We start from the raw sequence: 57,671 nt of genomic DNA on the forward strand, positions 1-57,671 counted from the left end.
AATAAAAATATAAAAAACAATGTATTACTCATTGATACCGCTAAGTGAACTAAAATTATGACTTAACTTTTCAAAATGATGTAAAATAAATTTTTATAGWCCTTCCAATAATAAAAATCTCTCTCAAATATATTTTGAATGCAGATTATTTTAAATAAAAACCTTATTGAGAACTTTGCCAAATCCGATGATATAATTTAACGGCTCACAAAGAGCTATTTCATCCTTTTGGGAATGACAAAAACACCTTTCAAACATCATTTTTTATCACAAAGAAAGATTGTATGACAGCACCATCTAATTTTTTATGAAAAACTTTAAAAATATTCAAAGCTTATATCCTTCCCCAAAGTTTAAATCCATAAGATGCAAAAATGCATTTTTCTTATAAGCACGAAGAGACACAATTATCTTTTACAACGTTGCAAAAACTTCAAAAAATATGAATAATATTTTGATATATAAAGATAATCTATTAATTTATAGTTTAAATGAAACTCTCAAATATTATAAAATTTTCTCATTTCTAATTTATTCATAATAAATCAATCACAATCATTTCTCTGCTTATTACAAAGAAAAGCGCGACGATCCGCAAGCAAGGAATAAAAATACTGGATCCATTTGCATACAAAAACTGTCAGTAATATTAAAACCTAAAAAGTAGAATGGCGGCTTATCCTTTATGTAGAACAGTTTTTAGACCACTCAGGAGGTTTTCCGTTATATCTCACGAGCAGAGCTAGTATCGTAAAACAAGGTCGACTGTATTGAGAAATATTTCTTTAGAAACAGTTCCCTTTAAGAATTAACACAATAGCACTTTTGGGCCTCTCTAAATCCATAAACAACACATATGCCCTTGAGAGGCACCAACAATTCACGCTACGGAGGAAAGACGGTAAAAATCCATCAATCAACATTATGAACTATTTTTGTGCACAGGAACCATGCGGATTCCTAAATCACGTAATTGTGTAGAAGAAACATCAGATGGAGCACTCATCAAAAGATCAAGTGCCTGTTGATTCATAGGAAATAAAGCAACTTCACGTAAATTTTTAACACCTTGCAACAGCATAATGATGCGGTCAATACCCGCAGCCATACCACCATGGGGTGGAGCCCCATAATGGAATGCACGATAAAGACCACCAAAACGATCTTTCACAACGTCCTTAGAAAGCCCTACAAGTTCAAAAACTTTAAGCATCATTTCTGGTAAGTGATTACGAATTCCACCCGATGCAATCTCATAACCATTACAAACAAGATCATATTGAAAAGCTTTAAGCGTAAGAGGATCTTGACAGGCAAGAGCATTTTCTCCCCCTTGAGGCATGGAAAAAGGATTATGCGCAAAATCAATCTTTTTTTCATCTTCATTCCATTCAAAAAATGGAAAATCAATAATCCACGCTAAAGAGAAACTCTCTCTATCGACAAGATCTAATTCTTCCCCTACCCGTTTGCGCGCTGCTCCAGCAAAAGATGCGAATTTTTTTGGATCCCCAGCCACAAAAAAACAAGCATCACCACTTTCAAGTCCAAGTTGGATACGGAGCGCTTCAGTTCGCTGCTCACCAATATTTTTGGCGATAGGTCCTGCTCCTTCAAATTTTCCTTCTTCCTTGCGCCAGAAAATATAACCGAGCCCTGGTTGCCCTTCACCTTGTGCCCATACATTCATACGATCACAAAAAGCACGACCTCCCCCCGTTTTAGCCGGAATAGCCCACACTTGTGCATTCTCATCATTTGCTAAAATCTGAGCAAAAACTTTGAAACCAGAATTATAAAAATGCTGAGAAACATCTTCCATAACGATCGGATTACGCAAATCAGGCTTATCAGAACCGTATTTCCGCATTGCTTCATCATAAGAAATGCGAGGAAAGTTTTGTGTCACAGCTTTTCCATCTGCAAATTCTTCAAAAAGAGAACGCATAATGGGTTCCATAGTTGCTAAAACATCTTCCTGCTCAACAAAGCTCATTTCAACATCTAATTGATAAAATTCACCAGGAAGACGGTCAGCCCGCGGATCTTCATCTCTAAAACATGGTGCAATTTGAAAATAACGATCAAAACCTGACATCATCAACAACTGTTTATATTGCTGTGGTGCTTGTGGTAGTGCATAAAATTTTCCTTGATGGACACGACTTGGAACCAAAAAATCACGTGCACCTTCCGGCGATGAGGCTGTCAAAAGCGGCGTTGTAAATTCCGTAAAACCATTATTTTGCATAGCCCGTCTCATGGCTGCAATAATTTCAGCCCGACGCATGATATTTTTGTGCATCGTCTCCCGACGCAAATCAAGAAAACGATATTTCAATCGAATATCTTCTGGATAATCAGGCTCACCAAAAACCGGTAAAGGAAGTTCTTCAGCTTTTGAAAGAATTTCTACCTCTTGTGCAAAAATTTCAATCTCACCTGTTGGAAGCGTTGCATTAATAACCTCATCAGAACGTGCACGCACTTCCCCATCCACACGAATAACCCATTCAGAACGCACTTTTTCAATAACTTTAAAAGCTGGCGAAGCAGGGTCTGCGACAATTTGTGTGATTCCAAAATGGTCACGCAAGTCCACAAAAAGAATTCCTCCATGATCACGAATACGATGAACCCATCCAGAAAGACGAACTTGTGTTCCTACATCACATCTACGAAGAGCCGCACAATGATGACTGCGATAACGATGCATGTTTTTTGCCTTTGATTATAATATTCACATGCGCTACAAACGCTTTTTAAGAACCATTTGTCAAGATATGAGAATAAAAACGCGACAATAAAGTCAATAAAAGACAAATTTAATTTATCGAATTATAATAAAATGATGAATCTTATTACACAAACAGCAAATCTTGAAATTGCACTTAATGCTCTACGTACCTCTGATTTTGTAACAGTCGATACTGAGTTTATCCGCGAAACAACTTTTTGGCCTCAACTTTGTTTAATCCAGCTCGCATCACCAGATGTTACAGTTTTGATTGATCCCATAGCACCAGATATTGATTTACAACCATTTTTTGATCTTATGATCGATAAAAAAATTGTCAAAGTTTTTCACTCTGCCCGCCAAGATATTGAAACGATTTATTATCTTGGAGGCGTTATTCCTTTCCCTCTCTTCGATACACAAATAGCAGGATCAATTTGCGGATTTGGTGATTCGATCTCCTATGATCAAATTGTACAACGCTGCACAGGGCATCATCTTGATAAATCTTCCCGCTTTACAGATTGGAGTTGTCGCCCCCTGTCTGAAAAACAACTGCTCTACGCCCTTGCCGATGTAACCTACTTAAGAGATGTTTACCTCCTCTTGAAAAAAAGGTTAGAAAAAAATAAACGGACTCACTGGATGGATGATGAAATCACAATCCTCTTAAATCCTAAGACCTATGATATGCCAGAAGATGAAGCATGGAAAAAAGTGAAAGGAAAAGTTAAAAAACCGCGTGAACTTGCTGTATTACAAAAGATAGCAGCTTGGCGTGAACGTAAGGCGCGAAAATACAATATGCCACGTCGCCATATCATGAAAGATGAATGTCTTATAGAAATAGCAACCCAACAACCAAAAGATGAATCTGCTTTAAAACGGTTGCGCAGTCTTAATAAGAATTGGGATAAACGCTCCATTGCGTCGTCATTAATCAAGGCTGTCCACGAAGGCTTAGAGGTCGATCTTTCTACTTTACCCCCTATTCCTAAACATAATCCACTCAACGATACGACATCTGCTGCTATCGATCTGCTTAAAATATTACTAAAACTTGTTGCAAACGAAAACAGTATTGCCCCCAAAATTATTGCAACATCTAATGATTTAGAAAAAATCGCCAATGGAGGAATAAAGAAAAATATCCCCGCCATGAATGGTTGGCGCTATGAAATATTTGGTCAAAAAGCTGAACAACTGCTAAAGGGACAGATAGGGTTTTACTTTAACGATGGAAAGATAAGCACCAAACAGCTTTAATTTACCTTTTCCCCACATATCTGAGATTTTCATAAGACTCTCTTAAAGAGGGTTTTATTTTATGTCAAAATGAGGGAAAATTTAAAACATTTTTGTTTTTAAAAATCCATTACATTACTTATTTATATCAATTGGTATGCGCTACAGAACAACACAAATAGGATAAATAAAATCTGATTCTGACAAATTAAAAAAACAAATAGCTTCTCATAAAAGTTAAAAAAATTTATAATCAAAGCGTGCCATCATTACAAAAATAGTAGCCTAACGTAATAGAAAAACATGAAAAGATGATGTCTTACATCATCCTATCGTATAAAAATCCTTATCGAAATTGCAATCCAATCATTAAAAATAAACGAATATAGAAACTAAAATACCGAACTTGTTAAGATATGAAACGCGAATAAATGAGAAGGAAAAGTTAAAAAATTTCAAAAGAAAGTGGTTGTTTTATTAATTTTGATAACTTCTGTAATCGTCCAAGAGGGCGTTCTCCCAATAATCCAGCATAATTTTGGGGGATCTGCAAAACAATATGATCTGCTTTTTTATGCCAAAATAAATGAGGTAAAATCCCAGCAACAGAAGCGCTAAACAGATGAGCAATACGCATCGTTTCACCAAGAATCCGTGCTTTCTCAATTATATTTTGTGTTGCTAATTGAAAAATGGGAAGAGATTCTTTATCAACCAGTAAACTCGTATTACGAAAGAAAACAGCAAGCGCTGCATAAAGGCGCCCCTCATGAGAAATTCCTGGATAAGATCCTAACGCTATCTGATTGGCTGCTTCATTGCCTCGATAATCTGGATGTATACGCCAACCAATATCCGCAAGAAGACAAGCTGCTTGACGATAACGGCATTCATTTTCAGTTTCTGAAATTCCAAAAACGTCAAAGGCATTCGTCGTAAAATCAATCAGTTCTTCTGCTTGTTTTGGTGAACGTGCCCGTAAAATAGCCATTTCTGTGCACGCAGCAATGAGAGGGTCTGAACGTCGAATCGCCTGCGGCAAGCGTGAATAAAGAAAACCTTCACGAACGCCAGCACCAGAAAAAATGATCTTTTCAAACGCCATACACTGAATGAGTTCAATAAGGACAATTGCCCCATAGGACAAAAGTTTCCGACGATTTTGTGAAACCGCCGCAATCCCTCTCATATTATCAATATTGCCGCTTGCTACAAGACGTAAAAAGTTCTCCATTTCAGCGGATTCAACTTCATAGCCATGCATAACAGGGAGCCGATAGCTTTTCATGGCCATATGGAGTTTTGCCAAATTACGCCATGTCCCCCCTACGGCATAAAAATTACGTGCTCTGCCTTTCCGTGTACGCATAACAGAAGATTTATAAAATTGCTCATGTACAATTTTTGCCGCGATAGCATTATCATTATTTGACATATACTGCAGCCGTAAACCACCTAATGGAAGTGTTATCCCTTCACCGACTTCAGAATGATCAATATCAATCAATTCAAGACTTCCCCCCCCAAGATCTCCGGAAATACCCTTTGGTTGATAAAAAGTAGAAACAACTCCATAGGCTGAATACATAGCTTCTTCACTTCCGGAAAGAAGATATATTTTATTTTGTAAAGTCTCTTCAGCACTTTGAATAAATGCTACACCATTTTTTGCATCTCGTGCTGCTGCCGTTGCTAAAGTATAGACCTCATCTGCTCCAATCTGTTGGCAAAGCGTACGAAACCGTTTCAATGTTTGCAACGCCATTTTCATCGATTTTTCTTCTAAAAATCCCCTTTTTGCCACACCATGACCAAGACCACAAAGAATCTTTTCATTAAACAAAACCGTTGGTGAGCGAACAAGCCCCTCATAAATAACCAACCGAACAGAATTCGATCCAATGTCAATAACAGCAACAGGCTTACGCCCTTTTAGCCGACCTTGAGCATCTCTATATGTCATTGGATTTCAGTCTTTATGCATTTCAGCTTGTTGCCGATGTAAGGCAACCAAGCGTGAAATGGAAGATTCAAAAGACTCATTTTCCCCCGCAAAACCTGCATTGGCCATAAAATACTCTTGCGCATTAAACGGACTTTCACCTCTCTGCGGTATGATACGTTTCGATGTTCCATCCATAAGTATATCAAAGCTTTGTTGATTATCAATGAGATTAGCGGCCATAATTTGTAAAAGAATCTTCTGCCGCACCATTTTATTAAAAACTGGAACCAATATTTCAATACGGTAGTCTAGATTACGAGGCATCATATCAGCAGAGCCTATATAAACAAGTGCATTTTCATTAGGCAAATCTTGACCATTCCCAAAACAAAAAATGCGACTATGTTCAAGAAAACGCCCTACAATTGATTTTACGCGAATATTATCCGAAACTCCTGGGATACGAGGACGTAAACAACAGATCCCCCGCACAACCAAATCAATCTGTACCCCTGCTTGACTAGCACGATATAAAGTATCAATAATTTCAGGATCAACCAATGCGTTCACTTTTATCCAAATAGCAGCAAACTTGCCTTGTTGTGCATGAGCAATTTCTCCTTCAATATGCTCCAAAATACGACCACGTAGTGTTAAGGGCGAAAAAGCAATCTTCATTGTTTCATGTGGACGCTCATATTGGGCAATATAATTGAACAATAACACAACATCGTGAGCGATATTATTATCCGTGGAAAAAAAAGAAAGATCAGTATACGTTTTAGCGTTAATGGGATGATAATTTCCTGTTCCAAGATGAATATAAGAACAAAGACGTTTTCCTTCACGTCTCACAACCAAAGACATCTTGGCATGTGTTTTTAAGCTAATAAAACCAAAAATAACTTGAACTCCAGCACATTCAAGATCTCGTGCCCAACGAATATTTGCTTCCTCATCAAAACGTGCTTTAAGTTCGACCAAAGCAGTCACAGACTTTCCCTGTTTAGCCGCTTCAATCAAAGCGCTAACAATTGGGCTATCATTTGATGTACGATAAAGTGTCTGTTTGATTTCCACAACATCAGGATCACAAGCAGCTTGACGTAAAAATTGAACAACAACATCAAATGTCTCATAAGGGTGATGAATCACGAGATCATTTTCACGAATAGCCGCAAAACAATCGCCGTTATGTTTACGAATAGATTCTAGAACACGAGGAATATAAGGAATAAATTTAAGATCATCACGAGGAATAGAAATAATCTCTGATACCCTATTAAGTGCTAAAAATCCATCAAGAACATGAATACAGTTATCAGGAACAGCAAGACAATTCGCTATAAATTGGCGCAAATTTTCTGGCATTTTTGCGTCAAATTCAATGCGAATAACCTGCCCACGACGCCGCCTTTTAAGAGCTTTTTCAAAAAAATGGACAAGATCCTCAGCTTCTTCTTCTACTTCAATATCGCTATCTCGAATGACTCTAAATGTACCAATTCCATTAACCTCATCGTGAGGAAATAGATATTTGATAAAAAGGTAAATAACATCTTCAGATACAATAAAACGAAAACGATGATCCTCTTGAGGAAGAAGAATAAAACGCTTCAAAAGCATTGAAATGGGCAATAACACTGTACGTGTGTGTTGTTCTTTCCCTCCCGACAATTGAAGCGCAAAAGAAAGCCCTAAATTAGGAATAAAGGGAAAAGCATGCGTAGAATCAACAGGAAAAGGTTTTAGAATAGGAAAAATTTTATCAAGAAAATATTTTTCAAGCCATGATTTTTCAATTTTTGAAAGATCATCTGAACAAATGATTTCAATACCATTCTTTTTTAATTCATTACGTAAAATATCCAATTCTTGTAGTTGATGAGCCTGCAACTGTGAAATCTCAGCGAGCACTATATCAAGTTGCTCCTGTGGCGTATGCCCATCTGCACTACACACTGTAACGTGATCACGAATTTGAGCAGCAAGGCCAGCAACACGAACCATAAAAAATTCATCAAGATTTGTTGCTGAAATCGAAAGAAATTGTAGCCGTTCTAATAAAGGATATTTCGAATTAGCCGATTCCATCAAAACACGCTTATTAAATTGTAGCCATGAAAACTCTCGATTAATAAACCGTGCCGGATTTTCCATTGTTATATCCGATATAGAAATTTTATCTGCCACCCTCTGTTCCATATATTCTCATTAAGCTTCTTTTATACTTTTTTATACTTTCTAAAACCTTTGACAAAATATCTCACATAACATTTTATAATATGTTATTGTCCTTATGATACATCAATGTATAATTTTTATTATTATGTTTCCATTTAATATTTAAAAATACTTAGGAAAAAGTTTCATATGCAAAATGCTAAAAACATGAAGATTATTCTATATAGCATAAAAGAAGAGCACTTTGTCTTAAAAAGCATCTTGCATTATTATAATCATTATTACAAACTCACACTTATAAAATAGAAAAGCCTCATCATAGCTGATGAGATCATTTATTCTGGAGTTTGTGCGCCATGGCTGATCATACGATTCCCCATTTTCAAAATGACCTTGGATATAAAACAATCGAAATTGGTGTGAAAGAATTTATGTGTGTAGGCGCTACACAACCATTCGATCATCCTCATATCTTTATCGACATGGGAGCAGCCGATGAGAAAATCTGCCCTTATTGCTCGACCCTTTATCGTTATGTTTCCTCACTATCGTACGATCAAACAAACCCAACAGGGTGTTTATATCATCCAGATGAGCCCCTATAATGCGCTCTAGGACTCTCTACCGCTTTTTAAATTCTGTTTGTTTAATATGAAATCATTTGTGAAGCAATCGCCCATCATCGTTGGAGGAGGAATTGCTGGTTTAAGCACGGCTTTAGCGCTCGCTCATAAAGGAATTGCAAGTACCCTTATCGAAAAGTGTAAGAAACTTGAAACGATAGGCGCTGGTATTCAATTAACCCCAAATGCAACATCTATTCTTGCTCGCTTTGACCTTCTTAACAAACTCATTGAAGTGGGGACAATCCCACATTTTCTTGAGTTAAAAGATGGAATATCTTTAAAAACACGTCTACATGCTCATCTTATCAATCTAACAGAAAAATATTGGAAAGCCCCTTACATCACAATTCATCGTGCGGCTTTACAAAAAATTTTATATAATGCAGTGATTGAAAATCCTCTAATTAAATACAAAGCAGGTGAGACGATTGTATCTTCTACCCACTCTGCAACCAACATTGAAATAACAACAATAAAAACAGATACAGCAACAGAGCAACTTTACTCAACACCCCTCCTGATCGGATGTGATGGCGTTTGGTCAACATTACGGCAACAATCTCCTTTTCATGAAAAAGCAAATTGTAGTGGCTTTATTGCTTGGCGTGCAACAACAGCATGGGATAATCTTCCTCAAAACTTTCGTTCTTCATTGCACAATATGAAGACAATCACAGCTTGGATGGGACCAAACAATCATCTTGTTGTCTATCCCATTCAATCGTTAGAAAAAATTTTTAATTTTGTCGCCATTACTCATGGAGAAAATCCCAAAGAAGGATGGGACCATAAAGGAGATAAAGAAAAACTCAAATCTCTTTTTAAGGGGTGGAATTCAAAAATCTTACAAATCTTTGATCACATTGATGAATGGCGATATTGGCCACTCTTTCACATGAAACAAAACCGTTTTCTAGGCTTAGAGAGACAAGTATTCGTTGGTGATTGTGCCCATGCAGCTTTACCTTTTGCAGCACAAGGTGCCGCGATGGCAATCGAAGACGCTGCCACATTAGCAGAAGCACTTTCATTGAAAGATCTTTCATTAACGAAAGCTCTTTCGCTTTATGAAAAAACACGCACTCCCCGTATTGCAGCCGTAAAAAAACGTGGGAGTTTCAACAGATTAGCTTATCATGCAACCGGTCCCATAGCAGTTGCCCGTAATTTCATGATGAAAATCCGCACTCCAGAGAGTATTATGTCAAGCCTCCATTGGCTTTATATGTATGATGCAATGAATTCGATAAAAAATTGTGATAAAAACTTATAAAATTCCTCCAGTACTTTGAATTAAGAGAGTTTTTTGGCTTTATGACACTAAAAATCCATCATAATTTACTCAAATAAAAGCAAGATCTTTCGAAATCTTTATCTGATTTTAAAAGTTCAATTCCAGACTCTTCTAAAAGAAAAAATACCCTCCAAAACAATCCCTATCTTTAAATCTTGTTTTAGCTTAATTCGACATCGACAACACCCTGAATTAATTTCATAGCATTTGCAACCTGTGAATTTACCTTATATCGCTTTGGGAGCGCAATTTCGACTTCTCGCAATCCGTCGTCTTGAATTAAAATCAGCCCAACCTCTCCATTTCCTCCGAGATTTAAATTTTGTTCAATTTGTGAAAGCATATCAACTGTTTTGATAAAAAGACGCATCATTTTATGCTGCTGTAATGCTTCCTTTTCTAAAGACTGAATTGTCTCAATTCGCAAACCAATCCCTTCAGAACGATTCTCTGCGCTCACCGTAATAATAAAAGATTTTCCAGGTTCTAGAATCTCCTCATAATCCGAAAGTGCTTCAGAAAAGAGAACGGCTTCATATTGTCCACTTGTATCAGAAAAATGAATAATCCCCATTTTTTTACCAGATTTTGTTTTGCGTACATTTTTTGCCACAACGGTTCCAGCAAGCCGTGCAGCCGTTGCCCCCCCTTTAACAGCATTGGCAAAATTACTCCAAGTCTGAACACGTTTTTTGGCAAGAATAGCTTGATACTCATCCAATGGATGAGCAGAAAAATAAAAGCCTATTGCCTGAAATTCTCGATAAAGTTTCTCAGCTAGTAACCAAGGAGACGTTTTGGATAAAATCAATGGCTCTTTTAATCCTCCTGCCATACCAAATATATCAACCTGCCCACTAGAATTGTCATCGAGAATACGAAGTGCCCGTGCATGAAGCGTTCCAAGATTGGCTAATAAAACTTCACGTGCAATATTAAAACAATCAAAAGCGCCAGCACAAACTAAACTTTCCATCGCACGTTTATTGACAATACGAGGATCAACACGCGCACAAAAATCTTCCAGATCCTTAAAAATCTTATTCCCACGACAAGCAACGATATGATCGACAACCGTTTCTCCAACACCTTTAATGGCAGCAAGAGAATAATAAATACAGTTATCACCAACCTCAAAAACGCGATGAGATGTCTGTATAGAAGGTGCAATAACCTCAATACCCAGCCTTAATGCCTCACGCCGAAAATCATTGAGTTTATCCGTATTTGTCATATCATGCGTCATTGAAGCAGCTAAAAATTCAACGGGATAATTGGCTTTCATATAAGCTGTTTGATAAGAAACAATTGCATAAGCAGCCGCATGCGATTTATTAAATCCGTAATCGGCAAATTTTGCTAAAAGATCAAAGATAATATCAGCTTGCTCTTTATCAACACCACCAGCAACTGCTCCATTGACAAAACGCGTACGCTGTTTTTGCATTTCTGCATGAATTTTTTTCCCCATAGCACGACGTAATAAATCGGCTTCTCCAAGCGAATAACCAGCCAACACCTGAGCAATCTGCATCACCTGCTCTTGATAGACTATAACACCTTGTGTTTCTTTAATCAGATGGTCTATTTTAGGATGAATAGAGGCTATCTCCTCTTCTCCGTGTTTGCGTGCATTATAGGTTGGAATATTTTCCATTGGGCCAGGACGATAAAGCGCAACCAGCGCAATAATATCTTCAATACGGTCTGGCTTCATTCCAATCAGCGCCTTGCGCATACCAGAACTTTCCACCTGAAACACGCCAACCGTTTCACCACGTGCCATCATAGCGTAGGTTGCTTCATCATTCAGAGGAATATTTGACAAATCTATTTTTATCCCCTTTCTAGCAACAAAATCAACGGCCATTTTCAAAACAGTAAGCGTTTTTAATCCAAGAAAATCAAATTTTACCAGCCCTGCATGCTCTACATATTTCATGTTAAATTGTGTAACAGGCATATCAGAACGGGGATCACGATACATCGGGACAAGCTCCCAAAGCGGCCGATCTCCGATAACAATCCCCGCAGCATGCGTTGAAGCGTGACGATAAAGTCCCTCCAACTGAAGTGCTATATCTAATGCGCGTCCAACGACGGGATCTTTTTTCTTTTCCTCTTCAAATTTAGGCTCATCTTTAATAGCATCAGCCAATTCCACCTGACTTCCTGGTGTAGTAGGAATTAATTTTGCAAGATAATCTACCTGACGATAAGGAACTTCTAAAACCCGCCCCACATCACGTAAAACCGCACGTGCCTGTAACTTCCCAAAGGTAATAATTTGAGCAACTTGATCACGTCCATATTTTTTTTGAACATATTGAATAACTTCTTCGCGCCGCTCTTGACAAAAGTCGATATCAAAATCTGGCATCGAAACACGATCTGGATTGAGAAAACGTTCAAAAAGAAGAGAAAAACGCAATGGATCAACATCGGTAATCGTCAATGCATAAGCAACAAGTGAACCAGCACCAGACCCCCGCCCTGGACCGACAGGAATATCATGAATCTTCGCCCATTTTATGAAATCTGAAACGATAAGAAAATATCCAGAAAACTGCATACGCGTAATAACTGAAACCTCATAATCAAAGCGCTGCTCATAATCTGCAATCGTATATCCTTCAGCCAAGCCAATTGTTTCAAGCCGCATCTTCAAACCAGCTTTAGCTTGATTTAACAACTCACCATCTTCTGCTTTTAAAGTATTTTCTGAATTAGCAGATTGTTCTATAAAACGAGGCAATATCGGTTTTCGAAGAGGCGTAGCAATATGACAACGCAATGCAATTTCAACACTATTTTCTAAAGCTTCTGGGAGATCAGAAAACAGTGCAACCATTTCATCTTGTGACTTCAAGTAATGATCTGGCGTCACCCGTTTCCGATCTGGATTAGAGACGATTTGTCCTTCTGAAACAGCCATTAACGCATCATGCGCTTCATACCCTTCTCTCTTTAGAAAAAAAGCTTCATTTGTTGCAACAAGAGGAATTTTATGCGCATAAGCCAATTCAATGAGCTCTGCTTCTACTCCTCGGTCATAAGAACCATGCCGTTGTAATTCCACATAAAGACGATCAGAAAAAGTTTTTTTTAAATATATTAAACGCTCAACAGCGCGTTCTTTTTTTTCTTCTGACAAAGAACGATTAATAGGTCCTCCCTTGCCCCCCGTTAAAGCAATTATGCCTTCACTGTGTTCTGATAACCAATCAGCTTTAACATGAGGAGGATCAGTATCACATTTATCAAGATAAGCACGGCTCACAAGACGAACCAAATGAGCATAACCGGTTTCGCTAGCAGCGAACAGAACAATAGAGCAGAAATCAGAAGCATTACATCCTTTAACCAAATGTGAATGATTATTTTCATCACAAAAATCAACGGTAAGCTGACAACCAATAATGGGTTGGACCCCATGAGAAAGACAATGGTGCGAAAATTCTAAAGCACCAAATAAATTATTGGTATCGGTAATAGCAACCGCTGGTGCTTGATCTGAAATCGCCTGTTGAATAATTTGTGGGATTTTTAAAGCTCCTTCGAGCAAGGAATAAGCGGAATGCACCCTCAAATGAATAAAGCGAGGAAGAGAATTTTTGTACTCTTGCATTTTATTTTTATCTTTAACCACTCTCACAATTTCCTACTACAAACTCAATGCCAAACAGCACCCCTTAAAGAAAAAAATTTAGGCGAGCATAATTTTAAAGCTATAAACTTACCGTTCCACATAGGAAAATGTCTCAATATTATTGCTCTTTATAAGAGAGTTCTATCAAGAAAGTGCCTCTATTCACAGCAAATAAACGCCTAAAATAAAAAGAAGTAAACTATACTATAAGCACTTTCATTTTTGCATTTTTTTATTTTATTTCTCCTTTAAAGATAATTTTTCTTCGTACAACGCAATGTGTTAATAAAACAATCTCCTCTTTAATGACTTTATCCCCAAAAAGCTTCTTCTAAAGGTCTAGAAAAAATAAAAAGAGCAGGTTAAATTTCCTCATGCCTCCAAGTCTTCTTGCCCCTCTTTTCAACTCTATTCGAACCCTTTCTGGTGTTACACCTAAAGTTTATAGCTTACTAACAAAACTTTTAAATGTTAATCCCACACAACGTGACGCAACCCTTATTGATCTTCTTCAATTAATGCCCCATTCCGTTATAGACCGCAGAATGCGTCCCAGCATTGCTTGTACCAAAGAAGGAGAAACTGTTACGCTCGAAATTGTTATTGATCAACACCAACCACCCCCCCGTGGTCATAACAAAATTCCCTATCGTGTTATCGCCCATGATCAAACAGGAAAAATAAATTTAGTCTTTTTTCATGCTCACCCTCTTTGGCTCAAAAAACAACTCCCCGAAGGAAAAAAAGTCATTGTATCAGGAAAAGTTGAATGGTTTAATGGGCAACTTTCAATGGCGCATCCCGACCATATTGCCCCAAGCGAACAATCAAATCAGATTCCTCTTGTCGAACCTGTTTATCCCTCTACCGCCGGATTAGCTGCAAAGACACTAAGACGTGCCATACAAAACGCTCTTAATTCTGTTCCTCTCCTCCCAGAATGGATAGACGAAAATGTTAAAAAGCAGCAAAATTTTTCTTCCTTTTCTATTGCTTTGCGCCGTATCCATACCCCCATTAATCCCGATGATCTCTCCTTAGAAAGTAGCGCACGCAAACGTCTTGCCTATGATGAACTGCTCGCTTGTCAATTGGCGCTAGGCCTTGTACGTTTGAAAACCAAATCTCTTGTTGGGACTTCTCGATCTTCAACAGGAATTTATACGAAAAAATTGCTCAATGTTCTCCCCTTTCAACTCACAACCGGACAAATAAAAGCAGTAGAAGATATCGCCAATGATCTTGCTTCACCAGAACCGATGCTACGACTGCTCCAAGGCGATGTAGGCGCAGGAAAAACCGTCGTTGCACTGATGGCAATGGCACAAATTGCTGAAAATTCAGGTCAATCAGCTTTAATGGCCCCCACAGAAGTGCTCGCTCGGCAACATTTTGCCACCATTGCCCCTCTTGCCGAAAAGATAGGCTTAAAAACAACGCTTTTAACAGGACGAGAAAAAGGAAAGGTGCGAACCAATATCTTGAATGATATTTTATCAGGTCAAGTTTCTATTGTCATCGGAACCCACGCTCTTATACAAAACAGCGTTACTTATAACAATCTTGCCTTAACCATTATCGATGAACAACACCGTTTTGGTGTGCACCAACGTATTGCTCTTACAGAAAAAGGCAATAAGCCTGATATGCTGGTCATGACCGCTACGCCCATTCCTCGCACTCTTGTTTTAACAGCTTTTGGGGATATGGATATCTCTAAAATTACAGAAAAACCAATGGGACGACAACCCATTACAACAGCAATGCTTTCTTTGAAACGTATCCATGAGCTTGTAAAGCGAATCGCAGTTGCCTTAGAAAAAGGAGAAAAACTCTATTGGATTTGTCCTTTAGTAGAGGAATCGACAGCGCTTGATCTTACTTCAATTGAAAACCGCTTTGCATTTCTCCATGAGCGCTTTGGAGCGCGCGTTGGGATGATTCATGGCAAAATGTCTACAGCAGAAAAAGAAGCCGCTATGGCTTCTTTTAAATGCGGAAATACACGTATTTTAGTTGCAACCACCGTCATTGAAGTGGGCGTGGATATCCCAGACGCTTCGATTATTATCATCGAACACGCAGAACATTTTGGCCTTTCACAATTGCACCAATTGCGTGGACGTGTAGGACGAGGCGATAAAAAATCTTCCTGCATTTTACTCTATAAAGAACCACTAACCAAAACAGCAGCAACACGTCTGAATATTATTCGTCATACAGAAGACGGTTTTGAAATCGCTGAAGCAGATTGGCGCTTGCGAGGTGAAGGAGAACTTCTGGGAACAAAACAATCTGGCGTTCCTGAATTTCATATAGCAAATCTTGCCGTTCACAGCGATCTTTTATCCATAGCAAGAAAAGATGCACGCCTCTTTTTACAACGCGATCCTCATCTTTCCTCTGAGCAAGGACAAGCCTTACAGTTGCTTCTTTATCTTTTCGGACACAACGACGCTGCACGCCTCTTACGAGCAGGATAACTCTAGAAAAAGCATTTGATAAACAATAAAAATACTTGCCCTATGCAAATAGGCTATTCTTTCTTGGTATCACTCATAAATGATCTAACACAATCCCTACACCATTATGCTTCATAAAAGAACAATAAACCAACAGAAGCACTTTTTCTCCCAATCTGAATCACCCTTGCATTAAAAGTGGAGAAGCATTTTGCGTTCTTGTTACTCTTATATTCACACAGCCGATCTATTTTTTGATAGGTAAGAAAAAAAATTTATTCTGTCATCAAGAATTTGGAATGAAAAATCCTGTCTTGGTATTCTCATTCAACAAAGAAAAAAGGAAATAAATTATCATTATAAATCAATTTATTATACTTGATTATTTTTCAAAAGATCAAAAATACATAATCTATTTTCATTCAACCGTAACTGATTTTGCTAAATTACGCGGTTGGTCAACATCTGTTCCTAATAAAACAGCCGTATGATAAGCAATTAACTGAATGGGGAGAGCATAAATAATAGGAGCAATAAATTCTGGAACATCTGGCAAAGTAATCGTTGATAAAGTTTTCAGACAAGCTATTTCTGCGCCTTTTTTATCGGTTATTAAAATAATACGACCATTGCGCGCTACCACTTCTTGCATATTAGAAAAAGTCTTTTCAAACCATCGATCATAAGGAGCCACGACAATAACGGGTATTGTCTCATCTACCAATGCAATTGGTCCATGCTTCAACTCACCGGCAGCATAACCTTCAGCATGAATATAAGAAAGCTCTTTCAGTTTAAGAGCGCCCTCCAAAGCAATAGGATAAGAAGTTCCACGTCCCAGATAAAGAACACTTTTTTCATTCACTAAATCACGACAAATAGATTCAATCTTGCCTTCTAATTTTAAGACCGCATTTAAAATACGGGGAATTTCTGCCAACTGCCTAACCAATTGCTGTTCCATTTGAACCGTAAGATAACCACGTTGTTTAGCAGCGCTAAGTGCTAATGAAGCAAGTGTTGCCAATTGACAGGTAAAAGCTTTTGTTGAAGCAACACCAATTTCTGGTCCGGCAAGTGTTGGGAGAATAAAATCAGCTTCCCTTGCCATTGTTGATTGCTCAACATTCACAATTGTTGCTGTTTTCACACCCCGCTCACGACAATAACGCAAGGAAGCCAATGTATCTGCTGTTTCACCAGATTGAGAAACAAACAATGATAATGCATCAGACGTTATAGGAGGTTCACGATAACGAAATTCGGAAGCAACATCATTATCAACACTTAAAGCGGCAAATTTCTCAAACCAATAGCGTGCAACTAAGGTTGAATAATAAGCCGTACCACAACTTGCAAAAAGGAGACGATGAATATTTTTCCAATCAATCAAATTTTCAAAGGAGCGAACGGTATAATTTCCAAGATCAAGATAATGCGCCAAATTATGAGAAATCACTTCAGGTTGTTCAAACATTTCCTTATGCATAAAATGACGATGATTACCCTTAGAAATTAATAATGCTCCTTCAAGTAATGTTTTTACAGGACGTTTTACCGGTTGATTGTCTCCATCATAAATTGTGACACCTTCCCTTGTGAGAACAGCCCAATCTCCATCTGCCAAATAGCTAATATGATCAACGAATGGTGCTAAAGCAATGGCATCTGACCCTACAAAAAATTCATCTTTTCCATAACCAATTGCCAAGGGTGGACCAGAACAAGCCGCAATCATAAGGTTATCTTCACCTTCGAAAATAAGAGCAAGTGCAAAAGCTCCTTGCAACCGTTTCCAACTTTTACGCACGGCTTCTTGCGGAGAAAGACCACTTTTTAATGCACGCGTTATTAAATGCGCAATAATTTCCGTATCCGTCTCTGTTTCAAAGATATAACCATCTTCGATGAGTTCCTTTTGCAATTCTACAAAATTTTCAATAATACCATTATGAACAACCGCAAGCTTTTCAGTCACATGAGGGTGCGCATTGCGTTCAACAGCCACGCCATGCGTCGCCCAACGGGTATGGCCAATCCCTAAATTTCCCTCCAGAGGTGTTTTTTTTAATTTTTCTTCTAAATGAACAAGCTTCCCCTCAGCACGCACACGATAAAGATGCCCATTATGAACTGTTGCCACTCCAGATGAATCATAGCCTCTATATTCAAGACGTTTTAACCCCTCAACCAAAGAGGACGTAACACATCTCTTTCCAAGAATTCCAATAATTCCACACATTAAAAAGCTCCAACTCACATCTTTAAGATTTAAATCTCATAAAACAATCCAACAGCCTTTATCTAAAACGATAAATAATAAAATAATTCAAACATGGTATCCGGCAATCTTTAAGAATAAATCTCCTATCCATCGTTAGATCGGCATAAAACAAAGGAATAAACTGAAAATGATCATTTTTTATGTTTGTTTTCTGTCGAGTTATTCTCTAACAAGCGTGCTCGAAATTTTGTTGCATAGCCCTCTTTTGTAACCTGTCGTGCACGCCCAAAAGCCATACTGTTCATAGGAATATTTTCAGTAATCACACTGCCTGAAGCAATATAAGAGCCATCCCCTATCACCAATGGGGAAACAAGTGCCGTATTAGACCCAACAAAAGCATGATCACCAATCATGGTTTTGTATTTGTTAAATCCATCATAATTACACGTAATCGTACCGGCTCCAATATTGGTATGTGCTCCAATTTCGGCATCACCAATATAACTTAAATGATTGATTTTAGAAGATTCTCCTACCTTAGCCTGTTTGACTTCACAAAAATTTCCAACCTTTACGGATTTTGCCAACTCTGTTCCAGGACGCAAACGTGCATAGGGACCAATCTGCGCATCCCGACCAACCACAGCACCTTCTAGATAACTAAATGCATGAATAACAGCATCAGATTGTACTTTTACACCTAATCCAAAATAAACATTTGGTTCTATCACCACACCTGGTTCAATTTCCGTATCATAAGAAAAATAGACTGTTTCTGGTTTTAAGAGTGTAACACCCGATAACATTAAATCGCGCGCTTTACGTTTTTGCCACAAAGAATCAGCCCTTGATAGCTCAAGACAGTTATTAATTCCCACAATATTTTCAAAAGGGACTTCAACAACACGCACATCCAATCCTTCACGCGAAGCAAGAGAAGCAACATCTGTTAAGTAATATTCTTTTTTCATATTATCATTACCAACCTTCTCTAAAAGAGAAAGTGCATATTTCCCCCGCATGGCGAGTATTCCCCCATTACAAAAAGAAATCTTTTTTTCCTCATCATTCGCGTCTTTTTCTTCTACAATTGCGATCAATTGATCATTTTTCTCAAGAAGGCGCCCATAACCTGTTGGATCTTGAGTATGAAAACCTGCAAAAACAACATCGGCTCCATCAGCAAGCTGTGCACGCATTTGATGCAATGACTCTTGTTGAATGAGAGGTGTATCCCCAAAAACAATGAGAACATCATCCGCCTCCTTTTGCAAAGCTAAACGAGCCGATAAAACAGCATGCGCCGTTCCTAAACGCTCTTTTTGTTCAAAAATCATCACGTCTTTTACAAATGAGCGAACAACATGTGTAACCTCTTGAGCACCACATCCCACAACAACAGCCAATTGTGAAGAGCCTGCCAATTCTATTTGTTTTAGAACGTGGCATATAAGAGGCAATCCAGCAATTTTATGAAGCACCTTCGGCAGAGGCGATTTCATACGCGTCCCCTCACCTGCAGCAAGAACAATAGAAAAACAACTTCTAACCATAAAAACACACAAGACTAACGAGAAAATCCAAAAAAGTTCATAATATCGTGCCAACGAATATCTTCAACATAACTCAATGAAGGATAATGTTCTAAAAGCCAAAATGAAAGATCCTGCATAGAGCCTGTTAAAAATAAAATCCCTGTAAGAATAAGAAAAACACCAATAATTTTTTCAACCTTTCCTAAATGAATACGAAAAGCTGCTAAAAACCGCATAAAACGACTGGAAAATAAAGCTGCCAACACAAAAGGGACAGCAAGGCCTAACGCATAAACTGCTAAGAGAATAGCTCCCTCACCCACAGTTTCTTTTGTTCCAGCAAGTGTTATAATAGGCCCTAAAATGGGACCAATACACGGTGTCCAACCAAAGGCAAAAGCTAAACCAATAACATAAGCTCCTAAAGGGCCAGCAGGTGTTTTACTCGTCTGAAAACGCGCTTCACGAAATAAAAAAGAAATCTTGAAAAACCCTAAAAAATTTAAACCAAAAATAATAATGATAATTCCAGCAGCAAGGGCAAACCAATCACGATAATAGCCGATAAACTTTCCAATGGTACTTGCACTGGCCCCTAAAGCAACAAAAACAGTGGTAAATCCGAGAACAAAGGCAATAACAGAAGACAATAAAGCCCACCGTATAAAGACTTTCTCACCACGCTTTTCTGAACGAAAGTCATCAATACCAATCCCTGCCATATAGCATAAATAAGGAGGAACTAATGGTAAAACACATGGCGATAGAAAAGAGAGTGCTCCAGCAAAAAACACACCAACTGTTGAAATTTCAATCAAAACGCACACACCCCATCTTTCATTCACGGTTTAGTCCCATGAACAACGATCAATCTATATCTTCATCAATTCGTTGCATATTTTGTTCATTTGCCACCACACTTATATCTTCATCATGACCAGAAACGATAGAAAAAACCTTTTGATAAATTTTATCTTTATTTTTAGCAATTGCAATATACTCTCCTTCTGCTAACACGAGTGAAACATAAGCACCAACTGTTTCATAAACAATATCACCAGAATCATTGGCAAGAGACCAACTTGTATCTGCAAGCGCTTCCCCTCCTTCTTGTCGTACCAGCTTTAAAACAATCTGAGCCGCCTGATGTTCAAGGGTCACTTCTGTCATTTTACCGGCCTCCACTTGAATATCTGAACGCGCGGCCGCGTTAATGGAACCATAATGGGAAACAACATGGTAGCGGCCAGCTTTTAAACGCACAATAGATTGAGGCTTAACATTTGATAAAATGACTCCCGTATCATCATTTTCTTTTTCATCCTCATAGATTGTGAAACGGAGTTCCTTTTCATTGATGATACCATTGAGCAGTGTCGCATTTAAAATAAGACCACCAGCCTCAAGGTAAAAGTTTTTCACAAGAGTTTGCCCACTTTCTAGATGAACTTGGCGCACAGCACTCATATGACCAAATGAGACATGAACAAGATAACTTCCTGGCTCTAAATCAAAACGCGCACTTCCCCCTTTATCGCTTGCCACTAATGGTAATTTATTATCAATTCCTAGAATAGGGGCATAAACCCGCCAGACAAGTCCTTTCTCAATATCTTGACTGCTATTTGTTAATCGAGCATTCAAAATGAGTTGTGCCTGAGAGGCTAAATTCTCTTTTTCCTGCTCTTTTGACTTTATAATAAAACTCCGTGATTGTCCCTCCTGCTGATCTTGCCCTTCTTCACAAAAAGCACAGTGGCTCCAGATCAATACCGTAAGCACCACGCATAACCGTATACATTGATGCATTATTTTTACAAGATTAGCCATTTTTACATTGTTAACCAACATGATATTTTTTTCAAGAAACAATATCACACGCCCCACTCTCAAATTGAAAAACTTACACCACAACCACACGATGAAACAGCATTGGGATTATGGATTTGAAAAGACTGTTCCATAAGATCATCAACAAAATCAATCTCGGCTCCTTCCATGAAAGGAAGAGAGAGTGAATCAATAAGCACAGTTGCTCCATCTTTTTTGAGAACAAGATCATCTTTACACATTTCAGAAACCAAGTCATATTTATAAGAAAAACCAGAACACCCACCGCCTTCAACAGAAATACGTAATGCGATTTTATCAGGTTCACGCAAAAGTATCTGTACAATTTGCTTAGCAGCAGCATCTGAAATTTTCACATTCATTTTATATATCCTTGCATTAAACCATCAAGAAAGAGTATCCCATTATTATAACTTATAAAGAGAAGTTTATTCATCATAAACCGCCCTCAATTTTAAGATGATAATGGACAGCTTGCAATGGATATAGGCATGATCAACTTCAATTACCAATCTCGAGCCGTCTATAGTGCTCATCCGCAAACAAGCCGTGGCCGATTATTTGATGAAACGATGGGCTCTACACGCACACCTTTTCAACGAGATAGAGATCGCATTATCCATTCTAATGCATTTCGACGTCTGAAACATAAAACGCAAGTGTTTATTGCTGATGAAAGCGACCATTATCGTACCCGCCTCACCCATTCCATAGAGGTGTCTCAAATTGCACGAACATTAGCCCGTGCCTTGTATCTTGATGAAGATCTCGCCGAAGCCATCGCCCTTGTTCACGACTTTGGGCACACGCCCTTTGGCCATGCAGGAGAAGAAGCACTTAATGAAGCCATGGCTCATTATGGCGGCTTTGACCATAATGCACAAGCCTTGCGCATTGTTACAAAACTAGAACAGCGCTATGCAAATTTTGATGGCCTCAACCTTACATGGGAAACCCTCGAAGGGCTTGTAAAGCATAACGGTCCCCTTTTAGGTCCTTATGCAAAAAATAAAGAGGTTCCGAGCGATATTTTACAATACAATGCAAAGCAAGATCTTGCACTCAATTGTTTTGCAGGACTAGAAGCACAATGTGCTGCGATTGCAGATGATATCGCATATAATGCACATGATATTGATGATGGTTTACGGTCACAATTTTTAACACTCGATCAATTTGAACACGTCTCACTAACAGCAGCAATCTTAAAAGAGATAACAGATGAGCATCCCCACCTCGACCAAGCACGACGCGGTTATACACTTGTACGAAGACAAATAACAACCATGGTTGAAGATGTTATCAAACAATCCCACGAAAACTTAGCACGCATCAAACCAACCAGCATAAATGATATTCACCAAGCAAAACAAACCATTGTTACCTTTTCACCGTCAATGACTGTTTACGAAAAAGAGCTAAAAAACTTTTTATTTAAAAATCTTTATTACCATGAACAAGTTCTTAGCCGTCGCAATGCAGCAAAATGCATTGTACAAAAATTATTCAATTGTTATTATGAAAATCCAGATACAATGCCTGAAAGTTGGTGCAAAAAAGCAGTGAACTTAAAAAATCAAGCGTTAGCACGTCTGATTGCTGATTTTCTTTCAGGCATGACTGATCACTATGCTCTACGTGAATATCATCGTTTATTTGACCATACAGATCATTTCGTTTAATGGCTTTTGGAATCATCATGGAAGCTCAATATGAATATCTTTAAAAACTTCGAAAAAAAAATTAAAAGATCAATTGAATTATCTGATATAAAAGGAAAAAATGGAGAGGATCTAGATTTATCAAAAATCACCGTTGATCCCCCACGCGATTCCTCCCATGGTCATTTATCAACCAATGCTGCTATGGTGCTTGCAAAATCTATTGGGCTCAGCCCCCGTGCCCTTGCAGATAAAATCATAGAACTGCTTAAAAATGATTCCTCCATCGAAAACATTGATGTTGCTGGTCCTGGTTTTATCAACATCAAGCTTACAAAATTATTTTGGCAAGATGCTATAAAATCTATGCTTGAATTAGGCCCTTCTTATGGTCGTATCCCAATGGGACAAGGAAAACGCATCAATGTTGAATATGTCTCAGCAAATCCAACAGGCCCCATGCATGTCGGACACTGTCGCGGCGCCGTTGTTGGAGATGTTCTCTCCAATTTGCTAAAATTTACGGGCTATAACATTACGAAAGAATATTATATCAATGATGCTGGTCAACAAATCGAAGTCCTCGCTTACTCCGTACTGTTGCGCTATCGTGAAGCTCTTGGACAAAAAATTAATGAAATTCCAGAGGGACTCTATCCTGGAGAATACTTGATACCGTTGGGTCAATCGCTGGCTCAAGAATTTGGTGACCAACTCCTCATCATGGATAAAGATGAAGCCTTATCCATCGTGAAAGAACGGGCGATTGATGCAATGATGTCCATGATTCGCGAGGATTTGGCTGCCCTTAATATTTATCATGATATCTTTTTCTCTGAGCGAATGCTTTACGCAGATAATGCCCGCGCTATTCGTAATACCATTAACGATCTCACTTTAAATGGTTATATTTACAAAGGAAAACTCCCCCCTCCCAAAGGACAAAATATAGAAGATTGGGAACCAAGCGAGCAAACTTTGTTTCGTTCAACAAATGTTGGTGATGATCAAGACCGTGTTTTGGTCAAATCTGATGGTTCTTATACTTATTTTGCTGCTGATGTTGCTTATTTTCGGGATAAATTTAATCGTCATTTTGATGAAATGATTTATATTCTAGGCGCAGACCATGCAGGCTATGTAAAACGGCTAGAAGCCATGGCAAAAGCAATTTCTGGAGATAATGCTAAGTTAAGTGTTTTCTTATGTCAATTGGTAAAACTCTTTCGCAATGGTCAACCTGTACGCATGTCCAAAAGAGCAGGATCATTTGTCACTCTAAGAGACGTTGTCGAGGAAGTTGGTCGTGATCCAGTGCGTTTTATGATGTTATACCGCAAATGTGAAGCACCTCTTGATTTTGATTTTGCAAAAGTAACTGAACAATCAAAAGATAACCCCATTTTTTACGTACAATATGCAAATGCACGTTGTCATTCAGTCTTTCGTCAAGCACAAGAAGTGCTTCATATTAAAAGTTTTTCAAATGACATCTTGATCACTCATCTTCATCGACTAATCGATGACAATGAAATATTCTTAATACGCAAACTTTCTGAATATCCGCGTATCATTGAACAAGCCGTCGTTCATAAAGAACCCCATCGATTAGCGTTTTACCTGTATGATCTTGCTTCTTGCTTTCACACCCATTGGAATAAAGGAAGTGAAAATCTCAATTTACGCTTTATTCAGCCTCATGATAAAGAGTTATCCTTTGCAAGATTGGGATTAATACAAGCCGTTATTAATATTTTATCATCAGGACTTAACATCATAGGAGTCGCAGCCCCAATAGAAATGCGTTGAAAAAGTTCTATAAATACATACAATAGGTACTTTATTGATAAACTTTTTCATGTATCCTTGCATGAGAGGGGGAAAATTTGTAATTTTAATATAACAAATCAAAATTAACCATTGATTGCAGGTTAAGTGCAAATCATTATGTGAGAAAAGCTATGAGCGATAACGATCGCAAAAATCCGCATGAAACAAAACAAGATCATGAATACCATGATCCTTTAGAAAGACTTACGCGCATTTTTAATCCGACCAAACAAAGCGGAGAGCAAAATGAGCACTCCTTTTTACACACAAATCGTTCAACATCTCATTCCAAAACATCATCCCCCAGCCCCTCCTCCCATGATGATTTTGATTTGTCTTTTCTAGAAGAAGAACTCGAAAATAATTTAACACATGACCTACCGTTTGATGATCAAAAAAAACAATGGAACTCGCATGCAACCAGCAATGCAACAGCCTCAGATATTGCACAAACTGGTTCTTTCAACCATTCAAAACAAAATAATTTATCTGTAGAGAAATATTCTTCACCAACCAGTCATGATGAAGAACAAATTTTAGACGCGCTTTCTCCATTACCGATCCAAAAGAATCAATCACCTCAACAGGAAAAGACAACAACAAGTGCTAACCCTTTTTTTGAAAAACGTAATTTTATCTCACAATCAGAATCAGAAAATTTCTTTTTTGATGAATCTGAAAGACGCGAAAATAAGAGAGAAGAAACAGAAGCTGTTGAACGAGCCAATCGTTTTTCACAAACAATTTCACAACAGCCTGAGACTGCGAATACACAAAAAACTTATGATGACAATCAAAGCTTCTATGATACCTCTATAAACCATCCCTATAAAATTTCAGTGGATCAAGAAAATTGGAGTCCAAAAGATCATACGCCCAAAGATCATATGGATGTCTCCTCTTTTCGAGAAGAAAGTGAGTTTTTCTCATCTTCTAACCTAGTGTTAGAGAGACAAAACACGGAAAGAAATCAAACAACAAGTGATTACTCTTCTCCCTTGGATTCACCAGATGTTAACAGACAATCTTCTTTAAAGGGACCTTCACAAGAAGATCATACAACCAATTACCCCTATTTTCTTGAAGAAAGTCCCTCACAACAAAAAACGTATAACGAAGAAATTTCAAGATATAATGAGGCTCAAACCCAATACACCAATAAGGCTGAAAATGTCTCTAACCCAAGCAGAGAAGTTTCACATAGCCAAAATAATTTAGAGGCGTTTCTTTCATCATCAGAATCTCTTAATATAAAACAAAACAATAGCTTTTTTGCCCATAACTATACACACAGAAATACTCCTCCGCCCAATGTTGATACTTATAAATTTTCAGAAGAAATCGTAGAAAAAACTGGTCCTATTATGGTTCCAGAGGTCCCGTATGAAGCCCCCGAATATGATATACCAACAGGTGGTCTGGAAGAAGAATTTGCGGATGTACTCAATGTAGGAAATGTTCCAAAAGATAATTTTTCTCAAAAACAACAGAAAAATGAATCTTTTAATGAAATTTTTCATCAAACTATGCAGAGTTCAAAAGAAGGGGTTTATATAAACTCTAAAGAACAGAATGCTGACTATTTTTCTGCTGCCAATATGGAATATAATTTTCCCTCTTTGAGTGAGAATTCACCCTACACAAGCTCAGATGAAATCCCCACGCATCCCCCAGCCCCTCCTCCCTTTAAAAGTTCTATTTTGGGTAAAACTTTCATCAAAGGTATTTTTCTTCTTATTTTAATAGCCGTTGGGTTTGCTGGTTATTCTCATTTTTTTATGCCATCACAGAAAAATGATGAAATGGTCATTATCCACGCTGATAATACACCTTTTAAATTCAAACCAGAAACAACTGAAACAAAAAATGATATTGCCCATAATTTAGATGTCTATAAACAAACAACTGGACAAAATGAGAAACAAGAAAATACACAACAATTTCTTATTGATAACTCTGAAAAACCTGAAAATTTAGAGGGATTCAGTCCAGAAGAATCTTCAAATATTTCATCATCTTCTTCAACTAAATCTGATGTTGAAGATGCCGTTACACAGGCCATTAATCATACTATTCCAACGCGAGAAGTACAAACCGTTATTGTCAATCAAGATGGTACAGTGACACTTGCTCCCATGCATCAAACAGAGAATAAACCTGCTGCTCAATCTGCAGAAACCATTGATCAAATTTCTGATAAGTTTCAAGAATCGTCTATTATTTCGTCCCATGATTCCGATAGAAATGACCAAGAAAGTGATCTCAAAAATAATATTGATAAAATAATCGCTGCAAATAATTCTAATGCGAGTCTTGAAGAAAAATTTATTCCAATTCCTTCTCATGCAGAGAGAAATGTAAATGTCGAAACGCATGCCGCGTCTCGCCCCACATCACCAAACAAAGTTGCACCACAAAATTCAGAGGGTTATTATGTGCAACTTGCCTCTCAACCAACGCATGAGTTAGCTAGAGACTCTTTGAAAAATATGAAATCCAAATTTGGATTTCTTATCGGTACCCGTCCTTTAAATATCCAACCGGCTTTTATACCAGGAAAAGGAACTTATTACCGCGTTCGTATTCAAACACAGGACCGTAATGAAGCTATAAGTCTTTGTGAAACCATTAAAAATTCTGGTGGAAATTGCTTCATCACACGTTAAACGAATAATGCAACGGTTGTTCAAACCGTTGCATTATTTATTTCGAGGCCATTTATTTCAATAGCATTTAATGGTTTATCAAAAACTTTAGAAATTAAAATCGTTTCAATCTTTTTCACTTATATATATTTACGCTGATTTTATTTTCTAATCTACGTCGATTTTCGCCTTATCTAAAAGATTATGTTTACAAAAAAATTACTGTGTACTCTTATAGGTATAAGGTACAGGAGGGGTTGAATTTAAATCTTTTTGGGGCGTTGTCATACTCTGGCTTGTTTCTGGAGTATGACGTGGACTATGTTTAGGAGATTTTGCAAAAAAAGATCCTAAAAAACCAAAAATAAACCAGATAATAACGAGCGCAAGAAGAATAGCAAAAATACCCTTAGCGATTGAAACGCGCTGTTCATGATCTTTTCTTTCTGCAGCTAGATGTTCTTCATATGTGTGATAATTTTTATCAATCATAGTGGATTCCTTTTCTCGATTCCCTTACCTTTAAATTTCTAGAAAATATGCATATATGAAATTATTCAGATAGTTATTTTGAGAAAACGATAATTATAAATAAAAGTTCCAGTTTACTTCATAACACTGAGAAAAAGAGGCAAAAATAGAATTAAAATATCTATTATAGCCTTTGAATTCTATAATAAAACATTGACATAAAGGTTTTGCTAATAATAAAGTTGTGATCAAAGTATTTCATTATTTYTTATTAATAAAATTAAAACATTCTCAAAAGGTTTTTCTTATGAAATCTCCCGTATCGTCACTTCCCTTAAAAATAGAAAAGCACCCATTACCTCTGTCAGAAGAAAAACGTGAAGAAATTCTAAAAAATCCCGGTTTTGGTCAATTTTTTACAGACCATATGTGTACTATTCAATGGACTAAAGACAAAGGCTGGCATAACGCTGTTATTTCTCAATACAAAGCTTTAGAAATTAATCCTGCAAGTACCGTTTTGCATTACGGACAGGAAATTTTTGAGGGTTTAAAAGCATATCGTGCACAAGATGGACGCATCTTGCTCTTTCGTCCTGATGCCAATGCACAACGGTTTATAGAGTCAGCAAAACGGTTAGCCATGCCAGAATTACCAATAGATATTTTTCTGGATGCCGTTCATCAATTAGTAAAAGTTGATCAAAAATGGGTTTCTGTTCATCCCAATGCTAGCCTTTATATCCGTCCATTTCTGTTTGGCAATGAAAACTTTTTGGGAGTTCGCCCCTCTCAAGAATATCTTTTTTGTATCATAGCCTCTCCAGTTGAATCCTATTTCAAAGGAGAAGAAAAACCTGTTAACGTTTGGATTGAAACAGAGTATAGCCGCGCTGGTCCAGGAGGGACAGGGGCTGCCAAATGTGGTGGAAACTATGCAGCCAGCTTACTTGCACAAAAAAGTGCAATTGAAAACAATTGTAGCCAAGTGCTCTTCCTTGATATGATTGAACGTAAATGGATTGAAGAACTTGGCGGGATGAATGTCTGCTTTATTATGGACAATAATACACTCGTAACCCCTCCCCTTAATGGAACTATCCTTCCAGGAATAACACGTCATTCAATTTTACAGTTGGCAAAACAAATGGGATTAACGATAGAAGAGCGTCCTTATTCTTTTGCAGCGCTGCAAGAAGATGCAAAGAGTAGACATCTTAAAGAAGTCTTTGCTTGTGGTACAGCTGCCGTTGTCACATCAATCGGCCGTTTTAGATATAAAGGTGGAGAGTTTATTATCGGAAATGAAACAATTGGAGAAGTCACAAAGCAACTTCGGACACAATTGGTTGATCTTCAAAAAGGAAATATAGAAGATAAAAATGGCTGGGTGCATTCTGTCCAGCTCTCATAATAAAACGATATTCTCACATCTATAAACGCTTCCATGAATAATTACCTTCATGGAAGCATATTCAGTAAAAAAACCCTATTTTTAGGGCTGACAAAAAAGAGGTCATTAATCAAATTTTGAATGATCTCTATGTTGTGCTTTAATATTACGAACTGTACCTGTATGGGAGCGCATTACAAGAGTTTCCGTTTGAATGTAGCGAGGCGTGAATTTAACACCAGAAAGCATATTACCATCTGTAACCCCTGTTGCTGAGAACAAAACGTCACCCTTTGCCATTTCTTCCATTGTATAAACCTTATTTGGATCACTAATCCCCATTTTGGCAGCGCGAGCAATTTTCTCTTCTGTATCAAGCAGCAAACGGCCTTGCATCTGTCCTCCAATGCAGCGCAAAGCAGCAGACGCTAAAACACCCTCTGGAGCTCCACCAATCCCCATATAAAGATCAATACTTGTTTCTTCTGGATTAGTTGTATCAATAACAGCAGCAACATCTCCATCACCAATCAAGCGAATTGATGCCCCTGTCGCTCGCACTTGATCAATCAATTTTTCATGACGAGGTCTCTCCATAATACAAACAGTAATCTGATTAACAGCCACTCCTTTAGCCTTTGCAAGAGCATGAATATTATCGGCGGGATGAGCGTCTATATCGACCACTCCCTTTGGATAACCAGGACCAATAGCAATTTTGTTCATATAAACATCAGGAGCATAAAGGAGGTTACCCTTTTCAGCAATTGCCACCACCGCCAAAGAATTGGCAAGATTTTTAGCACAAAGTGTTGTTCCTTCCAGTGGATCAAGTGCAATATCAATCGCCACTCCATTTTGAAGACCTACTTTTTCTCCAATATAGAGCATAGGTGCTTCATCCCGCTCACCTTCACCAATCACCACGGTACCCTCAATCGGCAATCGATTAAGTTCCCGCCGCATCGCATCTACAGCAGCTTGATCCGCAGCCTTTTCATCGCCACGTCCACGCCAGCGTGCAGCAGCAACAGCAGCACGTTCAGTGACACGAACCAATTCAAGTGTCAAAATACGATCAAGTTCATTTAAAATCTTCTGAGTTGTGGGCATATGAAAAAATCCTACCGTATGAATTCCAGAAAAAAATGTGAGTCCTTATTAAGCTCTAAGAATAAAGCTTTTGGCAAAGATGAAAGCTTTCCACAAGAGATAAAAGTATCCAAGCTTGCCTTATCAAGATAAGTTATCAACTCTCTGCCATACGTTCAATACGAATAAATTGAGATTTTGCAACAAGATGTCCATCTTTTTCAATCTCTGAAAGTGCCTGTCTTACATTCACTTCTGTTGTTTCATGCGTGATTAAAATAATCGTTTTTTCAATCTGATTTTCTACAAAAGGTCTTTGAACAATGGACTCTAATGAAATGTGATTATCAGCCATATGCCTTGCAACCGCGGCAAAAACACCTGCACGATCATGAACATTTAAACGAATAAAATAACCACCTGCATGATGTGAAATGCGTGCTTTTTTATGAGGAGAAAGTTCTAATGCTGGACGTCTTAAAACAGGAGCATAGTGAAAATTAGAGTGTGCTTTTGCTATATCAGCCAAATCACCAATGACGGCTGATGCTGTTGCCGTTCCTCCAGCACCGGGACCAGAAAACAGTAATTCACCTAATAAATCACTTTGAATAGAAAGAGCATTGGTTACACCATTGATTTGTGCAATCATTGAAGATGTTGGGACCATTGTTGGATGAACGCGTTGCTCTATTCCAGAATCCGTTTTTAATGCAACCCCTAAAAGCTTAATTCGATATCCCAATTCATCAGCCGCTCGGATATCAATCTGTGAAATATTATGAATTCCTTCAACATAAACATCATCTAATGAAACAGCGGTTCCAAATGCTAAGCTTGTCAACAAAGCTAATTTATGAGCCGTATCATTTCCCTCAATATCAAAAGTTGGATCTGCTTCAGCATAACCAAGTCTCTGCGCATCTGCTAAACAATCTTTAAATGATAGGCCTTCCGTAAACATACGTGTTAATATATAGTTACAGGTTCCATTGAGAATACCATAAATCCGCGATATGTGATTACTGACAAGTGATTCTCTCATCGCTTTAATCACAGGGATTCCCCCTGCGACAGCTGCTTCAAAATGAAGAAAAACACCTTTTTGCTCTGCAATTATAGCCAGCTCTACTCCATGTCGAGCAAGAAGAGCTTTATTGGCCGTCACAACATGATGCCCTGCCTCAAGCGCTCTCTTAACCGCGGTATACACAATATCCAATTCACCACCAATCAACTCGACAAAAACGTCAATCTCATCAGAGACAGCCATCTCTACAGGTGAATCAAACCATCTTATACCACTCAGATCAATTCCACGATTACGGCCTTTATCGCGCGCACTAACAGCAACAACTTTGATGGATCGTCCACATTGACAAGCTAAACTATTCGCTTTTTCACATAGAGCTTGAACAACTGAGGTACCAACCGTACCAAGTCCCGCAACGCCAACTTTTAAAGCCTCTGCCATTATCTAACCACTGATCCTTAATCTTTATTGAAAAATCGTTTAAATGATGTGCCGCTCAACACAAAGAATATTGATATCCATCAAGATAAAAGAAATCCCCTGCTCTCTTCATTCTCTTTTTTCTAATAGAATTACCCCCTTTCTAATAGAATTATCCCCGCTTATTCAAGCAAAATTCATAAAAATACAAATATTTGTTTTCTTCAAAGATTTCATAACCTTTATAAAAAATCTAATTCTCAATGAAAATCTGCAAAATTCATAAATGCAAATTACCATAAAAAAATGCCTTGTTTTTTTAAGTAAAAAACTTCTCATAAAAACTAAACTCTATCAACAAAGGATAGAAAAAATCTCTTAAAAAAACAATCAATCACAAGCTAAAGAATATTGAAAACTTGGTAAAAAAACACTCTCTCATATGATACGTAAAAAGAACGGAAAGTATAAAGTATGTTAGTAAATAATACCACATTATTTTTTACCATTATATAGCTTATATATAGCTTAAATTCCCGTTCTTTAATGCAAAGGTCTCAACGCTCTTCTCTATCAAACAGAATTTTACATTAGAGTAAAAAACAAAAACTTATGCGTGTACAGCATAATTTTAAGATATTATAAATATGGAGGATAAATCTGTAAAGTTCGAATATTTTACTTCAACTTATTGTCACTCTTTTGAAAGACTAACGAATTGAAATGACAAGAACCTAAATCAACTCTTTATCTGCTTTTAAGATATTTTATAAAAACTTCCTCAATATCTTTTAGTTTTATATAGACTGTCTTCTTGTGAAATTGAAAGGAATTTCCGGCTTATGCTTCAAGAGAAAACTTTTTTGTGATTCGTACTATTTGCTAACTTTCTTATAAATACAGTTTTCTACTTTATAAATTATACGATTTTACTTTATGATAAGCTCAAATGGTAGACTTCTTATATAAAAGTTCTCTCAAGCAAGTTAAAGAATATTCACATGTGCATGCCTGAGACAAACATGAATAAAATATGCAAAAAATAAACATTTTTAAAATGCTGTTGTGATCATTTTGATCTATGCCTCAAATTGAAAATAAACAAAAAATATCATTCATTAAATACGATGTTCGCAACAAAGCTTTCTATCCATCATGATAACTCTATATTTTTTCTACAAAAAATCTTAGAAAATAAAATGCTCTTAACAAGAAACACTCAAAAATCATTCAATAAAGCACACTTTTTTCAAAAAAAATGCCCCAGAGGGCTTGCGAAGTAAAAAGATCCTCTCTATAAGCCTCATCATTGGTTTGCGCCCATCGTCTAGCGGTTAGGACATCGCCCTTTCACGGCGGAAACAGGGGTTCGATTCCCCTTGGGCGTACCATGTTTCCTTTCTTTCCATATAATATATTCATTTTATTCATATTTTAAAAATGAGGGACTCCCAAATAAAAGTCTGGAAATAGGGTTTTAAAGATATCTTTTCGTGAAAATGGTGTAAGAATCATCCAGTGATTCATTGATTTATTCCATTTCAAGGATTCTTTATTTACTGTGGGATTGATAACAATAAAATAAATTTAGAAAGTTTAGCTCGTTGTGAAATGAATTTATAAGCCATATTCGTGCATATGCTGTTAGTTTTTAAATTAAAATTGGCTACACCTTTATGAATTCCTTTCAACTTCCTAGAACTGAAATTGGCTTTAAAAGCGGCATTTTAGGTGAATTATTTCTCATTATAAGGCTTTTTGTATTACATTAAATTTCTCTATGAAACAAACAGGCTGTAATTTCGAATACGATAAACTTATCAAATAATTAAGTGGAAAATTTTATCATAAAAATGCACCCCCCTATTCCTTAGAGATCTACTTACTATATCGATTAAAAAGATTTTTTATTAATTATACAATAATTATGGGTTTGCAACACATCACTTCTTTACTTCTTTTCAAAAATTAAATTCTTCAATAAAATTTTATACTCTATTGATCATATATTCTAACATTCATATGTGAATGCTCTTTTCCCCTTGTTTTTACTTTTCATTATAAACCTGAAAGTGCTATAAAGTAATATCACTTAAAAGAAAAAGGACTTCTCATGGCAAAGATCAAAGTAGAAAACCCTGTTGTTGAACTCAATGGGGATGAAATGACCCGTATCATCTGGAAATATATCAAAGATAAATTAATTCATCCCTATCTCGACATTGATCTCAAATATTATGATCTTTCCGTCGAAAATCGTGATGCAACCAATGATCAGGTAACGATCGATTCTGCCAATGCTATCAAAAAATATGGGGTTGGTATAAAATGTGCTACCATCACACCTGATGAAGCACGTGTTAAAGAATTTAACCTAAAAAAAATGTGGAAATCACCCAATGGCACCATCCGCAACATTTTAGGAGGCGTCATTTTTCGCGAACCCATTATCTGTAAAAATATCCCTAGCCTTGTTCCTAACTGGACAAAGCCAATTATTATCGGACGTCACGCTTTTGGTGATCAGTATAAGGCAACAGATTTTAAATTTCCGAGCAAAGGAAAATTAAGTATTAAATTTGTCGGTGATGATAATCAAGTTATTGAGTATGAAGTTTTTGATGCCCCAAGCGCAGGGGTTGCCATGGCTATGTATAACCTTGATGAGTCAATTCGTGATTTTGCTCGCGCATCCTTTAATTATGGACTACAGCGAAATGTTCCAGTTTATCTTTCAACAAAAAATACCATTCTAAAAACTTACGATGGTCGTTTTAAAGATATCTTTCAAGAAATATTCGATACAGAATTTAAAGATGAATTTGAAAACCGTAAATTATATTACGAGCATCGTCTCATTGATGATATGGTTGCTTCTTCATTAAAATGGTCAGGTGGATACGTATGGGCATGTAAAAACTATGATGGTGATGTTCAATCCGATATTGTTGCTCAAGGCTTTGGTTCTCTAGGTCTCATGACTTCCGTTCTTATGACACCAGACGGTAAAGTTGTTGAAGCAGAGGCCGCACACGGCACCGTAACACGCCATTACCGTCAGCATCAAAAAGGTGAAGAAACATCAACAAATTCCATTGCCTCTATTTTTGCATGGACACGTGGATTGGCCCATCGCGCCAAACTGGATAACAATGAAAAATTAAAAAACTTTGCCACAACATTGGAAGAAGTTTGTATTAAAACCGTTGAAGAAGGTTTTATGACTAAAGATCTCGCACTTTTGATCGGCCCTAAACAAAAGTGGCTTTCTACAACAGGTTTCCTCGATAAAATTGATGAAAATCTCAAAAAAGCTATGAGCAATTAAGTTATTGCTTAAATTAAAATTCAAAGCTCTGCTTGGAGCTTTGAATTTCTCTTGGCAAATTTAATGAACTATCTTATAAGTGAAAAGAGAATAAATTTTTATTAAATAGCAAAAACAGTGAAAAAACAAAGCTGGTCTGCGCTTTTAGTAGGTAAAAATGGTCTTTGCTTTTTAACGTTTACAGGCGGGGTCTTGTTGCACGCCACGAATGTTTATATTGTTATTACTATTCTACCCTCTCTTATGAATCATATCGGTAGTGAAGTATATTATTCTTGGGTAGCGACTGTCTTCATTACAGCTTCACTCGTAGGGACTTCGCTTGCAACAAAAATATTAGGGAAATTAGGTCCTCGCAACGCTTATGTTATCTCTGGACTTATCTTTACCCTAGGGACTTTTCTGTGCAGCGTTTCTTCATCTATGCCATTATTTTTAATAGGACGCTTTATTCAAGGATTTGGAAGTGGCTCTTTGTTATCCCTATCCTATTCTATGGTACGTATTATTTTCAGTCCATCTTTATGGTCACACGCATTAGGTGTTATTTCTGGAATGTGGGGAATATCAACCTTATTAGGACCAGCAATCGGAGGAATTGCTGTATATTATGGCCTATGGAGAGCATCTTTCTGGATCATTGGCGTATTAGCTATATTTTTCTCACTCATCGCCTTTAAATTTTTACCCCAAAAGAATGAAAATAATATTCCAATATCTCCTCTCCCTTTTCTCCAACTTCTCACACTCACTTTATTAATTTTTATTATTTCTGTTGGGGGTGCTATGGAGTCGACCATGGCAAAAGTCTGCGGGCTCGTTATCGGACTTAGTCTTTTTTTTGTTCTAGCAAAAATCGAATCATCGTCCCTTCATCCTATGCTGCCACACAAAACCTTTGCTCTTTCTTCTGAAATTTCCCCTGTTTACGCATTGATACTTGTTATGACAACAGTTGTATATAGTATAGAACTTTATTTTCCACTCTTTCTTCAAGAGCTTCATGGGCAAACACCACTTATTGCTGGTTATATAGCAGCACTTATGAGCTTAGGGTGGACATGTGGAGCCCTCTCAAGTGCTGGTGTCTCTTCAAAAAAAATTCGCAACATCATTGTATACTCCCCCTTCCTAAAACTGTTAGGCATCGCTATTCTTTTGTGGCTCATTCCAACAGAAGTTTCCACATTTAAATATATTTTTATTATCTGCTTAGCACTATTTTCTATTGGGATCAGTGCGGGCATAGCTTGGCCACATTTACTCACACGGATCTTACAATGTGCAAATGATGAAGATGCTCTGCGTGCTAGTGAATCCCTTACCTCTGTACAACTATTTTCAGCGGCCTTAAGTGCAACTTTAGCAGGGGTCATCACCAATCTTGCTGGCCTCTTTAATCCTGGAGGAACAATAGGGATGATCTTAGCAGCAAAAATGCTTCTTATAGTGCTCATGGGGCTTTTATTTTGCCTTGCTATTCCATTAGCACTGCGCATTTCTTACTGCATATTAAAAAATCCAACAGGATATTCCAATAACTAAAGATGAATATAAAATTTCTTCTTTATTCAAAATAAAAAAATATTAAGCATGCTTCTCCATAAACCATGAGACGCAAAAAATCATTAAACCACACAAAGTTAGAACACTCCCTAAAATAGCTGTATATTCATAACTATAGCCCAATTTTAAAACCAATGCTCCAGCTTCTGCACCAAGAGCGTTGGCAATATTAAAAGCAGACTGCATTAATGCTCCTGCCAAAATCTGTCCCTGTATTGCAACGTCCATAATTTTTGTTTGTATAGAAGGCATAGCAGCAAAAGAAGTCCCAACCAAAAAACATCCTATCGCTGCTGTTAACGGAGCATAGGATAAAAAGAAAAAAAGAAAAAAAACAAACACACTCCAAAACATAGAAAAAAATATCATCGGCGAAATGCCTATTTTAATAGCTAATTTAGGACCCAAGAGATTTCCTACCACCATCCCCAATCCAACTAAGGGCATGATAAAGGGCACCCACTCAAGTGAAACACCAGAAATATGCATGAGTGTTGACTTAATATACGTGAAAACAGAAAATAATCCTGACGCTCCTACCGAAACCATTGCCAAAAGAAGCCAGACCTTCTTTTGCTTTAATGCCCCCATTTTGTGTAAAGGGCTCGTTCTTAAAGTCCTTGAATCGCTAGGTAAAAAATTCCAAATAAGCAAACAACACAATAAAGCAATCATACCCACAAGGATAAAAGCAATCTGCCAACCAATAAGTTGACCAATCCAAGTAGCCCCCGGTGCTCCTAAAACGGTTGCAATGGTTAAGCCAAGCATAACAGATCCAACAGCTTTAGAACGTTCATTCATTTCCACCATTGAAGCAGCAACCATAGCCGCAAGTCCGAAATAGACTCCATGGGGAAGACCACTGAGAAAGCGTAATGCAACTAATATGCTAAAATCAGAAAAAAAAGCACTAGCAATATTTGCTAAGGCATAAAAAAACATCAACCCTATTAAAACAGTTTTGCGTGATATCTGAGCTGTCGCAACAGCTAAAAGAGGTGCTCCAATCACAACCCCTAATGCATAAGCAGAAATATATTGACCCGCAGTAGGAATATCGACATATGAACTTCGCGCCATCTCTGGCAAGAGCCCCATTGCAACAAACTCTGCAGTCCCAATAGCAAAACTCCCCACGGCAAGAGCTAAAATTGCTAAACGCCGTATTCTTGAATCAATCCCCAATGCAAAAATGTTTTGTTTATGAGAATCCTTCATATCATCACTTCTGGATAAAAGTTTTAGCCGTAGATATCTGTAATACGTAAAAATAAAAATTCAAAATATTGTTAGACGCATGCTAAATCGTCCCCAATAAAGTTTTAGAAACATTTTGATGTATAAGCACTTTATGAAGTTCTAAGTAAGATCTTTAATGAAGGATTTAAAAAAAACTAACGGTTATAGATGTCTTTAACTATTTTTATAAGCCCTGCCAGATAATAAAGTTAGATAATAAACTCTGTCTTCTCTTTTCAGTAGTTTCAATTTTCCCCTAAAATCTTTATTTTAAAACAATGTATCATACATTATAAACAACTCTAAAATTTATTGAAGAACACATTTGAAATAAGTGAACGATATCTCATCATTATCTTGATACAAGTATAAAACTTCTCTCCACTTTATTGTTTCTTCGTTAATGCACACCCCCAAAGTCGATAAGCGATAATTTCAACACGTACGCTATCTTTATGCGTTATTGCAGAGTTTTTTTTAATTCTCATGATAATGGTGCTTGATTTTTCCATTGCTTAAATAATCCTATTCTAGAGATATCCCCCTCTATCTCATAGAGAAATAGCATAAGACAGTTTTTATCTAACGCACTCCTTGGAAATTTGAAATATTCATGCAACTTATTATGATTTTTTCATATAAATAAATAATAATATAAGTACTTTTTGATTAAAAAATTTATCTGTTCTTCTTTATGTAATACATTTTTTACCTTGATCGATAAAAAACACAAAGAAACGCATAAAAATACAATTTTCATACTTCTTTAAGAGTTCGCTAACGCCTCATTAACATTGTTGCTTTAAACAGTCATCAGAAACAGAAATAAACTGTTTTTCTCCGGATCAGGTAGCGCGTACCGGAGTAACAGTTTCTGTTTTGTCTGATAATGACAAACAGAATATGTGCCCCATAAAAGTGCACCTTTAAGTTTTAAGATAGTGCAACTTTATATTTTGGAAAGGCGTTTATAATTTCATTTTTGCGTAAAGTTTGTAAGTAACGCACTATTACACTATTAAATGAGAAGTGTTTTAGCGTCCTTGTGTCCACAGAGCACGCGTTTCAGCACAAAAATCAGTATAACAGCCTTCCTCAATAGCATCCCGAATTCCTTGCATCAGTTGCTGGTAATAAAAAAGATTATTCCAAGTCAACAACATACCTCCAAGAGATTCACCAGATTTGATCAAATGATGCAAATAAGCACAACTATAATCATTTGCTGCCGGACAAAGTGACTGTGGATCAAGAGGATGAGGATCTTCTGCATAACGCGCATTACGTAAATTAATTCTACCAAAGCGCGTAAAAGCTAGGCCATGACGCCCTGCACGCGTTGGCATAACACAATCAAACATATCAACACCCCGCGCAACACTTTGTAAAATATCATCAGGAGTCCCCACTCCCATGAGATAGCGTGGTTTATCTTCTGGCAAAATTGGACAAGTAGTATCCAACACTGCTGTCATAACACTCTGCGGCTCACCAACGGCAAGCCCTCCAATCGCATAACCTTTTAAATCCATTTCCTTTAATGTTTGAGCAGAACGTTCACGCAGTTTCATATTATCACCACCTTGAACAATCCCAAACAATGCTTTATCTGGCTGATCCCCAAAAGCTGTTTTACAACGTTGTGCCCACCGCAATGAAAGTTCCATAGCTTCTTCCATCTCTTTTTCAGTGGCCGGTAATGCAATACATTGATCCAACTGCATCTGGATATCCGCATCAAGAAGTCCTTGAATTTCGATAGAACGCTCTGGACTCATTTCATAGTAGGCTCCATTAATGTAAGAGCRAAAAGTCACACCTTTTTCGGTAATTTTTCGGATACCCGCCAATGACATAACCTGAAAACCACCAGAATCCGTTAAAATAGGTCCATTCCAGCGTGAAAATTTATGTAATCCTCCCAAACGAGCAACACGTTCAGCCCCTGGACGTAACATTAAATGATAAGTATTCCCTAAAATGATATCTGCTCCAAGATCACGTATTTGGTCCATATACATAGCCTTAATGGTTCCTGCTGTCCCAACAGGCATAAAAGCAGGTGTACGAACACATCCCCGTCCAGTAATGATTTCACCTCGACGTGCATACCCATCTTGAGCAATTTTTCTATAATGAAATGTCTTTATCATCACTCTTGTCTTTTTGATTCCATCAATGCATATCTCTATAGAAAGAAAAAATATATCTCCCTTACGAGCATTGTCATAAGCTTTATGAATTAATTATTGATTCGATCAATATTGTAACCAGCATAAAAAATTAAACGAGATAAAAGAAAATTTTTTATTCAGAAATCACCATAATAAGGAAATAATCTCGCTTCAGAAAATAGAAAAAATATCATACCTTAGAATATCTACGCTTCGTTTTTTGCAACGCCATATTTTCCTCGGTACATGGAACCACTCGCAGAAATACTAAAACCACGGCTACTTGGCTTTAGTATCAGTACTGTTGAGAATATCACTCGTCGTAATCGTTCCTGTGATCAGTTTATTTTTGTCTGCCGGCGCGCTGCTTGCAATGTTGCCTCCAGTCAGGACGCAGCAAGGCCTTGATAGAACTGTTAAATTATTATCTCAATAATCTCACCTTTACGTACTTTCATAAGCGATAATTTTGTACGAATAAAAGAAATTTTTGAACATATTTGCTTCCGATATTTTTTTACTTTGATAAATAAATTTTTTCATCTATTGGGCAAGAGATTTGCCTATAAGAATAATTCACTTTTTGCATATTGAATGAGAGCCCCGAATAACGTGAGATGCTCTCATTCCAAACCTGTTCTATGTTAAATCAATCAAAATCACTTAGTTACACATCATAAACGGGATAAGCGTGTAAGCAAAGCAGTATAAGAAAAGACTAAAAATGCCTCTTTTGAATGTTCTCAAGTACCAAGAGCTTATCAGCGAACATTGGAAGCTAGCAAAAAATGTATGATGGTGACAGCTTGCTCTTTTATGAAGCTCTTAAGCATAAAGATGGTGCTAGTTGATAAGTTTTATATTATTTCATAGGGACTTTACCGTTAGATCATTCACGAAATAGGCTTGGAAACACTAAGAGTGTTGTTTTTAAAAGCATGCGAATATGTAATTTAAATAACCTGCTGTTTTGAGCAATGCGATTCTTATGCTGAATAAAAGTATAAATGAGCATTATCATTAATTTGCTTACAACATTGAGAGCGCCCTTGACACATGAGAGCATTCATAAGAAGCATTTTTAGTCCAATCGTTTTTTTCCATACCAATCGCACTTGTGACATGTAAAAAGAGTGGTTTTGATTGCTTCAACTGAATGACTAAATCCACAGATGGTACCCACCGCAAAAAGAAAACTGCTTACAAACCAACACGCATAAAAACTCATCCTTTAGGGTGGCAAAGAAGTTTAAATATAAAAGATCTTACAATATTTAGAGCGCTCATTCAATATACAAAACAATAAATTATCATTATAAATCAATTTATTAACATGTAAATAAAATTACCTTTAAAGTTATTCAGAGATTTCTTCATAAAACAAAAAACGACACCTCATATTTTTCTTCACTGTGTTTCTAAATAGAAAGATCATAATTTTTTGTTTTCAATATTTTGCACATACATTCGTACAATATAACGTTAAAAATATAGCGCTCTTTAAAATTATACATGACAGCCAACATCACTGTAGTGCTCTTATAAAACTTCCCCTTATCCACATTAATCGATTGATCAAAATTTTAAAAAAGCACAGATATGAAAAATTCTTCATTCAATCAAAAAATAAAAATCCTCAATGCAAAAGATAAAGTCATTGCCCCCAAAAAAAATCCACTGGTATAAAGTATAATAAACAGTCTATTATAAAATACAGAAAAAATTTTAAAAATTGCCGCCTATAAGTAGTCATCATGATAAAATTGACTATCTACGTTCAAATTACAGAACCAAGCTGTATTGAGATGCAAAACTAAAATTTTGATATAAATATTCTATTAACAACAATATTTGAAAAACAGCATCAATACATTGATTTTTAATCATAATTTATTCCTACACGTTGAACAAAGAACTTTAGTGCCGTAAAATTCTTTCATTTCAAATCTGCGTACGTTCGATCTACTAAAATCATTTTTCTTACACATTGAGAGATTAACATGTCACAATAAAAACATTTGAAAAGGGAGACAAACGCTTTTTATGAAAAATCTCAAATACCAAAGACTCTGTTGTAACATTGGAAACTTGAAAATTGTGTGACAGCGCTGCCTTTCTCCTTCACAGGCTTAAAGATGGAGATTTATAATAGATCTATACTATCTATTTACAGCTTGAAATTATACGTGTCATGAATACCATCGTGAAATAAATGTTGATGTGCTCTAAGAGATGTTTCTTAAAAAACGCGTAAATATGCAACACAAGAGTATTTCGTTTAAAGCATTCCTCCATAAAAATGAGAGAAAAGAGCGTAAAACCATGCATAATCTTTGTCATTTAATAGGTATTACTTTAAATGGTTTTAAAAAAAGTACAGCCAAACTAAAAAGGAGATGGCACGACTTACTTTTTTTTCACCTTTACACCTTTATATTCTTCCCCAATTATGCAGCCTTCCTATTTTAGAGATTACACCAATAAGAATATACACAATACGCTCGTGCTTCACCTTGTATATGAACGCTGGAGCCGTTAGGCTCTTATTCGTCTCAATATGTATTTTTAAACATGCTGCTGCATTAAGATTAGATGTTGATATACAAGCAGCAACAAAAGCACGTGTTTTTTCAAGAAAGCAACATCATAAAACCATTAAGAGACTGGCAATGGATCGAAGAGAAGTACTGGCTTTTTTATAAAACACTTTGCAAAATAATACCCCTATAACATAACTGACTTTGTCTTTTCTTATCCTAACAGCTGTTCGTACAAATCCTTGGCGTCAATTCGTGAAGATCACGGTTGAAGGGAATAATGGAGAATTCTTAGCTCAAGAATATGAAAGGTAAGTATGATACTACAAAAGAGTCCCGTATATCCTTATTGATCAGAAAAGAATATTTCCTTTTAGAAATTTATCATTGAAACGCGTAGAATTTATACTATTCTTCATCCGCAGCAATAACAGCTTTGGTAATTGCATCAGGATCAATAACAGGTTCACCACGTTTAATTTTATCAACATTTTCCATCCCCTCAACAACCTGCCCCCATATGGAATATTGACGGTCAAGCCATGGAACATCTGCAAAACAAATAAAAAACTGCGAATTAGCAGAATTTGGATTCTGACTCCGTGCCATAGAAACTGTACCACGCTTATGAGAAAGATTTGAAAACTCTGCTGTTAAATTTGGTTTTTCTGAACCACCCATCCCCGCACGTGATAAATTAAATTTTTCACCATCCTTCTTTCCAAATTGCACATCCCCAGTCTGCGCCATAAAACCATCAATAACGCGATGGAAAATGACATTATCATAAGCACCTTCACGGACAAGTTCTTTAATACGTTCAACATGACAAGGCGCTAAATCAGCAAAAAGCTCAATAACAACCCTGCCCTTCGTTGTCTCAAGGATTAAGGTATTCTCTGGATTTTTATCCTCAGCCATATGAAAACTCCTTTGATTTATCTTTCAATTTGTAAAGTCGCAGCATGAATAACATCAGGATTTGTTACAGATCCATTATTACTTGTGGTCCCTTTTTTAATTTTATCAACAACATCCATCCCCTTTATAACCTCCCCAACAACCGTATATTGACCATTTAAAAAAGTAGCATCGTCAAAACAAATAAAAAATTGAGAATTAGCGGAATCTGGATCTTGTGACCGTGCCATCCCAACAGTACCGCGCTTAAACGGCTGCTTTGAAAATTCAGCCGGTATACTGGGATAATTTGAACCTCCCATACCAACGCGTTTTAGATCAAAATCTATACTGCCTTTTTTTCCAAACTTTACATCACCAGTTTGTGCCATAAAGCCAGGAATAACGCGATGAAACACAACATTATTATAAGCCCCTTCCTCTGTTAGTTTTTTGATTTGCGCAACATGTTTTGGTGCTAAATCAGGACGCAGACGAATAATAACATCACCATCTTTGAGAGATAACACAAGCAGGCTTGCATCGCTTGCTGGGTTCGAATTATCAGCAACAGCAGACAATGAAAAAAAGCAAAAAATACATATCAAAACAGCAAAAAATCTACGAGACACAATTATTTTTCCTTAAAAGACTGAAATTTCGAATGCAAAGCTTGTGCAATATTGGGCGGTACAAATGATGTCACATCCCCTCCCATAGAAGCAATTTGACGGACCAATGTTGATGTTATCACACGTCCAGAAACGCTTGCTGGCAAAAAAACAGTTTGCAATTCAGGAGCCATAATGCCATTCATCCCTGCCATTTGCATTTCATAATCAAGATCAGTACCATCACGCAACCCACGAATGAGAAATGAAGCACCAACTTCACGCGCCTTCTCAATAAGAAGGTTATTAAATGAAAGAATCTGCAAACGATTAAAATCTGCACCAAGCACGTCTTTCCCTACCTGCGTAATGAAACCAGCACGCTCTTCAAAACTAAAGAGTGTCTTTTTAGTAGCGTGTATACCTATAGCGACGACCACTTTATCAGCTAACACAAAACACCCTTTTAAAACATCAAGATGACCGTTTGTAAGAGGATCAAAGGAACCTGCGTAAAGAGCAATTTTCATGATTTCATTCCACCCTCTTCCAAATTATTTTTCTTCGCTCATATCAACTTTATCGGAATGCTCTTCACCTTCATCTTCTAATGAACTCGTATCATCTTCAGGCTCAGAAATACGCTCAACCGATACGACTCTTTCACCTTTGGCTGTATTAAAAATTGTCACACCCTTCGTTGAGCGCCCTGCCGTACGAATTCCCTCAACAGGGACGCGAATAAGCTGCCCCCCATCTGATACCAACATAATTTGATCTTGCGCTTTGACCGGAAAAGCCGCTACTAATTTACCAATTTCAGCTGTTTTAGAGGGATCCGTTGCACGAATCCCTTTTCCACCACGTCCCGAAATCCGAAACTCATAGGAAGAAGAGCGTTTACCATAACCAAATTCACTCACCGTCAAAAGCATTTGTTCACGTGCATAAAGTTCTGCATAGCGCTCATCTGTTAACTCTGTTTCAGCACCCCCATCTTCCTCATCAAGAGTAATAATATCTTCAACATCAGCATCTGCATCAGCAGCACGCCGTTCATTCATCACACGCTTAATATAAGCAGAACGCTCAATGGATGTCGCCTCGACATGCTCTAAAATTGTCATCGAAATGACTTTATCGCCTTTAACTAAATTGATACCACGAACCCCCACAGAATTACGCCCCACAAAGACACGAACATCCACAACGGGAAAACGGATACATTGTCCATTAGCTGTTGTGAGAACAACATCATCATGTTCTGTACAAGTTTCAACAGAAAGAATTTCATCTTCTTCATCAAGTTTCATTGCAATTTTGCCATTACGATTGACCTGAATGAAATCTGATAATTTATTACGACGGACAGTCCCACGTGTTGTCGCAAACATAATATCCAATGCGCTCCAGCTTGCTTCATCTTCGGGTAAAGGCATAATCGTCGTGATGCGTTCGCCTTGTTGTAAGGGAAGCATATTGATCAAAGCCCTCCCACGTGATTGCGGCGTCCCCAACGGTAGTCTCCAAACTTTTTCCTTATAAACAATCCCACGTGATGAAAAGAAAAGAACCGGTGTATGCGTATTGGCGACAAACAATCGCGTTACAAAATCCTCATCCTTCGTGGACATACCAGAACGCCCCTTACCACCACGGCGCTGTGCACGATAGGTATTAAGAGGAACGCGCTTAATATAGCCACTATGGCTCACCGTTACCACCATGTCCTCTGGCGCAATCAGATCTTCACTCTCCATCTCAGCGCTACCAAAGCCAAATACGGTACGTCGCGGCGTAGCAAATGCCTCACGGAGAGCACTCAACTCGTCCTTAACAATACGCATAATGCGTACACGCGATGCCAAAATATCAAGATAATCAGCAATATCCACACCAATTTTATTCAATTCATCAGCAATTTCATCACGCCCAAGGGCTGTCAAGCGTTGCAAGCGCAATTCTAAAATAGCACGCGCTTGCTCTTCAGAGAGATTATAAGTGTTATCCTCATGAATAATATGACGGGGATCATCAATAAGTTTAATCAAAGGCGCAACATCCACAGCTGACCAGCGTCGCTCCATTAATTGTGCACGCGCTGTCTGCGGATCAGGCGCTTTGCGAATAAGCGCTATGATTTCATCAATATTGGCAACTGCAAGGGCAAGACCAACCAAAACGTGGGCCCGCTCACGCGCTTTACGCAAAAGATATTTTGTTCGCCGACTAACAACCTCTTCTCGAAAAGCAACAAATGCACGAAGCATATCAAGCAACGTCATTTGCTCAGGTTTTCCCCCATTTAACGCAACCATATTACAACCAAAAGAAGTTTGCAGTGGCGTATAACGATATAATTGGTTTAAAACAACTTCCGCAACAACATCTTTCTTCAACTCAATAACGACACGATATCCATCACGATCCGATTCGTCACGCAAATCAGAAATTCCCTCAATGCGTTTATCACGCACCAATTCGGCCATTTTTTCAATCATTGTTGCCTTATTAACTTGATAAGGAATCTCACTCACAATAATTGCCTGTCGACCACTGCGAATTTCTTCAATATCAACTTTAGCACGCATAATGATGGAGCCACGCCCTGTTTCATAAGCTGAACGAACACCAGAATGGCCAAGGATAATCCCCCCTGTAGGGAAATCTGGACCAGGAATAATTTCAATGATTTGATCGAGTGTGATATCGGGATTATCAATCAGAGCGATACAACCATCAACAACTTCACCAAGATTGTGAGGCGGAATATTGGTTGCCATCCCCACAGCAATCCCCCCTGATCCGTTAACCAAAAGATTAGGGAAACGCGCTGGTAAAACAACCGGTTCACGTTCACGCCCATCATAATTATCCTGAAAATCAACAGTATCTTTATCAATATCAGCTAAAAGCTCTTCTGAAACTTTTTCTAAACGACACTCTGTATAGCGCATTGCAGCAGGAGGGTCACCATCAACAGAACCAAAATTTCCTTGACCATCAATCAATGGATTTCTCAAAGAGAAATCCTGCGCCATACGCACCAAAGCATCATAAATCGAAGCATCACCATGGGGATGAAATTTTCCCATAACCTCCCCAACAACACCAGCAGATTTACGATACGGCTTATTAAAGACAAGCCCCATCTCATTCATAGCATGAAGGATACGTCGATGAACAGGTTTAAGACCATCACGGACATCTGGGAGTGCACGCGAGACAATTACGCTCATCGCATAATCGAGATAAGAACGTTGCATTTCATCAATAATACTGATTGGTTCAATACCGGTCAGCACATCACGTTCTGGCTGTGGAGTAAGATCGGTCACAATTTCAAAACTTTCAAAAAAGAATCATTTCACTTTGTTTATATCGAAAAATACACCAAAATACTAATTTCTCTCTCATAACAAAAAAGAAATTTAACAATATTTTTCAAGATGTTATTAATTGCTCTTAAAAATTACCAATAATAATAAACAGTTTCCACATCGCTAAACTTCAAAAATCTGAAACAAATAAACCATAAAGAACTGTGATTTAAAGACTCTTAGAAAGGGACGTCATCATCTAATTTGTGAGAAAAACTTTCTCCCCCTTGGCTATTATTTTGACCAAAAGCATTTCTCTGATTTGAGCTACTATCCGAAAAGCCACCACTATAACCGCCGCCTTGACTTGCTCCTTGTTCCCCACTCACTCCCCCACGCCCATCAAGCATTTGTAATTCCCCACGGTATTTTTGCAAAACAATCTCTGTTGTATAACGATCATTTCCATTTTGATCTTGCCATTTCCGTGTCTGTAACTGCCCCTCAATATAAATCTTGCTTCCCTTTTTTAAATATTGTTCTGCAACTTTGACAAGGTTTTCATTAAAAATAGCAATATTATGCCACTCAGTGCGTTCTTTTCGCTCATTTGTATTCCGATCACGCCAACTTTCAGAAGTCGCAATACGCAAATTAGCCACTTGATCTCCAGAATTCAAACGGCGGACTTCAGGATCTGCCCCGAGATTACCAATCAAAATAACTTTATTAAGGCTACCAGCCATCGTATAAACTCCAAAATTTTAATTTGTAAATAGTCTGTTATATAAACAGTTATAATCATCTTGACCTTCAATTTACATGTCTACAATTGACCTCCAATGTGGATATTGCTATCCTTTTCCAATATTGCATCCATGTCATTATAACAAAATATGATAATAACGCATAGTTTATTCCATCAGTAGAGAATAAAAAGCTATTCAATTTGTATTTTTCTTTTCATAAAACTTATACCTTCTTTCTGCGTTAAAGTGGTTAAGTATGTTGTAATTTTAAAAAAACAATTTTATTCCATTTTAGAAGCTCAATTTTTGTTGCATTTACCAAGGGTAAAATATGACTCATCAAAAATATATCTCCATTCGCGGTGCACGTGAGCATAACCTTAAAAATATTGATCTCGATCTTCCTCGTGATAAACTCATTATTATAACAGGACTTTCGGGATCAGGGAAATCATCTTTAGCTTTTGATACAATTTACGCTGAAGGACAACGCCGCTATGTTGAAAGCCTTTCAGCTTACGCGCGCCAATTTTTAGAAGTCATGCAAAAACCTGATGTCGACCGTATCGATGGCCTTTCCCCAGCCATCTCCATTGAACAAAAAACAACCAGCCGCAATCCTCGTTCAACGGTCGGCACTGTCACTGAAATCCACGATTATATGCGTCTCCTTTTTGCACGTATTGGTATTCCTCATTCTCCTGCTACAGGACTCCCCATTGAAAGCCAAACGGTAAGTCAAATGGTGGATCAAATTATGTCCTTACCAGAAGAAACGCGAATTTTTATTATGGCCCCCTTGGTACGAGGAAGAAAGGGAGAATATAAAAAAGAGCTAACAGAACTTTTAAAAAGAGGATTTCAACGCGCTAAAGTTGATGGAAAATTCTATGAAATCGCCGATATTCCACCTCTTGATAAAAAGTATAAACACGACATCGATGTCGTGGTAGACCGCATTGTTGTACAGAAGGATATCACCTCTCGCTTGGCTGATAGTATAGAAACCTGTTTACAGCTAGCAAATGGACTTGCCATTGCTGAAATGGCAGACCAACCCTTGGCACAAAAAGAAACGACAAAAGAAGCTGCTCATAAGTCAAAAAATGATACACACAAACGGATTCTTTTTTCAGAAAAGTTTTCCTGCCCTGTATCAGGCTTTTCTATCCCTCAAATTGAACCACGCCTTTTTTCGTTCAATAATCCTTTTGGAGCCTGTCCTCTTTGCGATGGACTGGGTATCAAAAAGGCAATGGATCCGCTAAAAATTGTGCCCAATAAAAATCTTACCCTAAAAGACGGAGCCATTGCACCTTGGGCTAAATCAGATTCGCTTTATTATAGCCAAACCTTAGAAGCATTAGGAAAAGCTTACGGTTTCAAACTCACAGACCAGTGGCATAAACTCTCCGATGAAGCACAACAAGCTATTCTCTACGGTACAAAAAAAAATGAAATCTCTTTTATCTATAAAAATAATTTTCGTTCGCATAAAACGATACAGCCTTTTGAAGGAATCGTCCCCAATATGGAGAGACGCTGGAAAGAGACCGATTCTGCTTGGTCTCGTGAAGAAATTGAGCGTTATATGTCTTCTTCACCTTGCCCAGCTTGTCACGGTTATCGTTTAAAACCAGAAGCACTTGCTGTGAAAATCCATGGAATGCATATTGGGCAAATATCAGATCTTTCTATTCTAAAAGCCGATGATTGGTTTGCCAATATCCATCAATATCTCACGGAAAAACAACGTAATATCGCGGTACGTATTTTAAAAGAAATTCGCGAACGCCTCGCCTTTTTAAATCATGTAGGATTGGAATATCTTACCTTATCTCGAAATTCAGGGACTCTTTCAGGAGGAGAAAGTCAACGCATTCGATTAGCCTCCCAGATTGGTTCTGGTCTTACAGGCGTTCTTTATATTTTAGACGAACCATCCATCGGTTTACATCAACGGGATAATGAACGTCTTTTGGAAATGCTGCGCCATTTGCGCGATCTTGGCAATACAGTCATTGTTGTTGAACATGATGAAGATGCTATTCTCACGGCAGATCATGTGGTCGATATGGGCCCTGCTGCGGGCGTTCATGGTGGTAAAATCATAGCACAAGGAACACCGCAAGAAATTATAGAGAATCCAGCCTCTCTCACAGGACAATATCTTTCAGGAAAAATGGCTGTTAGAATGCCGACTGAGCGACGCAAAATATCAAAATCAAAAACCCTTAAAGTCATTGGTGCCAAAGGCAATAACCTTAAAAATATCAGTGCGAATATCCCTCTTGGAACCTTCACATGCATAACCGGTGTTTCTGGAGGAGGAAAATCAACATTTCTTATTGAAACGCTTTTTAAAGCAGCATCACATCAGATCATGGGCAGTCATCACAGCCCTGCTCTCTATGATAAAATTGAAGGATTAGAATTTCTTGATAAAGTCATCGATATCAACCAGTCTCCCATTGGACGCACCCCACGCTCTAATCCCGCAACCTATACAGGCGCTTTTACACCGATTCGTGACTGGTTTGCCGAACTGCCAGAATCAAAAGCCCGTGGGTATAAAGCAGGGCGTTTTTCATTTAATGTTAAAGGAGGGCGCTGCGAAGCCTGTCAAGGTGATGGAGTCATCAAAATTGAAATGCACTTTTTACCGGATGTCTATGTGACTTGTGATGTCTGTAAAGGAAAACGCTATAATCGAGAAACATTAGAAATAAAATTCAAAGGGCAGTCTATCGCTGATATTTTGGATATGACAATCGAAAAGGCAGAGGAATTTTTCCACGCTGTTCCCGCTATTCATAATAAAATGGAAACCCTCATGAAAGTGGGATTGGGGTACATAAAAGTAGGGCAGCAAGCGACCACGCTTTCTGGTGGAGAAGCACAACGTGTAAAACTTGCAAAAGAACTTTCACGCAAAACAACAGGACGTACACTCTACATTTTAGATGAACCCACAACAGGTTTACATTTTCACGATATTTCCAAACTTCTTGAAGTGCTCCATGAACTGGTCGATCAAGGCAACACTATCATCGTCATTGAACATAACCTTGACGTTATCAAGACTGCCGACTGGATTATTGATTTAGGACCAGAAGGTGGAGATCGCGGTGGTGAAATCGTTGCAATTGGACGCCCTGAAGACATTATTAAAGTTCCCGCTTCCTATACAGGAAAATTTCTAAAAGATGTTTTACTACGCCAATCTCTCTACAATTCAAACGCTTAAAAAGACTACCCCTTGTAAAATACAGCATACGAACAAAGCCTGTATTTTTATTGTTGCCTATAAATTAACCTCTCATTCCAGTGTAGCAGCATATTTGAAATAAGACTGAAATGATTTAGCGCTTTATAAGCTGTTTCAGTTTTCGTATTGTCAAATAGAAACGCACGTATAATTGTATATCTTTTCTCTTCTTGGCTTATATCTGAAATGATTAGACAGCTTAATTTGGGAAGAATAATAAGTTTGAAAGGCATAAAAAAGTTTTCATCTTTAAGCTTCTCCTTTTAATTCTCATCTTGATGACTTTCAAAAGCATCCGCAATAAAATCTTATAATAAAGATTGCGCATTGCTTCACACTTTTGTTTATCGCGTTCTTTAAATAAGATCATGCGCCTCACGAAAGGACAAAACGCCCAAAACCGAATATATTTGTATTGCTCATTCCAACCCCTTGTTTTAAAGTGACATTTCTCAATGCTTCCAAGCCCATTTCACAACATCCCCCGTAAATGGTATATTCATCGCTGTACACCAGCATCTCTATACTTATGACGTGAAAAAAGCCGTTATCATGATATTTGCCAGTCCCCATTGCTACCCCAAAGCCTTTATATTTGAAAGGCCGCCTATTATAGGCATTTTTTATTTCTCTCTAATATTTTATCCACACACTCATACGATTTAGGATATACAAAGGTATCGTTTTGATTGATTGACAGTAAAAAGATCTAAAATGAAAAAATTTCACGCTACTAGAATTTCTTATTCAATGTGAGAAGTTCCTAATTGTTCTTATAAATCAAACTATTATTCAAAAAAAGAAATAAAACTCTCTTATTATATTATTTTAATTCTGTACAAAAGAAGTTAAATTTTTTTCCAGCATTTTAGTTTAATTCTACAAAAAACGCTCCTCCAAGAGCATAGAGTATTATTGTTTTCGACTTTTTGTGCACAAAGTATCTGTTGGACATCTTATAGTTGTCAATATAATGTGATGCAGTCTAAAAAGACAAAATAACGTTGGAGATAATTTCAGCATGAAAAAAATTGAAGCCATTATAAAACCTTTCAAACTTGATGAAGTAAAAGAAGCGCTTCAAAAAATTGGACTACATGGTATTACAGTAACAGAAGCGAAAGGTTTTGGTCGTCAAAGGGAACATACAGAACTTTATCGTGGTACGAAATATGTTGTTGACTTTCTACCTAAAGTAAAGATTGAAATTGTTGTATCCGATGAAAAACTGGAACAAACTGTTGATGCAATACGTAAAGCAGCGCAAACAAAACATATAGGAGATGGAAAAATATTTGTCTTTTCCATTGATGATGCCATTCGTATAGGAACTGACGAAACCGGAGTCGATGCTCTTTAATAGACAACAAAAATTCACTTTTTATCACCCTCAACGCCATATTAAGGAAATTGAATATGACAACCGCATCAGATATTATCAAACAGATTGCAGACAACGAAATCCGTTTTGTTGATTTACGTTTTACTGATCCACGAGGAAAATTGCATCACATTACAATGGATATCGCAGAGATCAGCGAAGATACCTTTAGTGATGGCGTTATGTTTGATGGTTCTTCAATTGCGGGTTGGAAAACAATTAATGAATCTGACATGGTTTTAATGCCTGATCCCAAAACAGCGCATATTGATCCTTTTTTTGCTCAATCTACTTTGGTTATATTTTGTGACATCCTTGATCCTGTCTCTGGTGAGTTTTATCGTAGAGATCCTCGTTCTATCGCCAAAAGAGCTGAGGTTTATATGAAATCTTTAGGTATTGGTGATACAATCAATATAGGTCCAGAAGCAGAATTTTTTATCTTTGATGATGTGCGCTATAAAACGGACCCTTACAACACTGGATTTAAGCTCGATTCAAGTGAACTTCCCTCCAATGATGATACGGAATATGAAACAGGCAATCTAGGACATCGCCCACGAATGAAGGGAGGTTATCTGCCCGTTCCCCCTATTGATTCCTGCCAAGATATGCGTTCTGAAATGCTCACAGCACTCAAAGATATGGGAGTACATGTTGAAAAACACCATCACGAAGTGGCAGCGGGTCAACATGAATTGGGTATTCGTTTCGATACGCTCGTTCGCGAAGCAGATAAGATGCAAATTTTTAAATATGTTGTGCATCAAATAGCAAACAGTTATGGAAAAACAGCAACCTTCATGCCCAAACCAGTATTTGGTGATAATGGATCTGGAATGCATGTTCACATCTCCATTTGGAAAGATGGTAAACCCATTTTTGCAGGAAATGAATATGCCGGACTCTCAGAAACCTGTTTATTTTTTATCGGTGGTGTCATTAAGCACGCAAAAGCAATCAACGCCTTTACCAATCCATCTACAAATTCCTATAAGCGTTTGGTTCCTGGTTATGAAGCTCCTGTCCTTCTTGCCTATTCGGCACGTAATCGTTCTGCATCTTGCCGTATTCCAATGAGTTCTTCGCCAAATTCAAAACGCGTAGAAGTTCGTTTTCCAGACCCAACAGCAAATCCCTATTTAGCATTTGCAGCCCTCTTAATGGCTGGTCTTGATGGAATCAAAAACAAAATTCACCCTGGACATGCTATGGATAAAGATCTTTATGATCTTCCCTTAAAAGAACGCAAAGAAATCCCTACCGTTTCAGGAAATCTGCGTGAAGCACTTGAAGAACTTGACAAAGATCGTAGCTTTCTTAAAGCTGGCGATGTTTTTGATGATGATCAGATTAATTCCTTCATTCAAGTAAAAATGCAAGAAGTTCTGCGTTACGAAACAACGCCCCATCCTGTTGAATTTGATATGTACTATTCTGTTTAAACAATCATACGCATTTTTTTGGTTTTTAAAATGGAGGCAAAAGCCTCCATTTTTGTGGATATTCTCCGTGTACAAGAATGCAAGAGGCTTTTTACTTATCTACTTTTCCTTTATAATTATTGTGAATCTCTTCACATGAATTAACAAGGTTTATAATGCAGCGAATTTGTTTTCTCGTTTCCATTCTTTTATGCATTGCTCTTATCTCATCAACAACACAAGCACATACAATTACAAACCAAAAACTCACCGCCCTTGAAACAGCAACATCTGCTTATAGTAAAGCACTTAAAAATGCCGATGCAGATGCCATCTTAAATGCTCTCCCTCCCGAAATCATCAACAGCTTAACCGCTAAAAAAAATCTTAGTCAATCACAATTTCGGCAAATCATGAAAAGCCAAATCGAACAGTTGGCAGAAAATTATAAGATTGAAAGTATCCACATTGACCAAAAACAAAAACGTGAAGGGACACTTGATAATGGCATTCCTTATTTTGTTATACCAGTAGAGCTTGTAACCAAAGCAAATGTTGGAAAAAAATGCTCTATTCAAACTGAAATTATTGCCCTATTTCATAATAACCAATGGTATTTTATCCAAGCTAATGACGAAGCAATCTTAAGTATAACCAATAAAGTATTTCCCGGACTTGAAAAAGTAAAAATCAATCCTCAAAAAATCACAAAAATACTGTAGTGAAAAAAACTTATAAACAAGTTGAGACAATTGTAACAGCAGCCTTAAATTCAACTTTTTTATGAGCGCGACGTGCCATTGTCTCTTTATCCATTCCCCATTGTTCCATCATCCAATCTTCATCTAAATGGGCAATAGACCAAGCATGATCGGCATCAATTTTTCCCACAGCAACCGCAAGAGCAATAAGAGCAGATCCCGTTAAGGTTGTCATCATATGAAGTGCAGCAAGCATATAAGGAGACTCAACGCTACGTAAATAATTGCTCACCGCTTGAATGGCTTCTGGTGCTTGTTCCACATGCATCAGCCCTTCCGTCAAATAAAACCGTGCTCCTAGTTTTTCTTCCGCCCAATCCAATAAAGAATCCCATTGCTCAGATTGTTTTTGCACCAACTCTTTAGGGGTTTGTGCGCGATAAAGGATCATATCACAGGCAACGAAACGCAATAAATCTTCAAAAACGCCCTGCATATCATCAGCGATACCATCAATAACAGTATTAACCAGACGCGTCATCGGCATTTTTGCAGGATCAACAACGTGCTTTTGGCTCTCAAACTCCTGCGCAATGAATTCAGCAAACACTTCCGTTGGCACAAGAAAACGGCGCTTTGCTGGCGTTTTAACGGGACGTTCATCCAACAAAATCGTAAAGCCACCCTCCTCACAAGCAATCTTCACTTGTCTATAAAACCGTTTGGGGTGTGATTGGCATGAAAAGTTTTGAGTCTCCTGAACAGAACTCTTTTTATTTAAAATATTTTCATTCAGGGGCCTATCAAAATGATTCAAAATCTCACGCATATTGTTTTACCTTTGATCTTTTCAAGAGAACAACTGTTTCTTTAGGTTCTGTGACTTCAATAAGGTTTAATTTGACCTTCTTAACAATTCCAAAGAAGGAAAAAGATCTGCCTACTCTAATTTAAGAGTTATATTTCATGTTTCTTTTACAAACAAGACAATGATGATTGCCTTTCATATATTCAATACAGTAACAACTGTAGAATGACTTTTTAAAGTATTATCTTAATTAAGAAGTTAAATATATCGCGTTTTATGGCAAAGATGTTCACGCTTTAGCACTTTGCTCATTATCCACCTACAATAAGTATTAAATAGTTCAAAAACGCTGATCATCCAAAAAATGATAGAGCAGTGCGGTTTATGTATCATCCACCTTTTCTTAACTATTCCAATAATTCTCTAACATATCTAATAAATACACCCTAGGTAGATTTTTTCTTGCCTAATGGCTCCCCTAAACGACAATGTTTTACGATATGATAGAATAATGACAAGACCAAACTATATCGTAAATTTTCTTTCATATATCTCTATATTTTATAAAGCACTCAATTACTTAATGTATTGTACTTGATATACGCCCCATATTGCACTAGCTTAAATTTGGGCACATAATCAAAAGAGCAGAAATTATGCAATCTGAAAATAATCCTTTTATCTATACACTTGGCCCTGCAGAGACCAACTGTGCAGCTGCAGCGCAATGGTGGCTTGACAATCACAATAAAAATATTTCATCCACTCACTCAAGATCCCGTATTATTTTATACGCAACTCTTGAAGAAGCATTTAATGAACTTGCTCAAAAAAAAAAAGATGGTTATCTCCTAAGCTGTGCTGCTTACCCTGATTTGCACACACTCATATTTACCCGTTTAGGTGACATGCAATTATTTGACAGCTTTATCATGCTTACTCACTCTATGGTTTTAGCTAAACACAACAACGCTGATGAAATTAAAACCGTAGCGACTCATCCTGCCCCTCAATCTTTAGCTCATCAATACGACAAAATATTTGCCAACAGCAATGCTGATGCAGCCGTTCTTTGTAAAGCTGAAAAAGCAGATGCTTGTATCACAACGTCGGTTGCTGCAAACCGCTATAAGCTAAGGATTATCGAAAATTTTGGACAAGTGCCAATGACCTTTTTGCTCCATTCGTTAAAGCCAGCGCATCATGAAAAAATCTGAAGCACTTCTTTCCATTGTTAACTTGGTTGACAAATTCCGTATGCGCCAAGAACGAGATGGGAGTATTAAAGAACCAACTCCAGCAGACCGTAATATGATCAGTGAATTGATCACTCTGCTGAATCACCATGCCAATATTCTGGAC

36 protein-coding genes, 1 tRNA gene and 1 pseudogene (1 of these 38 running past the window's edge) are annotated in these 57,671 nt (G+C 37.5%); 18 read left to right on the forward strand and 20 right to left on the reverse strand.

Annotated elements, in window-relative coordinates; translation table 11 throughout:
• Positions 1 to 922: 922 nt before the first annotated feature.
• Positions 923 to 2,716 carry an aspartate--tRNA ligase gene (aspS, locus tag CEV08_RS03245; protein WP_100130349.1) on the reverse strand — a complete coding sequence of 598 codons (1,794 nt, stop codon included), beginning with the start codon at positions 2,714 to 2,716 and terminating at the stop codon, positions 923 to 925.
• Positions 2,717 to 2,848: 132 nt separating this feature from the next.
• Between aspS and rnd the strand changes: the two genes are divergently transcribed.
• Positions 2,849 to 4,003: a ribonuclease D gene (gene rnd / locus CEV08_RS03250; RefSeq protein ID WP_100130350.1), complete on the forward strand. Its 1,155-nt coding sequence runs from the start codon at positions 2,849 to 2,851 to the stop codon at positions 4,001 to 4,003.
• A 424-nt stretch (positions 4,004 to 4,427) separates the two neighbouring features.
• On the opposite strand, the gene ppx is transcribed toward rnd, so the two are convergent.
• Both ppx and CEV08_RS03260 read right to left on the reverse strand, forming a co-directional pair.
• Positions 4,428 to 5,945: an exopolyphosphatase gene (gene ppx / locus CEV08_RS03255; RefSeq protein ID WP_100130351.1), complete on the reverse strand. Its 1,518-nt coding sequence runs from the start codon at positions 5,943 to 5,945 to the stop codon at positions 4,428 to 4,430.
• 6 nt (positions 5,946 to 5,951) lie between these two features.
• Positions 5,952 to 8,132: an RNA degradosome polyphosphate kinase gene (locus tag CEV08_RS03260; protein WP_100130352.1), complete on the reverse strand. Its 2,181-nt coding sequence runs from the start codon at positions 8,130 to 8,132 to the stop codon at positions 5,952 to 5,954.
• A 335-nt stretch (positions 8,133 to 8,467) separates the two neighbouring features.
• Between CEV08_RS03260 and CEV08_RS03265 the strand changes: the two genes are divergently transcribed.
• Positions 8,468 to 8,716, forward strand: coding sequence for a zinc-finger domain-containing protein (locus tag CEV08_RS03265; RefSeq protein ID WP_100130353.1), 249 nt, complete (start codon positions 8,468 to 8,470; stop codon positions 8,714 to 8,716).
• A gap of 46 nt (positions 8,717 to 8,762) precedes the next feature.
• The gene (locus CEV08_RS03270; RefSeq protein ID WP_100130354.1) at positions 8,763 to 10,010 is read left to right on the forward strand and encodes an FAD-binding protein; all 1,248 of its coding nucleotides are present in this window, start codon (positions 8,763 to 8,765) and stop codon (positions 10,008 to 10,010) included.
• A gap of 181 nt (positions 10,011 to 10,191) precedes the next feature.
• Here CEV08_RS03270 and dnaE read toward each other — a convergent pair whose 3' ends face one another.
• Positions 10,192 to 13,680, reverse strand: coding sequence for a DNA polymerase III subunit alpha (gene dnaE, locus CEV08_RS03275; RefSeq protein ID WP_100130355.1), 3,489 nt, complete (start codon positions 13,678 to 13,680; stop codon positions 10,192 to 10,194).
• 374 nt (positions 13,681 to 14,054) lie between these two features.
• Between dnaE and recG the strand changes: the two genes are divergently transcribed.
• Entirely contained in the window at positions 14,055 to 16,163 is a 2,109-nt protein-coding gene (gene recG / locus CEV08_RS03280; protein ID WP_100130356.1) for an ATP-dependent DNA helicase RecG, read from the forward strand.
• 397 nt (positions 16,164 to 16,560) lie between these two features.
• On the opposite strand, the gene glmS is transcribed toward recG, so the two are convergent.
• From glmS to CEV08_RS03305, 5 genes are all read right to left on the reverse strand, one after another.
• Positions 16,561 to 18,384 carry a glutamine--fructose-6-phosphate transaminase (isomerizing) gene (gene glmS / locus CEV08_RS03285; RefSeq protein WP_100130357.1) on the reverse strand — a complete coding sequence of 608 codons (1,824 nt, stop codon included), beginning with the start codon at positions 18,382 to 18,384 and terminating at the stop codon, positions 16,561 to 16,563.
• 173 nt (positions 18,385 to 18,557) lie between these two features.
• Positions 18,558 to 19,922, reverse strand: coding sequence for a bifunctional UDP-N-acetylglucosamine diphosphorylase/glucosamine-1-phosphate N-acetyltransferase GlmU (glmU, locus tag CEV08_RS03290; RefSeq protein WP_100130358.1), 1,365 nt, complete (start codon positions 19,920 to 19,922; stop codon positions 18,558 to 18,560).
• A gap of 14 nt (positions 19,923 to 19,936) precedes the next feature.
• Entirely contained in the window at positions 19,937 to 20,722 is a 786-nt protein-coding gene (locus CEV08_RS03295) for a cytochrome c biogenesis CcdA family protein (RefSeq protein WP_100130384.1), read from the reverse strand.
• A 49-nt stretch (positions 20,723 to 20,771) separates the two neighbouring features.
• Positions 20,772 to 21,755 (reverse strand): carboxypeptidase-like regulatory domain-containing protein, encoded by a 984-nt coding sequence (locus tag CEV08_RS03300; protein WP_180753542.1) that lies wholly within the window; start codon positions 21,753 to 21,755, stop codon positions 20,772 to 20,774.
• A gap of 38 nt (positions 21,756 to 21,793) precedes the next feature.
• Positions 21,794 to 22,117, reverse strand: a complete 324-nt coding sequence (locus tag CEV08_RS03305) for a HesB/IscA family protein (RefSeq protein ID WP_100130359.1) — start codon at positions 22,115 to 22,117, stop codon at positions 21,794 to 21,796.
• A 117-nt stretch (positions 22,118 to 22,234) separates the two neighbouring features.
• Here CEV08_RS03305 and CEV08_RS03310 point away from each other — a divergent pair, with 117 nt between their 5' ends.
• The 3 genes from CEV08_RS03310 (at position 22,235) to CEV08_RS03320 (ending at position 27,912) form a co-directional block, all read left to right on the forward strand.
• A complete protein-coding gene (locus CEV08_RS03310) occupies positions 22,235 to 23,437 on the forward strand; it encodes a deoxyguanosinetriphosphate triphosphohydrolase (RefSeq protein ID WP_100130360.1) in 1,203 nt (400 codons plus the stop codon).
• A gap of 30 nt (positions 23,438 to 23,467) precedes the next feature.
• Complete coding sequence (argS, locus tag CEV08_RS03315) at positions 23,468 to 25,225, forward strand: arginine--tRNA ligase (protein ID WP_100130361.1); 1,758 nt, start codon at positions 23,468 to 23,470, stop codon at positions 25,223 to 25,225.
• A 152-nt stretch (positions 25,226 to 25,377) separates the two neighbouring features.
• A complete protein-coding gene (locus CEV08_RS03320) occupies positions 25,378 to 27,912 on the forward strand; it encodes an SPOR domain-containing protein (protein WP_100130362.1) in 2,535 nt (844 codons plus the stop codon).
• A gap of 198 nt (positions 27,913 to 28,110) precedes the next feature.
• Here the strand turns inward: CEV08_RS03320 and CEV08_RS03325 are convergent, their stop codons facing one another.
• Positions 28,111 to 28,383 carry a hypothetical protein gene (locus tag CEV08_RS03325; RefSeq protein WP_100130363.1) on the reverse strand — a complete coding sequence of 91 codons (273 nt, stop codon included), beginning with the start codon at positions 28,381 to 28,383 and terminating at the stop codon, positions 28,111 to 28,113.
• Positions 28,384 to 28,669: 286 nt separating this feature from the next.
• On the opposite strand from CEV08_RS03325, the gene CEV08_RS03330 reads away from it, so the two are divergent.
• Positions 28,670 to 29,776: a branched-chain amino acid aminotransferase gene (locus tag CEV08_RS03330; RefSeq protein ID WP_100130364.1), complete on the forward strand. Its 1,107-nt coding sequence runs from the start codon at positions 28,670 to 28,672 to the stop codon at positions 29,774 to 29,776.
• 105 nt (positions 29,777 to 29,881) lie between these two features.
• Here the strand turns inward: CEV08_RS03330 and glpX are convergent, their stop codons facing one another.
• Positions 29,882 to 30,868 (reverse strand): class II fructose-bisphosphatase, encoded by a 987-nt coding sequence (glpX, locus tag CEV08_RS03335; protein WP_100130365.1) that lies wholly within the window; start codon positions 30,866 to 30,868, stop codon positions 29,882 to 29,884.
• Between the two features lie 136 nt (positions 30,869 to 31,004).
• On the reverse strand, positions 31,005 to 32,321 hold the full coding sequence (locus tag CEV08_RS03340; protein ID WP_100130366.1) for a homoserine dehydrogenase: 1,317 nt from the start codon (positions 32,319 to 32,321) through the stop codon (positions 31,005 to 31,007).
• Positions 32,322 to 33,616: 1,295 nt separating this feature from the next.
• Here CEV08_RS03340 and CEV08_RS03345 point away from each other — a divergent pair.
• The 3 genes from CEV08_RS03345 to CEV08_RS03355 all read left to right on the forward strand — a co-directional run bounded on the left by CEV08_RS03345 (position 33,617) and on the right by CEV08_RS03355 (position 37,173).
• Positions 33,617 to 33,691: transfer RNA gene (locus tag CEV08_RS03345), tRNA-Glu, on the forward strand.
• A gap of 722 nt (positions 33,692 to 34,413) precedes the next feature.
• Positions 34,414 to 35,628, forward strand: a complete 1,215-nt coding sequence (locus tag CEV08_RS03350; protein WP_100130367.1) for an NADP-dependent isocitrate dehydrogenase — start codon at positions 34,414 to 34,416, stop codon at positions 35,626 to 35,628.
• A gap of 117 nt (positions 35,629 to 35,745) precedes the next feature.
• Positions 35,746 to 37,173, forward strand: coding sequence for an MFS transporter (locus tag CEV08_RS03355; RefSeq protein WP_100130368.1), 1,428 nt, complete (start codon positions 35,746 to 35,748; stop codon positions 37,171 to 37,173).
• A 42-nt stretch (positions 37,174 to 37,215) separates the two neighbouring features.
• On the opposite strand, the gene CEV08_RS03360 is transcribed toward CEV08_RS03355, so the two are convergent.
• Positions 37,216 to 38,415 carry an MFS transporter gene (locus CEV08_RS03360; RefSeq protein ID WP_100130369.1) on the reverse strand — a complete coding sequence of 400 codons (1,200 nt, stop codon included), beginning with the start codon at positions 38,413 to 38,415 and terminating at the stop codon, positions 37,216 to 37,218.
• A 1,055-nt stretch (positions 38,416 to 39,470) separates the two neighbouring features.
• Positions 39,471 to 40,589: a tRNA guanosine(34) transglycosylase Tgt gene (tgt, locus tag CEV08_RS03365; RefSeq protein ID WP_100130370.1), complete on the reverse strand. Its 1,119-nt coding sequence runs from the start codon at positions 40,587 to 40,589 to the stop codon at positions 39,471 to 39,473.
• Positions 40,590 to 40,856: 267 nt separating this feature from the next.
• On the opposite strand from tgt, the gene CEV08_RS09480 reads away from it, so the two are divergent.
• On the forward strand, positions 40,857 to 41,018 hold the full coding sequence (locus tag CEV08_RS09480; protein WP_180753541.1) for a hypothetical protein: 162 nt from the start codon (positions 40,857 to 40,859) through the stop codon (positions 41,016 to 41,018).
• 2,537 nt (positions 41,019 to 43,555) lie between these two features.
• On the opposite strand, the gene CEV08_RS03380 is transcribed toward CEV08_RS09480, so the two are convergent.
• The 5 genes and pseudogenes from CEV08_RS03380 to ssb all read right to left on the reverse strand — a co-directional run bounded on the left by CEV08_RS03380 (position 43,556) and on the right by ssb (position 48,724).
• Positions 43,556 to 44,068 carry a peptidylprolyl isomerase gene (locus CEV08_RS03380; protein WP_100130373.1) on the reverse strand — a complete coding sequence of 171 codons (513 nt, stop codon included), beginning with the start codon at positions 44,066 to 44,068 and terminating at the stop codon, positions 43,556 to 43,558.
• Positions 44,069 to 44,085: 17 nt separating this feature from the next.
• Positions 44,086 to 44,679: a peptidylprolyl isomerase gene (locus tag CEV08_RS03385; protein ID WP_100130374.1), complete on the reverse strand. Its 594-nt coding sequence runs from the start codon at positions 44,677 to 44,679 to the stop codon at positions 44,086 to 44,088.
• A pseudogene (gene coaD, locus CEV08_RS03390) lies at positions 44,669 to 45,188 on the reverse strand (pantetheine-phosphate adenylyltransferase). The gene CEV08_RS03385 and the pseudogene coaD overlap by 11 nt, the downstream one beginning before the upstream one ends.
• 24 nt (positions 45,189 to 45,212) lie before the next feature.
• Positions 45,213 to 47,996, reverse strand: coding sequence for a DNA gyrase subunit A (gyrA, locus tag CEV08_RS03395; RefSeq protein WP_100130376.1), 2,784 nt, complete (start codon positions 47,994 to 47,996; stop codon positions 45,213 to 45,215).
• A gap of 221 nt (positions 47,997 to 48,217) precedes the next feature.
• Positions 48,218 to 48,724, reverse strand: coding sequence for a single-stranded DNA-binding protein (gene ssb, locus CEV08_RS03400; protein ID WP_100130377.1), 507 nt, complete (start codon positions 48,722 to 48,724; stop codon positions 48,218 to 48,220).
• A 334-nt stretch (positions 48,725 to 49,058) separates the two neighbouring features.
• Between ssb and uvrA the strand changes: the two genes are divergently transcribed.
• From uvrA to CEV08_RS03430, 4 genes are all read left to right on the forward strand, one after another.
• Entirely contained in the window at positions 49,059 to 51,974 is a 2,916-nt protein-coding gene (gene uvrA, locus CEV08_RS03405; RefSeq protein ID WP_100130378.1) for an excinuclease ABC subunit UvrA, read from the forward strand.
• Positions 51,975 to 53,016: 1,042 nt separating this feature from the next.
• Positions 53,017 to 53,355, forward strand: coding sequence for a P-II family nitrogen regulator (locus CEV08_RS03420; protein WP_012231938.1), 339 nt, complete (start codon positions 53,017 to 53,019; stop codon positions 53,353 to 53,355).
• A gap of 56 nt (positions 53,356 to 53,411) precedes the next feature.
• Complete coding sequence (gene glnA / locus CEV08_RS03425) at positions 53,412 to 54,821, forward strand: type I glutamate--ammonia ligase (RefSeq protein WP_100130381.1); 1,410 nt, start codon at positions 53,412 to 53,414, stop codon at positions 54,819 to 54,821.
• Positions 54,822 to 54,976: 155 nt separating this feature from the next.
• Complete coding sequence (locus CEV08_RS03430; RefSeq protein WP_100130382.1) at positions 54,977 to 55,522, forward strand: hypothetical protein; 546 nt, start codon at positions 54,977 to 54,979, stop codon at positions 55,520 to 55,522.
• A gap of 10 nt (positions 55,523 to 55,532) precedes the next feature.
• On the opposite strand, the gene CEV08_RS03435 is transcribed toward CEV08_RS03430, so the two are convergent.
• The gene (locus tag CEV08_RS03435) at positions 55,533 to 56,330 is read right to left on the reverse strand and encodes an ATP12 family chaperone protein (protein WP_100130383.1); all 798 of its coding nucleotides are present in this window, start codon (positions 56,328 to 56,330) and stop codon (positions 55,533 to 55,535) included.
• Positions 56,331 to 56,965: 635 nt separating this feature from the next.
• Between CEV08_RS03435 and CEV08_RS09815 the strand changes: the two genes are divergently transcribed.
• Together CEV08_RS09815 and CEV08_RS09820 are read left to right on the forward strand one after the other, a co-directional pair.
• Positions 56,966 to 57,526 carry a hypothetical protein gene (locus CEV08_RS09815; RefSeq protein ID WP_245407017.1) on the forward strand — a complete coding sequence of 187 codons (561 nt, stop codon included), beginning with the start codon at positions 56,966 to 56,968 and terminating at the stop codon, positions 57,524 to 57,526.
• Positions 57,513 to 57,671, forward strand: partial view of a hypothetical protein gene (locus CEV08_RS09820; protein ID WP_245407018.1) — the 5' end (the start) only. Its footprint extends 195 nt past the window's final position; only the first 159 of its 354 coding nucleotides appear in the window; it begins with the start codon at positions 57,513 to 57,515; its stop codon lies beyond the right edge, outside the window. Before CEV08_RS09815 ends, CEV08_RS09820 begins: the two co-directional genes overlap by 14 nt.

Source organism: Bartonella tribocorum, from assembly GCF_002778015.1.
GTDB lineage: Bacteria > Pseudomonadota > Alphaproteobacteria > Rhizobiales > Rhizobiaceae > Bartonella > Bartonella tribocorum_B.

Bases quoted from the DNA above. Each gene is read 5' to 3' on its own strand.
- aspS (WP_100130349.1), bottom strand. From the start codon at position 2,716: ATGCATCGTTATCGCAGTCATCATTGTGCGGCTCTTCGTAGATGTGAT.
- rnd (WP_100130350.1), top strand. From the start codon at position 2,849: ATGATGAATCTTATTACACAAACAGCAAATCTTGAAATTGCACTTAAT.
- ppx (WP_100130351.1), bottom strand. From the start codon at position 5,945: ATGACATATAGAGATGCTCAAGGTCGGCTAAAAGGGCGTAAGCCTGTT.
- CEV08_RS03260 (WP_100130352.1), bottom strand. From the start codon at position 8,132: ATGGAACAGAGGGTGGCAGATAAAATTTCTATATCGGATATAACAATG.
- CEV08_RS03265 (WP_100130353.1), top strand. From the start codon at position 8,468: ATGGCTGATCATACGATTCCCCATTTTCAAAATGACCTTGGATATAAA.
- CEV08_RS03270 (WP_100130354.1), top strand. From the start codon at position 8,763: ATGAAATCATTTGTGAAGCAATCGCCCATCATCGTTGGAGGAGGAATT.
- recG (WP_100130356.1), top strand. From the start codon at position 14,055: ATGCCTCCAAGTCTTCTTGCCCCTCTTTTCAACTCTATTCGAACCCTT.
- glmS (WP_100130357.1), bottom strand. From the start codon at position 18,384: ATGTGTGGAATTATTGGAATTCTTGGAAAGAGATGTGTTACGTCCTCT.
- glmU (WP_100130358.1), bottom strand. From the start codon at position 19,922: ATGGTTAGAAGTTGTTTTTCTATTGTTCTTGCTGCAGGTGAGGGGACG.
- CEV08_RS03300 (WP_180753542.1), bottom strand. From the start codon at position 21,755: ATGTTGGTTAACAATGTAAAAATGGCTAATCTTGTAAAAATAATGCAT.
- CEV08_RS03305 (WP_100130359.1), bottom strand. From the start codon at position 22,117: ATGAATGTGAAAATTTCAGATGCTGCTGCTAAGCAAATTGTACAGATA.
- CEV08_RS03310 (WP_100130360.1), top strand. From the start codon at position 22,235: ATGGATATAGGCATGATCAACTTCAATTACCAATCTCGAGCCGTCTAT.
- argS (WP_100130361.1), top strand. From the start codon at position 23,468: ATGAATATCTTTAAAAACTTCGAAAAAAAAATTAAAAGATCAATTGAA.
- CEV08_RS03320 (WP_100130362.1), top strand. From the start codon at position 25,378: ATGAGCGATAACGATCGCAAAAATCCGCATGAAACAAAACAAGATCAT.
- CEV08_RS03325 (WP_100130363.1), bottom strand. From the start codon at position 28,383: ATGATTGATAAAAATTATCACACATATGAAGAACATCTAGCTGCAGAA.
- CEV08_RS03330 (WP_100130364.1), top strand. From the start codon at position 28,670: ATGAAATCTCCCGTATCGTCACTTCCCTTAAAAATAGAAAAGCACCCA.
- glpX (WP_100130365.1), bottom strand. From the start codon at position 30,868: ATGCCCACAACTCAGAAGATTTTAAATGAACTTGATCGTATTTTGACA.
- CEV08_RS03340 (WP_100130366.1), bottom strand. From the start codon at position 32,321: ATGGCAGAGGCTTTAAAAGTTGGCGTTGCGGGACTTGGTACGGTTGGT.
- CEV08_RS03350 (WP_100130367.1), top strand. From the start codon at position 34,414: ATGGCAAAGATCAAAGTAGAAAACCCTGTTGTTGAACTCAATGGGGAT.
- CEV08_RS03360 (WP_100130369.1), bottom strand. From the start codon at position 38,415: ATGAAGGATTCTCATAAACAAAACATTTTTGCATTGGGGATTGATTCA.
- CEV08_RS09480 (WP_180753541.1), top strand. From the start codon at position 40,857: ATGGAACCACTCGCAGAAATACTAAAACCACGGCTACTTGGCTTTAGT.
- CEV08_RS03380 (WP_100130373.1), bottom strand. From the start codon at position 44,068: ATGGCTGAGGATAAAAATCCAGAGAATACCTTAATCCTTGAGACAACG.
- ssb (WP_100130377.1), bottom strand. From the start codon at position 48,724: ATGGCTGGTAGCCTTAATAAAGTTATTTTGATTGGTAATCTCGGGGCA.
- uvrA (WP_100130378.1), top strand. From the start codon at position 49,059: ATGACTCATCAAAAATATATCTCCATTCGCGGTGCACGTGAGCATAAC.
- CEV08_RS03420 (WP_012231938.1), top strand. From the start codon at position 53,017: ATGAAAAAAATTGAAGCCATTATAAAACCTTTCAAACTTGATGAAGTA.
- glnA (WP_100130381.1), top strand. From the start codon at position 53,412: ATGACAACCGCATCAGATATTATCAAACAGATTGCAGACAACGAAATC.
- CEV08_RS03430 (WP_100130382.1), top strand. From the start codon at position 54,977: ATGCAGCGAATTTGTTTTCTCGTTTCCATTCTTTTATGCATTGCTCTT.
- CEV08_RS03435 (WP_100130383.1), bottom strand. From the start codon at position 56,330: ATGCGTGAGATTTTGAATCATTTTGATAGGCCCCTGAATGAAAATATT.
- CEV08_RS09815 (WP_245407017.1), top strand. From the start codon at position 56,966: ATGCAATCTGAAAATAATCCTTTTATCTATACACTTGGCCCTGCAGAG.